The organism is Undibacterium sp. FW305-107 (assembly GCF_058788535.1).
In genome coordinates this window covers 1-57,168 of sequence record NZ_JBYTAV010000003.1, presented here as the reverse complement: position 1 = coordinate 57,168, position 57,168 = coordinate 1, and the positions used below count along the sequence as shown (strand labels likewise).

Here is a 57,168-nt window from a genome sequence, read left to right as displayed (position 1 = left end):
ACTCCCTGCCCCGTACTGAAGATACGGCCTCAACCATAGGGGAAGAACTGGAGAGATCCATCGCCTATCTTGACATCATGAAGATACGCATGGGCACACGTCTCAATATACAAATCCAGGTACCGGCAGAATTGAAAACCCTGCCCTTCCCCATGATGATGTTGCAAACCCTGGTGGAAAACGCCATCAAGCATGGCCTGGAACCCAAGACCGGTGGCGGCACAATATGGATCATCGCCAGACAGCATGAAGGGAATGTCGCTGTCACTGTAGCTGATGACGGCAATGGTTTGGGGACAGAAATTGGCGGTACCGGCATAGGCCTGAAGAATGTGCGTGAACGCCTGCGTCTGGCACATGGCAATGCGGCGAGTTTTGTGCTGGTCGGTAACTTCCCCAGCGGCGTTGCAGCCACGATCACCGTACCTGCTGTAACTGTCACTGCCAAGGGAGAACAACATGCCTAAGTGTGTCGTTGCCGAAGACGAGAGCCTGCTGCGTGAAGCCTTGTTGCAGCAACTGAGCATGGCCTGGCCGGATCTGGAAATTGCTGCTGCCTGCGATGATGGTGGCAGTGCGCTGGAAGCGATCGCCACGCATCAGCCAGATGTGGTATTTCTCGATATACGCATGCCGGGTTTGAGCGGGTTGGAAGTGGCCGCCGCCATGACAGAAGTCAGCCCGCAAAGCCAGATCGTGTTCGTCACTGCCTATAACCAGTATGCGATTGATGCCTTTGAAAAAGGCGCAGTCGATTACCTGCTGAAACCGATTACCCAGGACAGATTGCTGGCCACCGTCAAGCGTCTGCAAATGCGTGCACTGACCGGCACGGCTGATTTGCAGGCCATCAGCACACTGGTGCGCCAGCTCAGTGGTGGCCCGGCAGACATGCCCAAGCCTGCACCGCTGGTGTGGATCACCGCCAGCGTGGGCAATGAAACCCGGCTCATCATGGTCGACGATATTGCCTACTTCCAGGCTGACAGCAAATACACCGTGGTCATGACAGCCGAGGGTGAGTCCCTGCTGCGCAAACCGATACGCGATTTGCTGCAGGTGCTGGACAACAGCATGTTCAAACAGATACACCGCTCCACCATAGTCAACCTGCGTGCGATTGCCTCGATCAGCCGCGAGGATAGTGGCAAGGGTCTGGTCAAACTCAAGACCAGACCGGAGACGCTGAGCGTCAGCCAACCCTTCATGGTCTTGTTCAGGAATATGTGATGCGCAATTTCAATAGTCGGGTCTTTATGCAGGCACTGGTGCACGCATTGATACACGCAAGCAAGTCCCTGCTGGCGTTGTCAGCAGCAGTCAGCCTCAAAGTGCTGGATGCGCAGGACAGCAATGGCAATTATCTGTATGCACGTGGCCGCCACAAGTATTTTGGCATAGGTGCGCTGGTCATTTTCTTTGCCCTGTTTGCCGGTTATGGCATGGCGCATATGCTGGCCAGCATGGTGAATGTCAGCAGTACCGGTGCCATTATTGCTGGTTGTTTGTGGGCGGTATTCCAGTGGTGTCTGGAAAGACAGATGATCATGTCGATACAATCGGATGCCAGTTGGCGGGCCAAGAGTATGGGCCTGTTCTGGCGCAGCCTGCTGGCCTTGCTGTCTGCGATTACCATGGTCTATCCTTTTTTTGTCGACAGCAACCGTGCCGAGATCACGGTGAAAACCGGTGAACTGGAACGCACCCGCCTGATCCAAAACCTGCAAAGCGCGCAGCTGGCAACTGGCTTGCCCACGCTTCAACAGGATGTGGCAGCGCTGGATGACAAACTGCAAAAGGCAGAAGACAAACTGCACAGCGAGCCACCGCAAATGGCAGAGATGCGCCAGCAATTGCAGACTCTGCGTGAGCAGGCAAAAATAGAGGAGCGCCGCGCCAATGGTCAGATCGCCAACTGGCGCAAGGCCATGACTGTAGCCTTGCCTGCAGAAGCTATTTTGCTGGAACAGAAAATCAGCGCAGCACAAAACCGCATCAACGCTGCCAAAGCCAGGTGTTTGCGGCAAGAGCAAGACATCAACACAACCCTGATCGCCTGGCGCAAAGAGAAACTGGCAGAGAAAGCGCAAGTGGCAGAAGAACGTCATGAGGCAAATGCCATCGCCAGCAAAGCCAGGGCAGATGCGCAAGCGCTGGAAAAAATCCAGACTGAGCATATACAGGCAGCATCCCATGCAGGTTTTGCTGCCGACTTCGCAGCCACCTGGGACATGCTGCAAAACGACATGCACAGGCGCCTGCAATTCATCTGGTGGTTGCTATGGTTTTTGACGATAGAACTGGTTGCCATCGTCGTCAAGTTCACCAGCCATACCGATGTCGATGCGCGGCTGAATGCAGATGAACATTTGCTCAAGTTCGACATCAGCAGCAACTTCACCTTGCGTCAGGCACAAATTGAAGTCGGGCAATTGCGCGAGATGACGGCAATCAAAGGCGAACGTGCTGCACTGCAGGCAGACGATGGCATCAGTGCAGCTGCACTCGCAACCATCAGGCGAATGCAGCAACTGGAGCAACAGGCCGAACTTAGTTCCAGCATCAGTTCCAGCAACGCCTCATCTGGTTTGCGGTCTTTGTTGCAAGAAACCCTGAACACCATGAATGCGAATTTTTTACGCTTGCTGACGAATAAATAAGGAATGCAAGGATTACAATAGCAGCACGATTATTCCTGGTTCATATCCTCATGAAACTTGCTCGTATCAGCGTTGCAATCCTGTTCAGTGTATTCAATGCGGCCAATGCTGCCGACGCCTGGGTGCCACAAACCAGTGGCACTGAGGTTGAATTACGTGGTCTGTCTGTCGTCAGCCCCAAGATCGCCTGGGCCAGTGGTGCCAAGGCCACGGTTTTGCGTACTGTCGATGGTGAACGCTGGCAGGTGATAGAGGTAGCAGGCGCAGAAGGCCTGGACTTCCGTGACATCCATGCCTTTGATGCCAAGCACGCGATTATCATGAGTGCCGGGCCGGGTGCCCTGTCACGCCTGTATGAAACCCGGGATGGTGGTGCCAGCTGGCAATTGCTGAAAACCAATGAAGCCAAGACCGGCTTCTGGGATGCGATCTCATTTTCTGACGCCAGACAGGGTATGCTGTTTGGCGACCCCGTCGAAGGCCAATTCCAGATCCTGGTGACGACGGATGGCGGCCTGAACTGGCAGGAAAACAAACACCCCGGTTTGACCGCACTACCCAATGAAGGCGCGTTTGCTGCCAGCGGCACCTGTGTTGCCACCTATGGCAACCAGCATGCCTGGATAGTCACTGGCGGTGCCAGTCAGGCACGTGCCTTTGCCAGTACAGATGGCGGCATCAGTTGGTCGGCTGCAATCCTGCCCCTGCCTGCAGCAGCGGCCAGCAAGGGCGCGTTCTCGGTCGCTTTCCTGGATGAAAAAAATGGCATGGCAGTAGGTGGCGATTACAAACTACCGCAGCTCAACAGCCTCAACGGTGTACGCACCGAAGACGGTGGCCAGACCTGGCAGCCAGCCCAGGTATTACCGCAAGGCTTCATGTCTGTCGTTACCACCGTGCCGGGTGCAGCAAAAACCTATGTCGCAGCAGGCCTGGCGGGTTCGGGTATCTCACATGACGCGGGCAAAACCTGGAAAGTACTGGATAAAACCCCGGTTAATACCGTGGCCTTTGCCAATGCCAAAAGCGGCTGGGCAGTCGGACCAAAAGGCTTGCTCATGAAATTTAATTATGTGTCAAAATAACACTCATCGATAAACATCAAAGTGTCCGGAGTGTCCGATGTGTCCGGCTGGGTGTGCAACAGCGGACAGTTTGCTGGCGACTTTGCAACAGATACCCGTACGCTGCAACTGGTGACATAGATATTGGTAGCAATTTTATACTCTGGCACGTTCTTTGCAATTAGCATTGCCAGACTGTCGTTCTGTAACAGCTGCGTTGTCGTAAAAAGGAATAAAAAAATGAAAACGAGACTGAACTTGCTGGTCAAACTGGGACTTGTCAGCTGCGCGCTGGGTACCATGCTGGTCGCCAGTGCCGCACCTTTGGCAGTATCCAATCTGGATGCCCAATTGATATCCTACTTCCGCCCCTACGCACCTGCGGCTGAAGTACTGGTCAAAAAAATGGAAAAAAACTTGCCCGCAGACAAGACTGACGCTACGGCCAAGTCCAAAAACAAGGCTGTCAATGACACGCAATTGTGCGTTGACAGTGAAGCCGACAAGCATCTGGAAGCCGAAGGTTTGCCGGGCAAACAGTCTGACATGCCGAAACTGCGCTAAGGTATCGCCGTTAGTATTAACTCCGGCATCATGATCTTCATTCAGCACCATGCAAAAAAACGCGACGCTGCAACGCAGTTGGAGCTTCGCGTAAGCCCTCCTGCCTAATTTGCCTAATGTGTCGCCCCACCAGCGATACGCAAATCCTTGTCCGTTTTCAATACACTTTCCAGCACTTTCAAAATCGCTGTTTTCAGCATATCCAGCGGCATGCTGGCAGCACCTGCATGGGCGACTGCCTGTTCCGGCAAATAGGGAATGTGAATGAAGCCTGCTCTTTGTATGCTATCCATCCTGGATGCCATATGCATGAGGCCGTAAAACACATGGTTGCAGACAAAGGTACCGGCAGTCTGTGATATCGATGCGGGTATACCGCTCAGGTGCAATTCCTGCGCTATTGCCTTGATCGGCAGGCTGGTGAAATAGGCAGCAGGGCCGCCGTCTATGACGGGCACGTCCACAGGTTGCACGCCGACATTGTCGGGTATGCGGGCATCATCGACATTAATGGCGATGCGTTCGAGGCTGATGTCGGCGCGGCCACCTGCCTGGCCCAAGCAAATCACGATGGCGGGCTTATGTTGTCTGAGTACTTCTTCCAGCATATGCAATGAATTTGTAAATTCGCAGGGCAGTCGGGTGCTGACGATCTGGTGATTGTCCCCAATGAGCAAGCCATCCAGCCTGCGCACCACTTCCCAGGAGGGATTGCTTTGCTCGCCGCCAAAGGGATCAAATCCCGTCAGTAAAATGCGTTTCATGCCAGCCTCCAGGCCCGCTCAGGGAAAGACAAAGAAATGTATCAACAGAATATTGCAGGTCAGCACCAGCAACGCTGTCGGTACCTGCACTTTAATCACTTGATACTTATCTTGCAACTCCAATAAGGCGGCTGGCACGATATTGAAGTTGGCCGCCATCGGTGTCATCAGTGTGCCGCAATAACCAGAGAACATGCCTATCGCCACCAGTGCAGCCGGGTTGGCATGGTGCTGGTTGATCAGGAATGGCAGGGCGATACCGGCAGTCATGACAGGGAAAGCCGCAAAAGCATTGCCCATGATCATGGTGAACAAAGCCATGCCTATGCAATACATGATAATGAGGGTCATGCGGCTGTCAGGGTTGATGAAGAGTTTGACGATGTCCTGTATTGATTGCCCGGTCTTGGCCGCGACAAACACACCACCCAGCATGGCCAGCATCTGCGGCAGGATCAGCGCCCAGCCTATCGCGTCCACCAGGCGTCGCGACTCACGTACGGCTTGCATAGGCGTGCCACGGGTGTACAGACAAGCCAGGCCCAGCGCGCAGATACATGCTATGCATAGTGCAGTCAGAGTCAGGTTCTTTTGGTCCAGCAAAAACCAGCCACCAAATTGAAAGTCTTTGACCACGACGGTCAATATGACGGTAACGATGGGGATGGTCAGCGCCGGGATGAAGATACGGTTGCCGAGCTCGCTGGCGATTTGCAGACGCGCCGGCCTGTCGTGATCCACGTGCCTGCCCATACCCAGCAAATTCGCTCCTGCCAGCGCAGCCATCAACAAGACTGTGATGCCAACGATACGGTAAGTCAGCGGCTTGCCCAGCGTTGCCAGCATAAGGTCACCAAACAAAAAACTGAAACCGAACAGTAACCAGAACAAGGCCGTGGTGATACGGCGCGGGTTACTGGTATCACGCAGCGTCATGAAAGCCACCAGCATGACGATGATGCCAATGAGGTAAAGCACCAGATTGATACTGACCAGGCTGTTCATGCGTTCACCACCGCATTTGTCTGCTCTGTCTGACTGGCTTGATTACTCTTCCGCCAGGCCGCAATGTCTTTCGCAATACTGGCATCCAGCCGTGACAGGCGGAACAGGTGTATCAGCAAGGCGCACAGCGCGGTTGGTATGCCCCAGATACCTATCGCCAGCGGCTCCACACCAGCGATGCCGTTTTCCTTGAGGAAGGCAGTCATCAGCAGCACAGCACCAAAGGCGATGAAGATATCTTCCCCAAAGAACAGCGCGACATTGTCACAGGCCGCGGCATGGGCAGCGATGCGGTCACGTATCGCAGGTGGCAGGTCACCATGCAAATTGCTGGCGGCACCTTCGGCCATAGGTGACAGCAAAGGCCGCACAGTTTGCGCCTGCCCGCCCAGGCTCAGCAAACCCATGGCGGCACTGGCTTCACGTACGACGAAATACAGCATCAGGATACGGCCAGTAGTTGCACTACGTATGCTCGCTACCCATTGCTGGGCACGTTCACGCAAGCCATAGTGTTCAAGCAGGCCTATGATGGGCAAAATCAATAATGAACTCGTGAGTTGCCTGCTATTGAGGAATTTTTCACCGAAGGTTTCGAGCAGGCTAATGAAATCCATGCCGACGGCGAAGCCTGTGCCGAGTCCCGCGATGGTGACGACCAGCAAGGGGTTAAAGCGCAGGGCAAAGCCGATGACAACCAGGGGGATGCCTATCAGGGGCAGTAGTAATGCCAGGTTCATGCGGTCTCCTGTTTTGTTTTTTCTATAGTGCCTGGCCGAACATATGCTCCTGGTAAAAACCGCTAAGACCTCTCAACACAGAGACACTGAGATGTCACAGACGAGAACAATATAGCCCGGCGCAAACCTTGAAATAATTTTTTCTACAAAACCCTGTAAGCCAACCTGTCCAGCCGCGTGCCACTAAGTCGCCCCAATAACTTGCGCACAGGATCAGGATAATCCGTATTCTTTTCCAGCTCACGGTAATGTGAAATGACGGTCGTTTTCTCCATGATGCTGCTCAACTCAACCTGTCTTTGCTGTTGCAATTGATGTTGCGGATCATGGATCAGCAAGGCGTTTTCCAGATCAAGGCGAAAGGCACGCGGGTTCAGGTTATTGCCTGTCATGAGCGCATAATCCTGGTCTATCCACATGCCTTTAAGGTGATAGGTATTGTCATCATCCTTCCACAGGCGCAATTGCAATTGCTGGCTGCTGATTTCTGCCTGATGGGATTTGGCAAAGCGGCGCAGATTGACTTCATACAGATAGGGCAAGGCCGCAATAACCTTGAAAGGTTCTGCTGGTGAGATAAAGAAATCATTGGCAGTCTTGTCGCCAACGATGATGCAGATACGCACGCCACGCTTCAGGGCGCGGTTGATTTCACGCGTGACAGCCAGCGGAAAATTAAAATAAGGCGTGCAGATGGTGATCTGTGTCTTGCCGGCGGCCAGCAGCTGGCAGATGACTTTATTCAAAGGATTGTTTTTACCCACGCCCACCAGCGGCGTCACGCTCAGGCCATGCCTGTCATGCTCTTGCTCGGTCACATTGCAGTCATAGCGGGCACTTTTCAACCGGCTTCTGAATTGCTTGATTTCACGCCGTATGCTGCGGGTTGCGGGTATCTGCGGCATGTCCAGCCTGTGCACGGCAGCGGCTGACAGCAAGTGCTCACGGATGAATTGCACCATACTGTTGGCCAGCACTTTATTGTGTATCAACAGGTAGCGGTCATGGCGGTATTTGTCTTGCTTATGCAGGTAGACATTGTTCAGACTGGCACCGCTGTAGATGACTTCATCATCAATGACAAAGCCTTTCAAATGCAGCACGCCAAACAATTCACGCGTCTGTACTGGTATGCCATACAGGGGCACGGTATAGGCATTGGCCTTGCTGATCTCTTGATACCAGGCTGCATTGCCACCGCTTTTTGCCGCACCAATCAAACCTCTTTGTGCCCGGTGCCAGTCCACCATGACGGCAATATCGAGTTCGGGGCGGGCGGCTTTGGCGTCATATAAGGCCTGCAGGACTTCTGCGCCAGCTTCATCATTTTGCAGATACAGGCTGCACAAATAAATCCTGTGCCTGGCAGCAGCAATTTTTGCCAGCAAGGTCGTGCGGTAGTCTGCTGCGCTAAGCAGCGTCTGGACGGCATCTGCCTGTAGCGGAATGCCGTTTAAATGCGTAAGGTCGGAAGCGGACTTGAAGAGGCGCATGTCTGTCTATAAATGTCTAAGGATGCCAGTGAAAACCTGATGATGGTAACACTAGTGTCAAAAACATCGCTAGCGAAATAGATGTGCCATCCTGAAGCTGGATGCGTGACCCACTTGCTCAAAATGCTGATCCAGCCAGACTTGCGCACGGGCACGCCCCTCTGCATGCAGGCTATGCAAAAATGTTGCCTGCGCATTCATCTTACTGTGGCTGCTCAACTGGCTCATGAGTTCAGGTGCGGCAATGACATGCAGGTTCAACTTGCGCAAGCGACGTTCCAGCCTTCCCCAGGTCAGCCAGCCACGGTCAGCTTCGCGCTTGGCCAGCAACAGGCCCTGCAATTCAGTATGAAAGGTGGAACTGAAACCCATCTCGGTCAGACGGTGCCAGATTTCATTGGCTGAAGCAGGCACTTGCGTCCTGGGCAAGGCATGCAGCAAGATGGCGATAATGTCGCGGGCAGCACATTTATGCACCAGCGGGAATAAAGGAGGATTCGCGGTCAAACCGCCATCCCAGTATGCCTCACCATCGATCTCGACAGCCCTGTGTATCATAGGCAAGCAGGCAGAAGCCAACAAGACATCCAGGCTCATCTGGCGGTTGCGGAACAGCTTCAATGTACCGGTACTGACTTGCGTAGTAGCAACAAAAAGTTCTATGCCCGGTTGCTCACGTAATCGTTGGAAATCTATCTGCGCCGTCAGGATATCGCGCAAGGGATTGATGTCAAAAGGATTGAGCTGGCTCGGTGAAAAGAAACGTGTCCAGGAAAACAAATGCTTCATTGCTGCAGGTAATTCTGATTGCGCAGCGATATCAGCCGTCAACGCATGCTCATCAACAGGCTGGCTGAAGGGAGAATTGCTGGCGACGCTATTCCAGAAATTTTTCAGCGCCTGCCGGGCACCATCTGCCCCACCCTCAAGGTAGCCGTGTGCCAATGCCACCGCGTTCATGGCACCCGCACTGGAACCGCTGATTGCCTCTATGCTGACACGACCATCTTCGAGCAGGCGATCCAGTACGCCCCAAGTCAGTGCGCCATGCGAACCACCACCTTGCAATGCCAGTGTGACTGTTTTGTTCATTCTGTTCCCTTTCAAGAGGCGTAGGCCATGAGGGAGAGTGAAGCACGGAGGTGACCGGCTTATGACGTGGTCAGTGTGAAGGAGTAGCAAGCAAGGGGTGTGCCTGTGAGAGATCGCTGTTGGGCCAGGCCTAATTAACGTCGTAGGTTGGGCTACGTTTCACCAGCCCAACACTGGGCGAGTAAATAACATAGACGTTTTTTTAAGGTCATTCACCAACCAACACTCGGCGTTTAAATAAGATATACGTTTGCAGAGGCACAGTGTTGGGCTGGTAAACCGTAGCCCAACCTACAAGCCTACAACCGCCGCCAAACCTGCCACCGCTCCTTACCCGCAAACACGGGGATGGAGTCACTGACAGCGCGCTCTTCGAGCAAGACAAAATACGGCAACATCAATTCACGAAATGCGGCGCTGTGTATGGTAAACGGCGGCCCTTTGAGCGATGCATCTGGCGCGTCATCAAAGAAAAAATACCCGGCCAGCAAAGCACTTGCTGGCAACAATGCCGCCCAGCGTTTGACGATATCTGCCCGCATCTCAGGAGGCAGGGCGCAAAAGAAGGCGCGCTCATAAATCAGGTCCAGCGGTTGCTCTGGAGTGTAGGAAAAAAAATCTGCCTCAATAACATGCTTGCCCCATTCACCTATCGCAGCCTGCGCGCTGCGCACGGCAGCAGGCGAAAAATCGATAGCCACAACTGGCCAGCCTGCCTGTGCCATAAAAGCGGCTTCATAGCCATTGCCGCAACCGGGGATGAGCGTATTCAATGCTTGCGGCGCAGCCTGCGACATTGCGTGCATAAAGGCTTGCAATTCCGTCGGGACATTACCCTTATCCCAAGGTGTGAAGTTTCTCTCAAAACGCTCGTCCCAGAATTGCGGATTGCGTGGATCACGGTTCAGGAAGTCAGCCATGCCAGTGTTTCAAATTATATGCGTCAGACTTTAAAATAAAAATGCAGCAGCAATTGCGCCACCACGACACCAGAGAACAAGCCTGCACCAAAATACACGATAGTGCGCAACAAGCGGTTGGTGCGTCTTTGCTCTGACAACAGCGCCATCAGCATGTCATCGCTTTGTCTGGGCTCGGCTGCTCGCGTCAAAGCCTGGTGCGCAAGGCGTGGCAATTGTGGGAAGATATGACTGTAGCGTGGTGCTTCGTCCTTGAGTTTGTCCAGCAGACCGCGCCAGCCTACCTGTTCGCTCATCCAGCGTTCCAGATAAGGTTTGGCGGTTTTCCACAAATCCAGATCTGGGTCTAGCTGACGGCCCAGGCCTTCGATATTCAACAAGGTTTTTTGCAGCAGCACCAGTTGTGGCTGCACCTCCACATTAAAGCGGCGAGAAGTCTGGAACAGGCGCAGCAAGACCTGGCCAAAAGAAATGTCTTTCAAAGGGCGGTCAAAGATGGGTTCACAACAGGCGCGCACTGCCGCCTCAAGTTCATCGACGCGCGTCTCTTTAGGTGCCCAGCCCGATTCTATATGCGCCTCAGCCACGCGCTTGTAGTCGCGCTGGAAGAAAGCCAGAAAGTTTTGCGACAGATAATCCTTGTCGAAGTCGTTCAGGGTACCGACGATACCAAAATCCAGGGCAATATAACGGCCTAGCGTCGCTGGCGCGGTTGATACCAGGATATTACCGGGGTGCATATCAGCATGGAAAAAGCCATCGCGAAACACCTGGGTAAAAAAGATGGTCACGCCATCGCGTGACAGCTTTTGCAAATCAACTCCGGCTTCGCGCAATTTATCCAATTGCGAAATCGGTATGCCCTGCATGCGTTCCATGACGATGACCGAGGACGAGCAATAATCCCAATACATCTCTGGCACCAGCAGCAAATCCGAATCTGCAAAATTGCGGCGCAACTGGCTGCCATTGGCAGCTTCGCGCATGAGGTCAAGTTCATCATGCAGATACTTGTCAAACTCGGCCACGACTTCTTTGGCTTTGAGGCGTTTGCCGTCTGCCCACAAGGCTTCCAGCCAGCCTGCGGCAATTTGCATGAGGGCCACGTCATCATCAATAGCTTCTTTCATGCCAGGACGCAGCACCTTGACGGCGACTTCGCGGCCATCTTTCAATGTAGCGAAATGCACCTGGGCAATAGAAGCAGAAGCGACGGGCACACGCTCAAAACTGGCAAACAACTGGTCAGGATGCGAGCCCAGGGACTTTTTGATTTGGGCTATCGCCAGATCAGGGTCGAATGAGGGGACGCGGTCTTGCAGGTGTGCCAGTTCATCGGCAATGTCTGGCGGCATGAGGTCGCGCCGGGTTGATAATACCTGGCCAAACTTGACGAAGATGGGCCCCAGTTCTTCCAGCGCCTTGCGCAGGCGCTCACCACGTGGCGCCGAGATATCACGCCAGAATATGACGGTATCAATCAGGCGCGCAGTGCGTGGCACGGACAGACCTGAAATTGCGATTTCATCGATGCCATATTTGATGGCGATACGCATGATTTTCGCCAGTCTGAGAAACTTCAATATCATCCGCGCATCCTTTCCAGTTTTTCGATGCGCTTGATAAGACGCTCGACATCATCCCGCGTCTTGTTGACTTCGGTACTAAAGCCCTGCACGGCCTGGGGTCTGACCAGCATGGGATTTTCTTCTAAAAAATATTCTGCCAGATTTTCCTGGATTTTTTGATGTGTTTCCAGCACTGTCTGGTGCAGAGCTTTTGCAAAGCCAACCATGCGCACTGCAGCCACGTCACCAAACAGCTTGCTCAAGTCCTCTTCAGCTTCCCAGCGCAGATTCTGGCTGAGATTGGAAATGGTATTAGCGAAATCTGCATCCCCTTCTATCTTCACATAAGAAAAAGCGCGCTCACGGTTTTGCGCTATCAATGGCAAATCACTGAGTTTGACGTAGATCGTGACTTGCGCCAGTTCGTCGGCCGTTGCGCCTTCCAGCAAGCCATCTGGCGCAACTTTGAGGCGCAACTGCATGGTTTGCAAATCTATGCAGGCAATTTTGCCGGCATGTGACAAGAGCTTGTTTTTAGCCCAGCTCTCTTGTGCCAGCAGATGATTGATAAAAGTTACGAAGGGTGCGATGGGGATCATGTTCAAATCAGGGCAATTGCAAACCATCTGGTCAACTCAGAAATGGCAACCAGATATATCGTGCAAAAATCGTGCAAATAAAAAAACCGCCCAGCATTTTGCGGGGCGGCTTCCAGTTTAACAGCTTATCGCAATAGACATACCTGCGACGTATCAAACTTTAAGGACTTTAGTGAACTGTAATAGTGAAAAGCGAAGTGCCTGCCATGCGCGCGCCAACCATGGCTGCGTTGCAAATACTCGCGATAGCCCCGCTATCGCTGTGTTTTTCGCCTTGCCCTGGTTCGCCGGGCGCATGTCCTTCACTTCCGCTTTCACTATTACAATCCACTAGCAAAATTGTTCCAGCAATGTTACAGCGACGACGACAGTACTTCGTACGGCTAGGCGCTGTAACGCCGCTGGAGCGGTTTTGCGTGAGTCCTTTTAATTACATTTGTTGAATACCTGCCAGTACCCAACCACCCTGACCATTGACCGGTTTGGACAAATTCCAGACTTCGTTGAAAGCTTCTGCTGGCGCATTTGCTGCTTCCTTGATCATGCCAGTAAACTTGATGCTGGCCAGATAATCAGCGCCTACGGTTTCCACACCCAGCAAATCTGCATTCAGGGTCACAACATCAGTGACATTGGAAGTTGCGCCACGTTCCTGAATTTGCAATTTCAGTTCAGCATACATTTCTGCTGAAGTGAATTCGCGCAAATCATTGACGTCGGCTTTGTCCCATGCTGCTTGCAAGCGGATGAAATAACTTTTTGCATTGCGCAGGAAACCTGGCACATCAAAGTCAGCCGGAATAGTCCAGTTGGCAGTGGTGTCAGCATTGTTGCCTGTAGAAACCGGCGCATTGTTCTGGAAAGCCATAGGTTGCGGTGTCACTGGTGGTACGCCAGCAAAGGCTGGCTGATTAAAGCCGGGAGCCATGCCACCTTCTTGCCCATTTTTGCGACGGAACAGGCGGATCACAAAGAAAATTGCGAAGCCGATCAGGGCAAAAGTCAGCAAACTACCCAACATGCTGGCAGCTGCACCACCCAGTCCCAGATGGGACAAGGCTGCACCCAGCAAGGCGCCACCGATCAAACCACCGGCAATACCCTTCCATGGGATACCTGGTTTAGGCGGTGCCACTGCAGGTGCACCGGCAGCAGGTGCCGCAGCTGGTTTGGCAGCATTAGCTGGTGACGGCGGCGTAGCCTGGCGCGACACATTATTGGACTGACGACCTATAGAGCCGCCGCCGCCAAGACGCTTGGCTTCTGCGTCAGAAACAGTCATTGCCATCGTACTTGCTACGACCAGCATGGCGATCAGAAATTTTTTCATCATTCGACTCCTGTTTGTTTCAAGGTTTTATTACTTCAGACTTCTTACTGTACTTATTGCTTCACAACTTAATGCCAGTGTGCAAAGCGGCCACACCTGCCGTCAAATTAAAATATTGCACACTTTCCAGCCCTGCCGTTTCCATCATCGTTTTCAGGGTTTCCTGATCGGGATGCATGCGTATGGATTCAGCCAGATACTTATAGCTGTCAGCATCGCCAGCTATCTTTTGCCCCATCCAGGGCAAGACCTTGAAAGAATACAGATCATAAGGTTTTTGCAGGATTTCCGGTACTTTGGAAAATTCCAGCACCAGCAATTTGCCACCTGGCTTCAGTACACGCTGCATTTCTGCCAGTGCCTGATCCTTGTGTGTCATGTTGCGCAAACCAAACGCCACGGTCACTCTGTCAAAGTAATTATCCTGGAAGGGTAATTTTTCTGCGTCGCATAGCAAGGTGGGGGTGATCAGCCCCTTATTCAAGAGGCGGTCTCGCCCTACCCTGAGCATGGACTCGTTAATATCGGTATGCCATACCTCACCCGTCTTGCCCGCCTGACGTACAAATTCCTTGGTCAGATCACCCGTACCACCAGCAATATCGAGCACCTTGAAGCCGGGGCGCACACCGGCCTGAGCGACCGTGAAAATCTTCCAGACCCTGTGCAAACCAGCCGACATCATGTCATTCATGACATCATATTTGGCGGCGACAGAATGAAATACTTCGGCAACCTTATGGACTTTTTGATCTTCTTCTACGGTGGTATAACCAAAATGGGTGGTATTACTCATTTTCTTAGCCTTATCTTTACCAAAAGGGCAGGTTCGTCAATTTACCCTCACTGCACGGGAATCTTGCCCCGCCCCTGCCAAATTTGCTATGTAACGGATTGTAGCCTATTCGCGGCTACAATCCCTGCCTAATTCTTTGCTTCATCCTGTGCGTCTCTGACAAAATCAAATGACTTCTGCATGCTTGGTCAGCGCACTGGCTAGTTCCGTTTGCCATCGTGCTGCATTTCTCGCGTTCCAGACAAGATGAACTTCTTCACTGCATTGAAAACCGCAGTCACTGACCTCCAGCCTGCGCAATTCTGTATCTGCCAGGGCAAAATCCGGCAGATAAGCCAGTGCCTGCCCCGATTTGACCATGGACAGCAATAATTGCAAATCATCTATCCAGTAACGTATTTTGCGTGGTAACTGGTCATCGCGCCAGCCATCTGACAAATTGCCACGTGACTTGCCGCAAAATAATGAGCGCGAAGGGCTGACAAAATCATATTGCAGTACTTGCTGGCTACTTATCTGCAAGCTGGCATTATTACCCAGAGTATCCACACAAGACAGTCCCTGGGCCACCAATGGATGTTGCAAGCCAGCCAGCAATTGCAGATGCAAGGCCCCCAAGGGGGTGCTGACCCAGTCTGCCGACCAATGTCCACCACGCCCATGCAAGACCTCACTGGTCACCAGTGCATTGTTGACCTCGCCACGCTCCAGCGCAGCCAGGGCATCGTCTTCATACATGCTGGACAGGTGTATTTCTGCCTCAGGGTAAGCAGCCATGGCTTGCCTGAACTGTTCTGCATGGCGCCACAGCAAGATGGCTGGCCCGGCAACACGGCAACTGACACTGGCTTGCTCACCACTGACATCTGCTTTGGCCTGATCTGCCATTGCCAGCATATTACGGGCAAATTCCAGCATGCGCTGGCCACTGGCATTCAGGCTCAGTTGCTTGGCAGAACGATCAAACAAGACCGTATCCAGATCGCCTTCGAGCCTGCGCAAGGCTTTCGACACCGCCGATGGTGTCAAGTGCAATTCCTGCGCCGCTGCTCCCAACGATGGCTGCCTGGCTACGCAGGCAAAGATTTTCAGGTCTATCAGGTTCATCTTGTTTAAGTTTTTTCCTAAATTTCCAATTTGGACATCAAAAGTGAATTTATATTGCTTTACGAGACATTTTATCAGAATTAATATGCAAGCATCTCCTTCCCTGATCAAATCTGACCATGACCAATACTGAAAATGTAATTCACCAGCAATGGATATACAGCCGCCATCCCACAGGCATAGTCAGCGATGAACACTATGAACTGCGCAGCCAGCCTCTGGATACTGCCCTGGACCGCGACGAGGTATTGATGGCTGCCCGCTATATCAGCGTAGACCCCTATATGCGCATTAACCAGTCGTCCAAACCCACGTATAACCCGGAACCGCATCCACTCAATACCGTGCAGGCCGCCGGGGTAGTCGGCCAGGTGCTGGCCTCGAATGCCGCCAGCCTCAAGCAAGGTGACTGGGTATTTGGCATGACAGGCTGGCAAAGCCATGCGCGCATACACGTCAGCGCCCTGACCAAGATCGATCCGACTATCGCCCCCGTCAGTACAGCACTGGGCGTACTCGGCATGCCGGGCCGCACCGCCTGGTTTGGCCTGACCGAGGCAGGTAAGCCGCATGCCGGTGAAGTGGTCGTGGTATCTGGTGCAGCAGGCGCAGTTGGTTCACTGGTCGTGCAATTTGCCAAGCGCCATGGTGCCAAAGTCCTGGGCATCGCTGGTGGCGCAGAAAAATGTGTCTGGCTGACAGACAAGCTTGGTGCAGACTGGGCAATTGATTACAAAGCGTTTAACAATGACGAGACATTGAGCCAGGAGATATTCAAACTCACAGGCGGAGTCGATGTGTATTTCGACAATGTAGGCGGCATGGTCACTGATGCCATCATCCCCATCATCAAACGCCGCGCCCGCATCATTATCTGCGGCCAGATCAGCCAGTACAACGGCGGCCTCGACGTCCCGGAAATGGGCCCACGCCTGCTGCAACACATGCTCTACCAGCGCGCCACCATACAAGGCATACTGGCCCGCGATTACCTGCATCGCATGGACGAAATGCTGGCCATCGTCTCACCCTGGGTCAAGGCAGGTGAGCTGGTGTTTGAAGAAACCATCATCGACGGTTTTGAGCAATTACCAAGCGCACTGAATTCTTTATTCACAGGCGAACATCGCGGCAAATTGCTGGTGAAGGTGTAAGCACATGAAACGCTTCTTATCCTTATTCCTGCTCGGCTTTTGCTTCATCTTCAGCGCCCACGCCGAAAAAAAACAAGGCCCCACCTGGGGCGTACACGGCATGCTCCTGTTCGGCAACAGCGAAGGCATGTATGTCTCACACCTGCCCATGTTTCATGCACCACATGATTATCAGGTCGTCTTGCAGATACGCTGCCTCGATCAAAAACTGGATGCGGCAATCAAAGCCAGACTGGAACAAAAACTCGTCTTGTGGACCATGGAACCAGAACAATTCGAAATCGCCAGACTGGCCACAGACAGCAAGACACCGCTGAAACAGTTCAAGGCCAATATCGTGCTTGGTCATTTTGAACAGGGTGGCAAGGTCGAATACAAGGACGTGGCTGTCGTCGTGGAAAAGACCCTGATTTTCCGCCAGCTATCACCACAAATGCGTAACAACAATCAGGCTGTTTATCATCAGATAGGCAGTGGCACGCAACGCTTTCTGTTGAAGGAAATTGATAGCAGGCCCGACTTTGATCATGTGCTGGCGATCAGTGTACCTGCGACTGCGGCGATGGCTGATGTGGTGGTGAAGAAAACGGGATTGCAAGCTGTGAGTGATGCAGAGTTTTTGCAGGTATTGCAGGGTAAGGTGAATAAACGGACTGGTGTGAAGGGGACGATTTATCTTGATCGGGCGGATTTGGAGTAATCAAACCAAGCTGAATGTGCACAGTCTGCTAATGAAGGTATTTACGTCGCTGTTGCTGTTGGGTTTGACCTTGGGGTTGCTTTTGATTTTTGCAGTTCCCATGTGTCGGCGCCGTTTGTGCTGTACAGAAAATGGATTAAGAAGGACCGCTGTTTGAGCCGCAGGCGAGTTTCGGGCCTTCCCATTTTTTGTACAGCACAAACGGGAACCCCCTTTAGGGGGCGACGACGCCTGGGTCGCCCTTTTGGCATACCTTTTTGGCGAAGCAAAAAGGTATGTAGCCGCCGGTCTACCACCGGCCTGCAATCTTAAATAACGTGTGTGGTCAATTAAAAACTGAACTCGAAAATATGGCTTCGTTTTTTTTGGAATACGTTAATCGTAGGCCGAGTGTTGGGCTGGTGAAGCGTAGCCCAACCTACACTCTCCCGGCCTGCAACCGTATATTAACGAATGCAATCATCACAAAATCACACGATTCTGATATTAATAAACTGCACGGTAGACTACGAACGCCGCTGGATTCCAGCCTACGCAGGAATGACGTCAATATGAGGATGATTTATCAAAAAGTGGGAGTGCTGGTCCAATCTGAAACATGATATCTGAGACCTGAGATCGACGTGCACTCAATGCTTAGTCCCACAACTCCCCCCACCCTTCACCGCCATAGGCGCATCCCGCCCAGTCTCCCCAGCAAACCCCGCCGCCTGCAATTTCTCCAGATACTCCTGCCAAACCTGAGCCTGGTTTTCACCCAGCCAATACAAATAATCCCAGGTAAAAATCCCCGAGCTATGCTGGTCAGAAAAAATAGGCTTGATTGCATAATTACCGACTGGTTCTATGCCAACAATACCAACATCGCGTTTGCCGGTTTGCAGCGTCTCCTGCCCCGGCCCATGACCACGCACTTCGGCAGAAGGTGACGACACGCGCAGTAATTCAAACGGCAAAGAAAACTCCTTGCCATCATCAAAGGCGACTTCAAGCACCCGTGATTGTGTGCGGGCGTTCAGGGAAGTTGGTTGTGGGTTACCTATGCTCATGATGCGAATTTCGAAATAATGGTTTGCCTTAATTGCGGCAACAAGTTGCGGCGCGCATCCAAAGCAGACTGGTCAGCCGCATCGCTACGCGCAACCGCCCAGATGGGATTGGGAAAATGCGCATCATCGGTATACCTCGGTATCAGATGCCAGTGCAGATGCGGCACCATATTGCCAAGGCTGGCGACGTTCATCTTGTGCGGTTGCATGACTACACGTATGGCTGCTTCCACCTTCCAGACTGCCTGCATGAAAGTATTCCTGTCAGTCTCCGACAGATCAGTCATTTCCTTCACATGCGCATTCCAGATGACGCGGCAAAAGCCGGGGTAATTTGCATCATCGACGAGGATGACGCGTAACTGACCGGTGCTGACAATGACATCACCAGCACTGGCATCACATAATTCACAAGTAACTGACATTACACCAGCACCCTTTCTATACCGCCGTTATTGGCTTTGGCGACATACTCCGGCATCCAGTTTGGCCCCAGAATGTGCTTGGCCATCTCGACGACGATGTAGTCTGCTGTCGTGCCAGAATCTTCATCATAGCGCGTCAAGCCTTGCAAACAGGCTGGGCAGGATGTCAGGATTTTGACGTCACCGGTAAAGCCATCAGCACGCAGTTTATCTGCGCCCTTGTTCATTTCTTCTTCCTTGCGGAAGCGTATTTGCGTGGAGATATCAGGCCGCGATACTGCCAGCGTCCCTGCTTCACCACAGCAGCGATCATTCTTTTCTATCTTGACGTCATCGACTGTAGTGATCAGTGCATTTACCGTTTTCAAGGGGTCTTGCAATTTCATCGGTGTATGGCAGGGGTCGTGATACATATAACGCGTGCCATTCACTGCGGCCAGCTTGACATCTTTTTCCAGTAGAAATTCATGGATGTCGATGATGCGGCAGCCAGGGAATATCTTGTCGAATTCATAGCCCTGTATCTGGTCATAACAGGTGCCACAAGAGACGACCACGGTCTTGATATCCAGATAGTTAAGCGTGTTGGCCATGCGATGGAACAGGACACGGTTATCGGTAATCATCTTCTCGGCCTTGTCGAACTGGCCGGCACTGCGTTGCGGGTAACCGCAACACAGGTAACCCGGTGGCAGCACGGTTTGGACGCCGACATTCCACAACATCGCCTGGGTTGCCAGGCCGACTTGCGAGAACAGCCTTTCCGAGCCACAGCCGGGGAAGTAAAACACGGCTTCAGTATCTGCTGTCGTGGTTTGTGGATTGCGGATGATGGGGACCATCTTGTCATCTTCAATATCCAGCAAGGCACGCGCGGTTTTCTTGGGCAGATTGCCCGGCATTTTCTTGTTGATGAAGTGAATCACCTGCTCGCGTATTACAGGCTTGCCCAGACTAGCCGGCGGTGCCTTGGTCTGCTTCTTGGCGAGTTTTTTTAATACCGTATTACCGAGGCGCTGTGCCGCCACACCCCAGCCAAAAATCACCTGACGCGCCGCCTTGATGGTGGCCGGGTCTTTGGCGTTCAAGAAGAACATGGCTGATGCTGTACCTGGGTTGAACGACTTCTTGTCCATCTTGCGCAAGAGATTGCGCATATTCATCGACACATCACCAAAGTCGATATCGACCGGACAGGGCGTCACACACTTATGGCAGACCGTACAGTGGTCAGCCACGTCTTCAAATTCTTCCCAGTGTTTGATCGAGATACCGCGGCGCGTCTGCTCTTCATACAAGAAGGCTTCGACCAGCAGCGAGGTTGCCAGGATCTTGTTACGTGGCGAATACAGCAAATTCGCACGTGGCACATGAGTTGCGCAAACAGGTTTGCACTTGCCGCAACGCAGGCAATCCTTGACGCTATTGGCGATCGCACCGATATCGCTTTGCTGCATGATCAGCGACTCATGCCCCATCAGGCCAAATGAAGGCGTGTAGGCATTGCGCAAGTCGGCAGCAAAGTCTGGCAGGTTCAGCAGCTTGCCCTTGTTGAAGCGGCCTTCTGGATCGATGCGCAATTTATACGAGCGGAAATCCTTGATCTCATCTTCAGTCAAAAATTCCAGCTTGGTGATACCTATGCCATGCTCGCCAGAGATCACGCCATTCAATGAGCGCGCCAGCACCATGATGCGGGCAACGGCATGATGCGCCACTTGCAGCATTTCATAATCGTCAGAATTGACCGGCAAGTTGGTATGCACATTGCCATCACCTGCATGCATGTGCAGGGCAACGAAGACGCGGCTGCGCAAGACTTTCTTGTGCACGGCCACACATTCATCAAGTATCAGCTTGAAGGCCGAGCCGCTGAAAATCTGGCGCAGTTGCGCGCGGATTTCTGTCTTCCACGATACCCGTACTGTCCTGTCCTGGACGATGGAAAATACCGTCACATCAGGCTGTATTTTTAATCTTTCATCGAAGACAAATTCCAGCTTGTCCAGACCCAGTTCCAGCAATTCTGTTTTTGCTTCGCTCAGTGGCTTGTCGAGATTATTCAGCAGATAAGTCCAGCGTGCTTCTGCTGCCTGCAAGAGTGCATTGGCTTCATTGACGCGGTCTTCCAGCAATTCAGATGCGGGGATATCATCACCGGCAGCATCTTCACTCTTGCCCAGTGGCAGATTACGTTTGGCGAAAAAGCCTTTCAATCCATCGAGCAAGGCCAGCTTGTTTTGTATTGATAATTCTATGTTGATGCGCTCTATGCCATCGGTGTATTCACCCATGCGGTTGAGCGGGATTACCACGTCTTCATTGATCTTGAAGGCATTGGTGTGTTTGGAAATCGCCGCTGTCTTGGCGCGGTCCAGCCAGAATTTTTTGCGGGCCTCAGGGCTGACGGCCACAAAGCCTTCACCGACGCGGGTATTGGCAATGCGTATGACCTCAGACGCGGCCTGAGCCACGGCGTTTTCATCATCGCCAACGATGTCACCGAAAAGCGCCATCTTGGGCAAGACGCCGCGCTTGGATTTGGTCGTATAACCAACAGCACGCAGATAGCGCTCATCCAGATGTTCCAGACCTGCCAATATCGCGCCGCCCTTGCGGGTTTCGTTATCGAGGTAATCCTTGATTTCGACGATGCTAGGGATGGCATCACGCGCCTGGCCAAAAAATTCCAGGCAAACGGTGCGGGCAAACTTCGGCATCTTGTGCAAGATCCAGCGTGCCGAGGTGATCAGACCGTCGCACCCCTCTTTTTGCACACCCGGCAAACCTGCGAGGAACTTGTCAGTCACGTCTTTGCCCAGGCCTTCTTTGCGGAAGACGCGGCCCTTGATATCAAGCTGCTCGGTCTTGAATGCTTGTTTCTCGCCAGGGTGTGTCCATTCGAGCTTGAACTTGGCCACTTCCACGTCGTGGATTTTGCCAAGATTATGTTCAAGCCTAGTTACTTCCAGCCAGTCACCGTTAGGATCAACCATGCGCCACGACGCCAGATTATCCAGCGCCGTGCCCCACAATACCGCCTTCTTGCCGCCTGCATTCATGGCGACGTTGCCGCCTATGCATGAGGCTTCGGCAGATGTCGGGTCAACGGCAAATACAAAACCCGCTTTTTCAGCGGCATCAGAGACGCGCTTGGTGACCACACCAGCACCGGAATAAATGACGGCATAATCACGGTCAACGCCGGGCAGGCGCGTCATTTCGACAGCACCCAGTTGTTCCAGCTTTTCAGTATTGATGACAGCTGACAAGGGCGTCAGCGGTATCGCACCGCCAGTATAACCAGTGCCACCGCCACGCGGGATAATGGTCAGACCCAGCTCTATACAGCTTTTGACGAGGCCCGCCATTTCATCTTCAGTGTCTGGGGTCAGCACGACAAACGGGTATTCAACACGCCAGTCGGTTGCATCAGTAACATGCGATACGCGGCTCAGGCCATCGAACTTGATATTGTCTTTTGCCGTAAAGCGCGCCAGCAGTTTACTGGCCTTCTTGCGCAAATCATAAGTGTCGCGGAAATCCTTGGAAAACGCTGCCACCGCCTTGCGGGCGGCCTGTACCAGTGTTTCCACGCTATTACTGCGTTCTGCATCATCGTTGACCGTACTCAGGCGGCGCTTTTCTACCTCGGCCAGCCTGTGGTTCAGCGCATCGATCAGATCCTGACGACGGCGCGGATTATCCAGCATATCGTCTTGCAGGTAAGGATTACGCTGCACTACCCAGATATCACCCAGCACTTCATACAGCATGCGCGCAGATCGTCCGGTCTGGCGTTTGCCGCGCAATTGATCAAGCAATTGCCATGCATCTTCACCTAGCAGGCGGATGACGATTTCGCGGTCAGAAAACGAAGTATAGTTATAGGGAATTTCCCGCACGCGGGTCGGTGTTGCGCCTTGGGGAGCATCTGCGAGCAAGGCCTGGATCTGGGCTGGAGCATTCATCAGTGACGTGGTTGGACGGATATATAAAAGTCCATTCTAACTTATTGCGATGCACCACGCGCCAACAGCCTTGAAGTTTATACGGTAATGAATGGTGATTGTGGCAATTTTCCAAATGGAATTTGGCGAAAGTCGCCAAAAATGACGCGAAAGTGGCTGACTTTGCAAATTCATCACAATTACGGCTGCACAAAAGTCAGGCAGGCAAATTTGATTTACATCGTTTGTCGTATTTTACACCTGACTGCAAGCTGAGCTGCGATCGTTTGGACACGAAATAAAACGAATGCTATGCAAGCCAATATTTATAGCCTCTTACGACCCAATAAACCATTAAATTTATCACAACAAATAGTATAAAAAAACGGGCAGCCTCCGCTGCCCGTTCTTCATGCAAAAAAATCAACCCAGCAAAGCAGGCGCAGTCTTGCCCAGTTTCAGGGTGGTTTCTACTGGCAACCAGTTACCTGTAGATTCCTGACGGCCTTGCAGCAGGAAGCGTGGATTAGCTTCTTTGGCGGCGTCAGCAGCAGCTTTGGACAATTCACCGATCTTGCCTTTTTTGAGGCGATTCACGACCAGGCCGATTTCTGTTTCCTTGAAATCGCGCAGCATGTCGTAGTCACCATCGCTGTCACCGGCCACGAATATAGGGCCGTAGCCTTTTTTGGCAACCAGTTCACGTTTGATGACGACAGTCTTGCCTGGGCCCCAGTTCAAAGGCCAGTCTTTGCGGTAGGCGTTTTTGTAGACATCGCCGTTTTGTTCCAGGCGCAGGCCCAGGACATTTTCACGTTGTACGTGGTAACCATATTTTGGATTGGTGGCAAACACGGCGACGACATCTTCCAGTGAAGCGGTGCTGACATAGACGTCAATACCGTTTTGGCGGAAAGTGTTCATCAATGTAGCCACTTCTGTACACAGGCGTATACCGTGAAAGTGTGCCGTCGTGATGACACCGGCCACGCCTGGCAGAGATGCCGGGCTGGTGTATTTGACTTTGCTCAGGCCCATGCCCAGGTTGGCATCGTTGGATGCTTCTGCCAGTGCACTGACTTCACCGACTGTCATATTGGCGAAGAAGTAGATGACCCATGGATAACCGACGTTCACGCCATGCGTATCATTGACAGCTTCGTACAGGAAGTAAAGCTTGGCGCGGAAGTCCTGGAATTGCGCAGTTTCGACGATTTCTTCCAGGCTGCGGCTACCGGCCATGCCTTTGTAGTTGGCATGCAGGTAAGCGTAGTCACTGTCGAGATCGGTACAAACGCTTTCCAGATCCAGTTGCTTGCCAGCTGCATTTTTATAGTCGGCAGTAAAATTACCAACCGGTACATTTTGACGGATGACTGCAGAGAATTCTGGTGGCGTCAGCTTGAATGCCAGGTGATTGATCTGGTACATCAGCAGCGCTTCTTCGCAGTCATTCATGATGCTGGTGTTGTCCCAGTCGAACACAGCGTAAGGTTTACGCTTGACAGAATAAGTCTTGCTGGTATTGCCGTGCTTGGCGATCAGGGCAGCAACCAGGTCACGGTTACGTGGCGACCATTTGGCGCTATCCAGAAATACCGCTGGTGCTGCAGCCGGTTTTGCCATGGCTGGCACAGCCAGCGTTGCGCCTGCTGCTGTTGCAACCAGTCCCTGCAAAAATCCACGGCGCGGCTGTTTGTTTGTGAGTTTATTATCTTGCATTTTATTTCCTTACTTTCCTTGTATTGTCCTTGTATTGCGCATGCTTTGCCGCATGCCAGGGCGGGTATTTTGTCAAAAAGCTGTCTTGCTCAATTTACACTAATGCGTAGGTACTCATGCTTTCCAGCAAGCATTATAGTCAAACATTGTGACATCTCGACACGCCGCCAGAAAATTTAGGCGGATTTGTATATACCTTATTAATTTCTGGTTAATTCGTGACATTTCTTTGCCTGTCCAGGGCAGAATATAAATGACATAAATGTACTTCCGATGGCGCAAACAAGCGTACTGGCAAGTCGCTCATGCCTATGCCCCGGCTGGTCAGCAAGTAACGCCCGCCTGGCAAGGCAAACAAACCCCGGGCATAACGACGTTCACCTGAACCTGGTGGCAAAACCAGCGGTTTACCAGCAGGCGTGGCAATTTGTCCGCCATGGGTATGGCCGCAAAAGGCAATCTGAAAATCATGTCCGGCAACATGCTTGAGGCCCAATGGTGAATGCATGAGTAGCAAACGCACATCGCCTGCCCCAGTAAAAGTCTGGTCTGCGTCTGGCATACCGACACCGGGCTCATCCATACCGCAGATGGAAATGGCATCAAATGGCGCTGACAAGCGTGCGTTTTGATTGACCAGGACCTGGACACCTGCATCCTGCAGGCAGTTGAGTATATGCCCATCATCCAGCCACAAGTCATGATTGCCCAGGACGGCGAACTTGGCAGTAGCTGGGTTGAGCAAACTTAAGGGTTTGAGCAGATGTTGCACATGCCGGGCATGCAGCGAGACATAATCGCCACCAAACAAGATGACATCCGGCGCAAAGTCAGCAATAGCGGCAAATGCCTGTTCCAGCAACCTTACATCAGTCAGCGGGCCTGCATGCAAATCTGAAATGAATGCCAGCTTGCAGTTAAAGCCTTCAGACAGAGGCAGGTAAAAATCGCGTCTGTCTATACGCAAACCGCCTTGCAGCTTCAGGGCATAGGCAATGCGTGCGGCCCAGTTTTCTTGATAAAAAGCGGCTTCCAGCCCCTCACCCGCGCGCCGCCACCAGCCATAGTATTTACCTCTGCCCATGTCTGATCAAAATATGAAGTTGGCGATTTTGGTCCAGACTCCTTCTGGTACTTTCAATAACAGCCAGGTGATGACGATGTAACGCAGGCACTTGCCCACTGCCATGTAAAACACACTGGGCCAGAATGGCAGGCGCAACCAGCCCGCCAGAGTGCAGATGGGGTCACCGATGCCGGGCAGCCAGGCCAGCAGCATGGTCTTGGCACCAAAATGCTGCAACCAGCGATACCAGTAACTCTCACGTTCACGGTCAAAAGCCTGTTTGGCGGCATAGCCCATGCCATAGTCGACCATGCCACCCAGGGTATTGCCCAAGGTAGCGACGACGATGACTTGCCAGAAGATCGCAGGGTTGCTCTTGATGACAGCAAAAACTGCCGGTTCAGACCCCATGGGCAACAAGGTGGCGGAGATAAAACTGATGATAAAGACTGAACTGAGACCAATTTCAGGCAGGGCCAGCATGCTTAATATCCAATGGACTGCGGCTTCTATCATCGTGGTTTGATATGGCTGTAAAAAGCATACATTATAATGGCGCCTGCAATTTCAAATCAGTATGCAGTGACTTAGGGCTAAATTAGCTCTAGATCACTAGTAGATCAGCCATTTTTAACTAACAATAAGACATCCATGAGCACCGATTATCTGAAGAAGATCCTGACAGCGCGCGTCTATGACGTCGCCTTTGAAACCCCGCTGGAATACGCTACCAGCCTGTCGGCACGCATGGATAACCGAATTTATTTCAAACGCGAAGACATGCAAAGCGTGTTCAGCTTCAAGCTGCGCGGTGCTTATAACAAGATTGCCCACCTGACGCCTGCACAACTCAAGCGCGGCGTCATCTGCGCCTCTGCGGGTAACCACGCCCAGGGTGTAGCCCTGAGTGCCAGCAAGAAGGGCTGCAAGGCGGTTATCGTCATGCCCACCACCACACCACCAGTCAAAATTGACGCGGTACGCACACACGGCGGTGACCTGGTTGAGATCGTCCTGTTTGGTGACTCCTACACCGATGCCTACGGCCATGCGCTGGAACTGGAAAAGAAACGCAAGCTGACCTTCGTCCATCCTTTTGATGACCCGGATGTTATTGCTGGTCAGGGGACGGTGGGCATGGAGATTTTGCGCCAGCACGCTGAGCCTATCCACGCGATCTTCGTCGCGATTGGCGGCGGGGGCCTGATCTCAGGCGTGGCAGCTTACGTCAAGGCGGTGCGTCCGGATATCAAGATCATTGGTGTGCAAACGACTGATTCTGACGCCATGGCACGCAGCCTCAAAGCTGGCAAGCGTGTGACTTTGAATGATGTGGGCCTGTTCTCTGATGGTACAGCCGTCAAGCTGGTGGGCGAAGAAACCTTCCGCCTGGCCAAGCTGTATGTCGATGAAGTGATTACTGTCGATACCGACGCTGTCTGCGCCGCCATCAAGGATGTGTTCCAGGACACCCGCAGCATCCTGGAACCTGCCGGTGCATTGGCAGTAGCCGGTTGCAAGGCCTATATAGAGCGCGCCAAGGCTGACAAGAAGCCATTGAAGAATGAAGCCCTGGTCACCATCGCCTGTGGTGCCAATATGAATTTTGACCGCCTGCGCTTTGTCGCTGAGCGTGCCGAAGTCGGAGAAGCACGGGAAGCCGTGTTTGCCGTGACCATACCAGAAGAACGCGGCAGCTTCCGCCGTTTCTGTGAACTGATAGGCGCGCGCAATGTCACAGAATTCAATTACCGCATCAGCGATGAAAAAGCCGCGCATATTTTTGTGGGCATACAAGTACACGATAAGCTGGAATCTGGCAAAATTGCCAAGAATTTTGAAAAGCATGGTTTTGCCACACTGGACCTGACGCATGATGAGCTGGCTAAATTGCATATACGCCATCTGGTCGGCGGCAAGAGCAGCCTGGCCAAGGATGAATTGCTGTATCGCTTTGAATTCCCTGAGCGCCCGGGTGCTTTAGGGCGTTTCCTGAACAGCATGGCACCGAACTGGAACATCAGTTTGTTCCATTATCGTAACCATGGCGCAGATTACGGCAGAACTTTAGTTGGTTTACAGGTTCCAAAGAAGGAAATGAAGGCTTTCCGCGAATTCTTGGCGACCCTGGGTTACCGCTATTGGGATGAAAGCAAGAATCCCGTTTATCAATTATTTTTGGGCTGATGCAGCCTACCCAAGTTAACGCAGACAACATGACAGATTCCGCACCAAGTACGCCCGAACATTCATTATTAGGCAAACCCGCGACCTACAAGTCCGAATACGATGCCAGCCTGCTGTTCCCGATTTCCCGCGCGGGGAAAAGGGAAGAGATAGGGCTGACCAACAGCCTGCCTTTCTTTGGTGTGGATATCTGGAATGCCTATGAAGTGTCCTGGCTGAACATGCGCGGCAAACCGCAAGTGGCGATTGCCGCCATCACGGTGCCAGCAGATTCACCCAACATCATCGAATCCAAGTCGTTCAAGCTCTACCTGAATTCTTTCAACCAGACCCGTCTGGCAGGCACTGATGCGCTGGCCAGCCTGTTGCAGGCAGATTTGTCTGCCGGTTTTGGTGCGGCAGTACAAGTCAAGTTGACCACGCCAGATCAGTTCGGCAAACTCGCCATGCATGAATTGCAAGGCCAGTTGCTCGACAGGCTCGATATCGAAGTCGATAACTATACACCTAACCCATCACTGTTGACCGCCAACTTTGATGAATCGCCAGTAGAAGAAACCCTGATCTCGCATTTGCTGAAGTCCAACTGCCTGGTCACTGGCCAACCAGACTGGGGCAGTGTGCAAATCCATTATGTAGGCCCGCAAATCAACCAGGAAAACCTGTTGCAGTATTTGATAGGTTTCCGCGACCACAATGAATTCCACGAGCAATGTGTGGAACGCATCTTTGTCGATATCATGCGCCACTGCAAACCGCAGAAGTTGTCAGTCTATGCACGGTATACCCGTCGCGGCGGGCTGGACATCAATCCATGGCGCAGCAATTTCAGTTCGGGCCAGGGCCCGGACAACCGCCGGAATGCGCGCCAGTAAGCCGGGCAGCATCCCTCTTATTCCTATTTTTTGTATCCATTTGTAACCATCATTATGTTGAAGTTCAAAAATTTCTCTTTGCGCACGGCCTTGTGCGCATCCAGCCTGTTGTTATGCATATCGGCCCAGGCCCAGACTACTGCCACCACCACAACCCAGGACGATATGGGCTGGTGGGATAGCGCCAAAGCCAAAGTCAGTAAAATCATGGATGAAGGTGACTTGTCACTGATGGTTGCAGGCCATACCCACCATGGTCGCGGCACTTACACCAAGGAAAGAATTGCCGAACTGAATGAGCACACCTGGGGCCTGGGCTTTAGCAAAGCCATACGCACCAAGGAAGACAATGAAGAATCAGTCTATGCCATGATGATTTCTGATTCGCACTTCAAGCCGCAACCCATGGCTGGCTATGCCTATCAATGGATGAAACCTCTGGGTGACACGGTCGAAGTTGGTGGCGGCCTGACTGGTGTGCTGATCAGTCGCACTGATTATTTTGGTGGCTTCCCCTTCCCTGCGATCCTGCCTGTTGCCTCCGTAGGCACACGTAGTACCAAGCTGATGGCAACCTATGTACCCCGTTTTTCCAAAAACAAGGGCAATGGCGACGTGCTCTTTTTGTTTGTTCGCTTTGACTTGAAGTAAATGTCTGGCGGTATTCTGGCCCGGCAATTGCCGGTTCCCAGGACTGATGAAACTGGCGGCATTTTTTGGACTGCGCGGGGTCATATGTTTTTGATACTAGCGAATTACCATCATTGTCCTAAGAACTTGCTTGATGTAAAGTAGCCAGACTTATTCGTTTTATAGATTGTCGTCGTGATAATTCCGGTCCCGTTTTCAAGTACTAGCACACGCGAGCCTGCCGCCAGTCAAGACTGGCATATGGCCTTGCTGGAACATAACCCGGATGCGATGTATGTACTGATCGACGACAACCTGGTGTATGCCAATCCGGCAGGTGCAGAACTCATGCATGCCGGTGACCCACAACAATTGATCGGTCTGAAGCCGGAAGCCTTCTTGCACGGAAGGCATCATGAAGGTGCCAGGACCATACTGCAGAAATTGCGGCAGGATGGTGCGCAAAGCAAGCATACCTGCCAGTGCATACGTCTTGATGGTCAGCTACTCGATATAGAAGTCCGTGCTACGCAATTCAGTTTTAATGAACAAACAGCCATCTTGCTGACGGCGCGCGAAATCACTCCCCGCAGCAGCTCCCGTTCCAGCGCCACCGTCACCGCGCTACCCCTCGCCGATCAAGTCCGTTACAAATCCAGCCGCGTCCATGAAGCCCTGCATCACGAGAAAGAAATTCTCGAGATGATTGCGCTCGACAAACCGCTGACCGATATTCTGGAAGACGTTTGTGATCGCATGGAACGCCTGCTCGACAATGGCGCCCTGTGTGCCATCACCCTGTATGACGCCAGCACCCAGCACCTGAGTTTTGGTGCAGGCCCGTCCTTACCGGATGGCTTTTGTGCCTTGTTAGGCAATGTACCGGTCGATACCAGCTCAGGCTCAGCGTCAGCGGCGATTCATTACCAGCGCACCACCATCGTGCAGGATATTGCTGTTAGTCCGCTGTGGAAGAATTTGCGCGAACCGGCGCTACGCTACGGCTTGCGCTCCTGTTGGTCTTTGCCGATTACCACTGCCTTCAACACCTTGTTGGGTACAGTCGATGTGTATCACCAGATGGTACACAGCCCGAATGAAGACGAGCAGGCCATGATGATGGATGCCTGTGACCTTATCGGCCTGGCCATCGACAAAAAAAATATGGAACAAAGCCTGGAGGAAAGCGAAGAACGCTATCGCTCCGTGGTGACCAATCTCAGTGAAGGCATCATGGTCATAGGCCCGGACGGCCAGATCCTGACCTGCAATCCCAGTGCCCAGCGCATTTTGAAGATAGAAGATATCGCCACGGTAGGCAGGCGCCATCGATACTTCAAAAACATACTCGGTGACGAGGGACAATCCATACGCATGGGCGATGACCCGGCCTCAGTGGTGTTCCGCAGCAAAACCGCGATACTGAATTTGTCCATGGGCGTGGAGTTGCGTGATGGTTCTATTGTCTGGTTGCTGGTGAATGTGCTGCCCATCAATAAGAAAAGCAGTGCCTCGGTGTCTGCTGTACTGATTTCATTTACCGATACGACAGAAGTGCGTGAAACGCAAAGGCAATTGCATTTCATGGCATCTTATGATGCCCTGACAGGTTTACCGAATCGTCATCAGCTCAATCAACGCCTGGTCAAGGCACTGGCTGGTGCCAAGCGCACCCAGCACCGTCTGGCCCTGCTCTTCCTCGATCTCGACAGGTTCAAGAACGTCAATGACACGGCTGGCCATGCGGCTGGTGACACGCTCTTGCGCGACGTATCTTCGCGCCTGAGTTCATGCATACGCACGACCGACATGCTGGCCCGCCTTGGTGGTGATGAGTTCGTCATCGTTGCCGAAGCCTTTGAAGATGCCATGCAACTCAAGGACCTGGCAGAACGCGTGCTGGCCCGCATGCGCGATCCTTTCGTGATTGATGGTAACGAATATCATCTGGGTACTTCCATCGGTATCAGCGTTTACCCGCATGATGGTGAAGACGGCCCCACGCTCATGCGTTGCGCTGATTCTGCCATGTACCATGCCAAGGAATCGGGCCGCAATAATTACCAATTCTTCACGACAGAACTCAATGTGCGCGCCCAGCATCGCTACGCGCTGGAAACCAATCTGCGCCGTGCCCTGACTGATAATGAATTCCTGGTGTATTACCAGCCCAAGATTTGCCTCAGCACCTCACGCATCGTCGGTGCAGAAGCCCTGATACGCTGGCAAATGCCGGATGTGGGCCTGGTACCACCGAATGAATTCATCCCTATTTCTGAAGAAATCGGCCTCATCCTGCCACTGGGTCGCTGGATTTTGCGCCAGGCTTGCCTGCAAACCCAGTTATGGCGTGAACAGTATTCACCCGACCTGGTCATCAGTGTGAATATCTCGCCCAAGCAATTCCAGGACCCTGGCCTGCCCAAGTACATAGAACAGGTCTTGCACGAAATCGGCTTGCCCGCATCTGCCCTGCAACTGGAAATTACTGAAGGCTTGCTCATGGGCGACATAGACTTGCTGCTGCCGGTTTTTGATGCCATTAAAAAGCTGGGTATCAGCATTTCGCTGGACGACTTTGGCACAGGCTTCTCTTCTTTATCTTATTTACAACGCTTTCCTATCGACAATCTCAAGATAGACCGGTCTTTCATCCGTGATATCCCGGGTAACCCCGATTCCGTTGTACTGACGCACGCCATCATCGCCATGGCCAATGCGCTGGGTATGAGCGTCACAGCCGAAGGCGTGGAAAAAGCCGACCAGATGTTCTTCCTCGCTGACTCTGGCTGTCAGGAGATGCAAGGCTTTTATTTCAGCCAGCCACTACCTGTTGATAAATTTGAAAAATTACTGAGAGACAACGTTCGTTAAAAGTGTTGTCAAGTTTTGCGCATATCAGCCAAAAGAAGCCTATAATTTGTCAAAACCTAATTTTGTGCATCGCACCATTTCGCTGTAAAACGATCTTGCACCATGACGAATATTGCAAAAATCCTGCCTCTTAACAACGTATTACTGGATCTGGAAGTCTCCAGCAAAAAAAGAGCATTTGAACAGGCCGGGCTGTTATTCGAGAATAATTGCAGCATAGCGCGCTCGGTTGTTTCTGATAACCTGTTTGCCCGTGAACGCTTGGGCTCCACTGGCCTTGGCCATGGCGTCGCCATCCCGCATGGCCGCATCAAGGGTTTGAAAGCACCGATTGCCGCCCTGGTCAGATTAAAAGAAGCCATTCCCTTTGAATCGCCAGACGGTCAGCCAGTCAGCCTGCTGATCTTTTTGCTCATGCCTGACAATGTCACGCAACAGCATCTGGAAATCTTGTCTGAAGTAGCAGAAATGCTGTCGAACGAGACTTTCCGCGATACGCTCAATACCGAAGCCAGCGCCGCCGCGATTTATGAAAAAATCATGGCATGGCGCCCCAACTTGCCGGGTACAGCGTGATTGTTCTTGCTGAGACTGCCAGGTTTGCAGGCATCCAGTAAAGCCCAGGCTTTTCCCGTAATCCCCTGATCCCTCAGGCAAACAACCAAGACATCGTCAGATTCGACCAAAATAGCCATGCCATCATTGACAGAACTCACGGTACAAAAAATCTACGATGATAATCGCGACACCATGCAACTTGGCTGGTTTGCCGGTTTCTCTGGCGCGGACAAGCAAATCACTGGCGACGCCGCATCTTCTGCCGACCAGGTCGGACATTTGAACCTGATCCACCCTGGCCGTATACAAGTACTGGGGCATCAGGAACTCTCGTATTACAACCGCCTGTCGAATGCCTCGCGCAATAACCTCATGCGTGAACTCGTCGCTGGTGCACCACCTGCCCTCATCGTAGCACAAGGTCTGGAATCGCCGCCGGCGTTCTTGACGACTTGCGACGACAATAATATCCCGCTGTTTTCAACGCCCTATCCATCCGCTCAAGTCATTGATTATTTGCGCGTGTATCTGTCGAAAAAACTCGCGCAAAAAATCACCATGCATGGCGTCTTCATGGACGTACTTGGTGTAGGTGTGCTGATCACCGGTGAATCAGGTCTTGGTAAAAGCGAGCTGGGGCTGGAACTGATTTCACGCAGCCATGGCCTGGTGGCCGATGATGCCGTCGAGTTTTCGCGCATTGCCCCCAATATGATAGAAGGCCGTTGCCACGAACTTTTGCAAAACCTGCTGGAAGTACGCGGTCTGGGCCTGCTCGATATCAAGACCATCTTTGGTGAAACTGCAGTACGCCGCAAGATGCGTTTGAAACTCATCGTGCATCTGGTAAGACGCAGCACCCTCGAAGAAAATTACGAACGCCTGCCTATCGATTCGCAGACAGAAGAAGTGCTGGGCCTGCCCATCAGAAAAGTCGTCATTCCGGTTGCCGCAGGCCGCAATATCGCGGTTCTTCTGGAAGCAGCTGTGCGCAACACCATCCTGCAATTACGTGGTATTAATACGTTGGAAGACTTCATGGAACGTCAGCGACGCGCCATGGAAAACGGTGACTAAATACCTGCCAAGCACAAGTACCCCTATGGAAATCCTGCTCATCTCTGGTATCTCCGGCTCCGGCAAATCGGTAGCCCTGAATGTAGTTGAAGATGCAGGCTACTATTGCGTCGATAACCTGCCACCCAGCCTGCTGGCTGATCTGGTCAACACGCTGACCAAAGAAGGCATACCCAGCGCCGCCATTGCCATCGACAGCCGCAGCGCGAATCAGCTCACGCATCTGCCAGACTCCATACGCACGCTGCGTGCAGAAGGCCACGACGTCAAAGTCCTGTTCCTCACCGCCAGTACAGAATCCCTGGTCGCCCGCTTTTCAGAAACCCGCCGCAGCCATCCGCTGTCGCACCGCCTGGGTCTCGACAAAGAACCTGGCGACAGGCTCAGTCTGACCGAATGCATACAGGAAGAACGCGAAATCCTCTCAGGCATACAACTGGTCGCCCACGTCATCGACACCAGCGATCTTAGTGCCAACAAACTGCGCGCCTGGGTCAAGGATGTCATAGAAATAGGCCACACCCCGCTGACCCTGATGTTTGAATCCTTCGCCTTCAAGATAGGCGTGCCGCTGGATGCAGATTTTGTCTTCGACGTACGCATGCTGCCCAACCCCCATTACGACCCCATCATGCGCCCGCTGACAGGCCGTGACCTGCCTGTGATTGAATACCTCAAAGAGCAACCCATGGTCGATGAGATGTTTGCCGACATTCAGCAGTTCATCGCAAAATGGTTACCCGCCTTCAAACGCGATAACCGCAGTTACCTGACCGTCGCCATAGGCTGCACCGGCGGCCAGCACCGCTCAGTGTACATGGTGGAAAAACTCGCTGCGCACTTCAAGGCGCAGGAGCAGGTGCTAGTCAGGCACAGGCGTTTGAGTTAGCCCGCTGTGTCGTAGTTGAGGCCTTGCCAGACAAAGCTTCATCCACACAACGCAGAAATTTCTATAAGCGCTTAATCGCTGACAAATGTACGCATCGCTTGCATTACCGCGTACTCTTGACCTCTTCGTTTTGCGGCCAACTAATTTTTTAGATGAAGTTCAATGAACACTATCCTCAATTGCCTGCCACAAAATCTCGACAATCCTGCTTGTAACGACTTCATAGCAAACACACCTTTGACAGCCTGGATGCCAGTGCTGGAGCATCTGAAAAAAACATTCGGGCTACCCGCTGATACGTGGGAGAAAATCCCCCTGGGTGCAAATGCCTTGTTTGGGCTGGGTGAGGACGTGATAGTCAAACTGGTGCCACCTAACTGGCGGAGACAGGGAGACAAAGAAATTCTGGTTGCACCTCTGCTGGAGGGCAAGCTGTCATTACAGACACCCAAACTCATCGCCAGCGGTGAAATCGACAACTGGGTATTCGTGATCTTCAGCCGCTTGCAAGGCACTTTGCTTGCGGACATCTGGCCATCCATGGATATTCAACAGAAACAGTCCATCATGGTGCAGACCGGTCAGCTTTTGCGTGAAATAGGCAGTGTGAAATTCAAAGCAGATATCACCATCAGAGTAGACTGGCCAAACTATATACGCGATTTGATTGCTGATTGCATGGCCAGACATCAACGCCGGAAAATGCCTGAGGGTTTGCTTAAGCAAGTCATGCCTTATATCGAAGCCGCCGGGAATTTTGCCAAGGCGGGCGACTTGCGCTTTATCCACATGGATATCCATCCGTGGAACCTGATGGCAAAACAGGAACAGGGCCTATGGAAGCTGAGTGGTTTGCTCGACTTTGGCGATGCCATCGTCGGTAATAGTGACAGACTTGAAATCCTGACGCCTATGATCTTCATGGCACAAGGTAATCCCTTGCTGCTTCAATCCTTGCTGGAAGCTTATGGTGAAGTTGATGGGATCAGCTCATCTACCCTGCAACGCCAACTGACTGCCTATATGCTGATCAGGCCTGACTCTGATGTGACATTTTGCATGCAACAGGTGCCAAGCAGCGGGCCTCGTGATACTTGGGAACAGGTTGCTGAGCAAATGTTTCCAGTGTGAGTACAGACAAGTCACCTTAAGATGTGGGTGCGAATATCGCATGCATTTTTCAATCAATCGCTTTCTCTACCAAGCCTTGCGCATACCTCGCCAGAGAACGATTGTAGCGTGGCAAATAGGTAGCCAATGCTGTCAAGCTAATTGCCAAGGCTTCGCGTTCTCGTCCCAGATCAGCCAGCGCCAGGGCAAGAAAACCACGTACTGCGCCATCCAGTTCATCACTACCAGCATGCATTTCAGTTGTCAGTATGTCGACAGCCGCTTGCGGGTTGCCCAGATAACGGATGGAACTGGCCATTTGTATATTCGCCCGCCTGCGGCGCAAGCCCGTCAGGCCATTTTCCAACGCGGCTTTATACAAGGGAATGGCAAGCTCTGTGAAACCGCAAGAATCACGCGCACCGCCACGCTCGAACAGGCCGATTGCGGCATTCGGTGGAAGTTCTCCCGCCATCGCATCCATGCGGGCAATAAAAGTCTGTGCTTCAAGCGCATCCAGCTCTGCCCATAAGGCAGCCAGTCGTTCTTCCCAATTGTCGTTAAATGTAGTCATGATTTTTATCGAGAAATTATTGTGATTGATTATCCAGCATAAACCAGTACCCGTGTCAGAGGCTTATTCACAAAGAAACAGGCGAGCCTGACATGTTAAAAATTACGTCATTCTTAATTTTTTAAGATTTTCAAATCTCAGCGCAATCAACTCAGGCTATACTCGGTTTGCGTTTCCTCGGTGGGAACAAAGCTGTCTGCTTGCAAAGGTTCTGACTCATGGGTTCAGACTGGCACAGCGTATTGTATGCGTTTGTGTACCGCACCAGGCAGCTGTTAATAGGTTCGATTCCTATACTACGCAACCATGCTCAAAAAAGAGCCTCAGACTCGTAATCTGATCGAAGTAAAAATGTGTAATACATCAGTAGTAATCCTCAAGGGAACTGCTTTCCTGTCCTTGAGCAGGCAGATTCAAGTATTGAGTTTGCCTGCGCCTGGACAACGCAGCATCGCTTTGCATGATTGTTACCATGTATGTGTCCCGGCTCTTAATTCAAACTATTAAGGCCAGGCAAACGGGAGCAGTGCCTTTGCTGCCGTTTCTCTGGCGAGCGTATGAGAAGCAAGTTTGCGGCACCTTACATGTACAGTCATCCGTCATGCTGCGGGGATAGTTCTCTTGAGGCTGTTTCTGCACGAAGCTGATGCGTCCTGGCATGTTTTAGCAAGACTATTTACACAGTTTTTTCTTGCCCCGGCTTGTTGAGTTTATCTGACGAAATATTTATCTTATTTGAGAATGTCTATGTTCCTCCGAAAAATAATTCAAGACCATCAGATTGGTCTGTTATATGGCCGTAGCGGTTTTGAAAAAATTCTTGCCAAGGGCAGTTATTTTTTACCCAGATCCAAACGAGTAGAGATTGCAAACCTGACTGATTTCCCGGCAAGCATTGCAGACCTTGAATGGATCAGTTCGCATCATCAGGCAACACTGGCAACGGATTTGGAAATTGTCCGTACTGGGCATGATGAAGTGGCGCTCGTTTGCAGTGGCCAGCAGTTCCTGTGCGTGACACCAAATTCACTACGTGCTTTCTGGAAGCAGGGTCTTGGTGTCAAAGTATTCAGGGCAAATATTGCACCTGACTTGAAAGTGCCTGCCGAATGGCTAAAGCAAATTCCCATTGGGGTATCAGTTGGTTGCGTCAAGCAGGTGACCATACCGGCTGGAGCTTATGGCTTGTTGTTTGCAGAAGAAAGCTTCAGTGATTTTCTGCTGCCAGGCAGACATGCCTACTTTGATGTTTTGCTCAAGACCAAACTGACGATTTGCCGGCAATCACAAGTGATAGATGCCAAAGATGTCGTGCATGCCATCGTCGCCAGCGAGCATCCGGTTTTATCAGCACAACTGAAGAAAATCGAAACCAGTGACCAGCAACTCGCCGTCTGGTGGGACAAGAATGAATTGGTCCATATCACTGGCCAGGCCACACCAGCGCTAGCCAGCAGTGACCTGAAGCTGGAACTGATTTCATTGGCACAAGCACCACGTGCAATTGAAGACCACATTATTCTGGCGATGCGCAGCAATGCCAACAGTGCAAAATTGCTGGCACCGCATGTGACAAATTATGAAGTACCTTCCGAGCATGTGGGCATGTTATACATTGATGGCGTTTTTCATGCAAATTTGAAGCCAGGCTTTTATGCCTATTGGCATGGCGGAAACCGTTTGAGTCTGACCGTCATAGATACACGGCTGACAACGCTGGAAATTACCGGCCAGGAAATGCTGACACAAGACAAAGTGCCTTTGCGCGTCAACGTGACTGCAGGATATAAAATCATAGACGCGCCGCTGATGCTGGCGAGCTTGAATGATTATAAGGACTTTATCTATAAGGAAATCCAGTTTGCCCTGCGCGCCGCTGTTGGCGGTAAAACATTAGATGGTTTGCTGGAAAACAAAAACGAGACCGATGAACAGATATTGCATTACGTAGCTCAAAAAGCCCTGGTGCAGGGCATAGAGATCGTCAGCCTGGGTATCAAGGATTTGATCTTGCCGGGCGAAATAAAAACCATGCTGGGCAAAGTGGTGGAAGCAGAAAAAGCAGCGCAAGCCAATGTGATACGTCGTCGTGAAGAAACAGCCGCCACCAGGTCACTCATGAACACCTCAAGAGTGATGGAAGACAATCCGGTTGCCTTGCGCCTCAAGGAATTGGAGACGCTGGAAAAAATGACTGAAAAAATCGATAAGATCAGCGTCTATGGCGGGTTGGAAAGTTTGCTTAAGCAGGTGGCTGCTTTCAAACCTGCAATCGAGAAATAGCAACATTGGACTGGTGCAGGTGTCAAGTTTTGCGAACAAACATTACCATTCGCAACAAGGTAGTTAATATAAGGCAGATAATTTCTATCTGCCTGATAAAACTCATGCCCCGAAAAAGAATTTATTCTCAAAAAACAAACCCTTGAGGCGCTTGCGGAAGATGGCGATGGTCAGCGCCAGCAATACCATGACGACATTAAAGCCCAGGATTTTATTGCCGCCAAGATCAACAAAGGGGATCGCATTCGAAGGCATGGTAGCAGCGTAAAGACCACGGTCATAACTGGCCCCGATGACATGTCCGCCATCATTGATGGCATTGGTCAGGTACAGACTCTTACCAGCCGGGTGCAAGGTCATTTTATTGTCGCGCCAGACGAAGGACAAACGCATGTCCACAGTATCAACCACGCCGACGATATGACCCTCATTATTGATGCCGGTGGCGAAGCTGTCGCCGAAACCGATTTTGGCACCCAGATCTATCATCTGCTTGCCATCGTGCATGAAAGCATGCCAGCGGCGGTCTTTCATTTCTGATACACCGACCACCACACCTTTATCATTGATGGCAGTTGCCGAACTGTAGCGGCCGCCCAAGGTACCAAGGTCGGACATGCCTGTTGAGGCATCATAAATAAAAGCATGGCGTGAACCATCGGCGATCATGGCAGAGCCAACTACCTGCCCAGGGTTATTGATGGCACTGGCATAGCTGACTTTGCCGCCCAGGGTACCAAGGTCTTTCAATGCTTCGCCGGGTGTGTAGAGGAAAGCATGCCAGTCACGTTCAGGAGTATCAGAAAACCCCACCGCCAGACCAGTATTATTGAGTGCTGCGCCATAACTGTTGGGGCCGCCCAAGGTACCCAGATCTTGTGTGCCATGATTGCGACTGCGGATAAATGCGCGCCAGGATTCACCTCTTTTTGAAGAACCGACGATCTCACCCTTGTCATTGATACGCTTGGCTTCGCTCTCGGTTTCGCCGGGCATTTCCAGTTTGACGAGCTTGCCCTTTTCAAGAAAAACGGCATGGGGAGTGCCATCTTTTTCCTTGATGACCGCAGCAACCTGTCCTGCCGCATTCATGTCATAGGCAATCGACTCACCGTATTGCTTGCGTTCTATACCCAGTGAATGACTCGTCGAGGCGGCAGCATGGCCACCGATCAGGGTCAGCAGAAACAAAGAACTACGCAATGCATAGTGCATACAGGTATCCTTTCTGGAGAGAGGTCGTACGGGCAATTTGCAAGCAAATATACAGGATTATTATGTGGCAATATAGATAAATGATTGGTATTTGCCACTATCCTTACACGACTTGGGATATCTGTCCGGAACCGGACAATCTGGACAGTATTACAGTGCACCTGGGTACAGTTCAGCAGTGCAGCGTGATCCGGCTCTTGCAGGATTCGGCCATCTGCTTTACCCGGATAGCGATACACGTGCATCCTTTTTTGCTTAAGCAACTTGCCCCCACGTCCATGACATTTGCATGGCCAGCACAAGCAAGATACTTTACACACTGGCCAGATCTGCAGGCTGGATAGGGCAAGCGCTGGAGCAGGCAGATACAGGAAAATTGATACGGCCACGCGAGCATTACATAGGCTCGCCTTTCTAATTCTGACATTGTGCATTGCCATTATATTACTTGTGAATTTGCACACCCCTGCCCACAGGATTGACTTCCATTTACTGCCTGCGTATATTGAAACCAGACATACCAAGAGGAGTAGATCATGTCTTTTCAGCCAGTTCGTACTCTGGCCACATTGCTGCTCTGCATGCTGGTAACGTTGGAAGTCAAGGCAGAAGAAACGCAACTCAGGTTCTACACCGAAGAGTATCCACCCGTCACCTTCTCGCTCAAAGGGAAGGCTGCAGGCCTTGGCACCGAAGTTGTTGAAGAGATCATGAACCGTCTTGGCATAAGGGCACCCATCGAAGTCGTGCCCTGGGCAAGAGGCTATGCTCATGCAACCACCACGCCTAACGTAGGATTATTTGTCACTACGCGAACCCCCGAACGCGAAAAACTATTCAAATGGGTGGGCCCTGTTTCAGCAACCACAGCCCATTTCTATACGCGCCGCGACGGCCAGCGTTTTGATAATCTCGATCATGCCAGGCTTGCCGAACGCATCCTGATTCCGCGAGAATGGTATTTGCAGCAAATGCTGCGCGGTATGGGTTTTAACAATATCAATTCTGTGCCGACTCCCGTCGATGCCGTGCGCATGCTGGTGGCAGGAAGGGCGCCCTTGATGGCTCTTGACGACGTGACACTCGCTGACACCTTGTCGGCAGCGGGCATCAATGCCAATGACATAGTGGCTGGTTCCACAATTACCCAGGCAGTCCAATATATCGCATTCTCGCGTGACACACCGGATAGCGTCGCCATCCGCTGGCAAAAAGCACTCGATGACATGAAGGCCGATGGCAGCTTTGAACGCATTTACAAAAAGTGGTTGCCCGGTGTAGCGCTACCTGCTGCACGCTAGTTGCACACAAAACAAAATGTAGTTGCAAACCCGGACAGCAAAGCTCATTAATTCGCCGGTAACGCCTCACTAAAGCATGCCCGGGTCGCTTGCAAATTCTAACAGTCAGCCAACTGCGCACGAAGCTGTTTTAACAAGCAAGTATATGATTGATCTGACTATGTCTACCCCCACAATGCCAACGTCGCAGCAAATTGATGACCATGCAAGCTTGCGAATAAAAATTGTACGAGTGGCCCTCCCTGCTCACGATCGATGAAAATTTATGGGAAATTAAGCGTATTTGCCCACGCTTATTTTCGACGACAAGCTGGTTACGCTAACCTGCATCAAAAACGAAAACGGGACCTTCAAGGTCCCGTAATCAATACTAACTACCAATCAAGCCATCACACCACAATAGTCTGATGCTCATCACCTTCACGCGCGCGGATTTCGCCAATCTTGTAGACGGATTCACCAGCCGCAGTCAGTTGTGCAAGCGCGGCATCAGCCAGCTCAGCCGCAACGATGACGACCATGCCTATGCCGCAGTTGAAGACGCGGTGCATTTCTGCGTCGGCGACGCCGCCGTGCTGTTGCAGCCAGGTGAACAGGGGTGGCAGTGTCCATGCATCTTTATGCAGGACAGCAGTCAGTTTGTCGCCCAGTACGCGTGGGACGTTTTCTACCAGGCCGCCGCCGGTGATGTGGGCCATGCCTTTGACTTCAAGGGATTCCATCAGGGCCAGCAAAGGTTTGACGTAGATGCGGGTAGGTGCCATCAGAGCGTCGCCCAGGCTGCGACCGTGGAAATCAGCATTCAGGTCTGGTTTGGCTACTTCGATGATCTTGCGCACCAGTGAGAAACCATTGGAGTGGATACCGGAAGATGCCAGGCCCAGGATAACGTCGCCCGGTTGTATCTTGCTGCCATCAATGATTTTGGATTTTTCTACGGCGCCGACGGCAAAACCAGCCAGATCGTATTCACCGTCCGGGTACATCGATGGCATTTCTGCTGTTTCACCACCGATCAGGGCGCAACCGGCTTGTTCGCAACCAAAGGCCACGCCTTTGATGACGTCAGTTGCTGTAGCAACATCAAGCTTGCCGCAGGCAAAATAATCGAGGAAGAACAGTGGCTCTGCACCTTGTACCAGGATGTCATTGACACTCATGGCCACCAGATCGATGCCAACGGTGTCATGCTTGTTGAGGTGGAAAGCCAGTTTCAGCTTGGTGCCCACGCCATCAGTACCGGAAACCAGGACCGGTTCCTTGTATTTTTTGCTGACTTCAAACATGGCGCCAAAACCGCCTATGCCAGCCATGACGCCTTCGCGCATGGTGCGTTTGGCAAAGGGTTTGATGGCATCAACCAGCGCGTCGCCGGCAATCATATCGACACCAGCGTCGGCGTAAGAGAGAGAAACAGGGGTAGAAGTGCTCATGATATTCGGCAATAGGGGCAGGAGGCGGTAAAATAGAGGAATTGCCAGAAAAAGTCCGGCAAAAGCGCTATTTTAACAAATTGACCGCGAAAACCCCGCTTTTTTGGGACAGACGGCAATTTCGATGACAAATGATTACTAACCAAGCCTAAAAATGCCATTTACTTTTACGTCGGAGCAAAAACAATCCATGCTGTGGCTGGCCCTGGCATTTGCCCTGCTGCTATTACTAGGTTTGTTGGGCCCGGTGCTGATGCCCTTTATCGTGGCCAGCATACTGTCTTATGTGCTGACACCATGGGTAGACAAGCTGTGTGCCCTGCGCGTGCGCAAATTTAGCTTACCCCGTTCAGTAGCCGCCACGCTGGTCATCGTCATATTGATTGCCGCCCTGTTGGCGATGATACTGATCATGATTCCTATTTTGCAAAAAGAAGTGCCACAATTACAAGATCAGATTCCGCGCTTCTTTGACAAGCTCGATGAAATGCTGGCCCCTCTGCTGTCTGAATTTGGTATCAAGGTGCGCCTCGACAGCACTGGCATCAAGACTTTGCTGACTGATCAGATGGCAACAAGTGGCGAAGCCATCGGCAAGGCCGTGCTCAATTCCATCCGTGTCGGTGGCACTGCTGTCATGGGCATGATCGCCAATTTGTTGTTAATCCCCATCGTCTTGTTTTATCTGTTGATGGACTGGCATTCACTGATTAGTCGTCTGAGCAATTTCATCCCACGCCGCTTCGTCAAGGTCACAGCGAATGCGGTAGAAGAAGTAGACGACATCCTGGCGCAATACCTGCGCGGACAAATTCTGGTGATGATAGTGCTGGCCGTCTACTACTCAGTGGCACTCAGCATCGCCCGTTTTGACCTGGCTTTGCCGGTGGGCATCATCACTGGCTTTCTAGTCTTCATCCCTTATCTGGGCTATGGCCTGGGGCTGGTATTGGCAGTGATTGGTGCTATCCTGCAATTTGATGGCTTTAGTGGCCTGATGTCAGTCGCCATTATCTATGGCATAGGCCAGGTTGTAGAATCGTTTTACCTGACACCGCGCCTGGTCGGTGAGCGCATAGGCCTGCATCCATTGACCGTGATTTTTGCCTTGATGGCATTCGGACAATTGTTTGGTTTTATCGGCATCCTGATTGCCCTGCCTGCCTCTGCCGTGATTTCGGTGGCCGTCAAGCATTTGCGTGTGTCTTATCTGAAAAGCCCTTTTTATAGTCAGACATGAGGCAATTATTACTCGACCTGGACGCGCAAAAACTGCCGTCCCTCGCCACCTTTGTAGTGGGGCAAAATGCTGAACTGGCGCAATTGCTCGGCATGTTTGCCGAGCGCATTACCAGCCAGTATGGCGAGCGCTCGGTCTATATCTGGGGTGAGCCAGGTGCTGGCAAGACTCATTTGCTACACGCCCTGGCAGCAGATGCCACGGCTCGTTATATCCCGGCTGATGCGCCGGAAAGTGCTTTTGACTTTACCGAGGGTGTCAGCCTTTATCTGCTGGATGATTGCGACCAGTTGCCGCCACTGAACCAGATCGCTGCTTTCAATCTGTTTAATGAAGCACGCGCCCGTGGCGGTTTTTTGATCGGTGCAGGCAATCGCCCACCCATGATTTTGAATGTGCGTGACGACTTGCGCACCCGTTTTGGCTGGGGCCTGATTTATCAGGTACATGGCCTGACCGACGAAGACAAGATCGATGCGCTGGAGCGTGCCGCCCATGCGCGGGGCATACAACTCTCACCCGGCGTGTTACCCTATCTGATTACCCATTACCGCCGTGACATGAGTTCGCTGACCGACATCCTGGATCAGCTCGACCGTTATTCACTGGAAACCAAGCGTCCCATCACCCTGCCATTGCTGCGCGAACTGATGTTGCAGCAACAGCTGGATCCTGACACCACGATTGACTAGCATGCGTAATATCGCCTTATTTGATCTTGACCACACTCTGATCCCCATCGACTCTGATTTTGAATGGGGCCAGTTCCTGTGCCGCGTCGGCGCTGTCGATGCCGACGAATTTGCCCGCCGCAATGCAGAGTTTTTTGCGCAATACCAGGCGGGTACGCTGGACCCGGTGGAATACCTGGAATTTGCCCTTGGCACATTGGCGCAATTCCCGCGTGCCAAACTGGATGAATTGCATAATCAATTCATGCAGGAAGTCATCAATCCTGCGCTGTTGCCCGCAGCCTATGATTTAATCAAGAAGCATCAGGATCAGGATGACCTGATCGCCATCATCACCGCCACCAACCGTTTTGTGACTGCCCCAATTGCCGTTGCGTTGGGCGTGCAACATTTGATGGCGGCAGAACCGGAGCTGGATACCAATGGCAATATCACAGGCAAGCTGCTGGGTGTACCCAGCTCTGGCGCAGGCAAGGTCGTGCATCTGCAAGACTGGCTGGCAAAGCAGGAAGTTACACCATTAAAGCAACTCAGCGACTTTCACCATAGTTATTTTTACAGCGATTCGCAAAACGATATACCGCTGCTGGAACGCGTCAGCCATCCTGTCGCAACCAACCCCAATGCCAAATTAAGCGCCCATGCGCAGGCAAAAGGTTGGCCTCAACTTCACCTGTTTGACAAGCAATGATCAAGAAATTTATTCGCAAAATACTGGGCGTAAAAAACAAGAGCGATGCCGCCAGCGCCAACCAAAAGCCCACTGTGCTGAGTCATAAAGACCACGGCATAGACCCGCAACTGGTGTCCGCGAATGCCATACGCATCACCCAAACCCTGCAAGAAAATGGCTTCAAGGCCTTTGTCGTAGGTGGTGCCGTACGCGACTTGTTGACAGGTGTCAAACCCAAGGACTTTGACATTGCCACCAATGCCACGCCTGAACAAGTCAAGCGCCTGTTCCGCCGCGCTTTTATCATAGGCCGCCGCTTCCAGATCGTGCATGTCATGTTTGGGCAGGACTTGCTTGAAGTGACCACCTTCCGTGGCGCTGCCACTGATGGCGCGCCCAAGGATGAGCATGGTCGCGTGTTGCGCGACAATACCTTTGGCGAACAATATGAAGACGCTGCCCGCCGCGACTTCACCGTGAATGCCATGTACTACGATCCGGCCTCACAAGTCGTGCTCGATTATCACGGCGGCATGAAAGACATCAAAAAGAAAACCCTGCGCATCATAGGTGTGCCAGAAGCCCGCTACCGCGAAGACCCGGTACGCATGCTGCGCGTGGTACGCTTTGCGGCGAAACTGAACTTCACGATAGATGCATCCACCCGCGCGCCTATCGCCGTGATGGCACCGCTGATCAACAATGTGCCCGCCGCCCGCGTATTTGATGAAACCCTGAAGCTGCTGACCAGTGGCCATGCCATGGCTTGCCTGCAGCAATTGCGCAAAGAAGGCCTGCACCATGGCCTCATGCCCTTGCTGGACGTGGTGCTGGAACAACCCCTGGGCGAAAAATTCGTCACCCTGGCGCTGGCCAATACCGATGAACGCGTGCAACAAGGCAAGCCAGTCTCGCCAGGCTTTTTGTTTGCATCCCTGCTGTGGCACCAGGTCGTGGAAAAATGGGAAGCCTATAAAGCTGCCGGTGAGTTCCCCATCCCTGCCCTGCACCTGGCTGCAGATGATGTACTGAACACCCAGACCGATGCTTTGGCAATACAACGCAAGATAGGTTCCGACATGCGCGACATCTGGGCCATGCAACCACGCTTTGAAAAACGCGCAGGCAAGACCCCGTACAAAGTGCTGGAACACCCACGCCTGCGCGCTGGCTATGACTTCTTGCTGCTGCGTTGCGCCTCCGGCGAGATCGATGAAGAAATTGGTGAATGGTGGACAGACTTCATGGAAGGCGACAGCGCCGAACGTGAACAACTCATCAACAGCAAACCCAAGACAGCCGAAGCCGGCCCCAAAAAACGCAAGCCCCGCCGCCGCGCCCCACGCAAGGCAGCCGCCGCAGCCGAATGAGCGTGCAAGTGAATTTGCAGGTTTTTATTGGCATAGGTGCCAACTTGGGTGATGCCAAAGTCACCGTCAGCAAAGCCATAGACGCACTGGCGCAATTGCCGGGCACTACTCTCGTGGCGCAGTCTGCCCTGTTCGGTAGCGCGCCCATCGATTCTACCGGCGATGATTACGTCAATGCAGTAGCAGAGCTCTCGACCAGACTGAGTGCTGCTGAAATGCTACAACACCTGCAAGCCATTGAACTGGCCCATGGCCGCGAACGCCCCTACCGCAATGCACCGCGTACCCTGGACCTGGATTTGCTCTTGTATGGCGATGAAGAAATCAATACCGCCGACCTGCAAGTCCCTCATCCGCGCATGACAGAACGTGCTTTTGTCTTGCTGCCCCTGCTGCAACTGTCTGCCGATGTCAGCATCCCTGGCAAAGGCCGTGCACAAAGCTATGTCGCTGCGGTGGCAGATCAACGCATACAAGAATTACCCATTACCTGAGCGCCTGACCAGGCGATAAGCGAGGCCCCATGCAAATCCCCATCATTGTGCAAACCACAGGCTTGCTGATACTCTCCAACGTCTTCATGACGGTAGCCTGGTACGGCCACCTGAAAAGCCTGTCCAGCAAAGCCTGGTGGGTAGCCGCCTTTATCAGCTGGGGCATCGCCCTGTTTGAATACCTACTGCAAGTGCCCGCCAACAGAATAGGCTACACTGCCTACAGCCTGGCCCAGCTAAAGATATTACAGGAAGCCCTGACCCTGATCGTCTTCGTGCCCTTCGCCATGTTTTACATGGGGCAGCCGTTCAAGCTGGATTATGTATGGGCGGGATTGTGCTTAGTGGGTGCGGTTTATTTTATTTTCAGAAGTTGAAAGAATAGATAGATCAAAACTGGACAAATGGTAAATCAATCCATGTTCTGATTTTGATGTTGTTTTTGAATTTGCAGTTGATTTTGACGTTGCGGTTGCTTTTGACCTTCATCCGCTTGGGACGAAGCCATTTGTGTAGCGCAGAAAATGGATAAGAAATGGCCGATGTTTGAGCGAAGCGAGTTGCGGACATTTCCCATTTTTTGCGCTGCATAAATGGGCACTCCCGAAGGGAGCGAGTCTGCGGTCGCCTTTCTTTGAATACTTTCTTTGGCGAAGCAAAGAAAGTATTTCGGCCGCCGGGCCGAAACCCGGCCCGATCGATCAACGGCAATAGAATTCAAGACATAAAGATAAAGAATATAAAAGAATAAAAGTTGAGGATGTAGGTGGAGACAAAATCGCTGTCAAACAAAAAACCAATGACAGCATCACCTTTGGAGAAAAAGCATGGCTGAATATTTGCAAGACCGTAAAGCAGTAAGCATTCCTGGCTTGATCGCACTACGTGAAAAAGGTGAAAAAATCACCATGCTCACCTGCTACGATGCCAGTTTCGCATCCCTGATGGACCGTTGTGGCGTAGAGATTTTACTCATCGGTGATTCCCTCGGCATGGTATGCCAGGGCCACGACTCCACCCTGCCCGTGACACTGCAAGACGTGGCTTATCATACCGCCGCCGTCGCCCGTGGCAATCAAAAAGCCCTGGTCGTCGCCGACATGCCTTTTGGCAGCTATGCCACACCGGAAGCTGCGTTCAACAACGCCGTGCAACTGGTGCAAGCCGGTGCGCAAATGGTCAAACTCGAAGGCGGCACCTGGTTGCTGCCCACCATCAAGTTCCTGACCGAACGCGCCATCCCCGTCTGCGCCCACCTGGGCCTGACACCGCAATCCGTGCATCAGCTAGGCGGCTACAAGGTACAAGGCAAGACCGATGCCTCCGCCAGCCTGCTCAAAGCCGAAGCCCTGGCAGTACAAGAAGCCGGTGCTACCCTGCTGGTGTTGGAAGCCATACCCGCCAGTCTGGGCAAGGAAGTCACAGACTCCCTGCACATCCCCACCATAGGCATAGGCGCAGGCGTAGATTGCTCTGGTCAGGTACTCGTCATGCACGACCTGCTAGGCGTCTTCCCAGGCCGCAAAGCCCGCTTCGTGAAAAATTTCATGGAAGGCCAAACCAGTATTGATGCGGCAGTACAAGCGTATGTAGCGGCAGTGAAAGATAAATCTTTCCCGGCGCTTGAACATAGTTTTTAAGAGCACAACGTCATGCAGTGCTGGCGAGCCCTCCTTGCCAGTCAGGGACAGTGAATTAACCGTTGCCAGATACCGGCGATCCTGATCATCTCCATACGCTCACCTGCGTATGGAGATGACAACTGCAAGCTCTTTTCTTACCATCGTTTTACCCCCATCAAAGTATCGCATTTACTTTTTGATACTTACTTTTCCTCACAGACTTTACAGCTTTGATGTCAGTCAAAATGCCTTGTATGGCGTTTAATGTCTTTTGACACGACGACATTTCGCTTTTTGTTTTTGGAGAAAATCATGGTAAACCGTGAGGCATACTTTCGTCCCCAACTTTATTTTTTCATCTTCACTGGTCTACTATTCATGCTCGTCATGTACAAGGTCGAACTGCCTTTACTGCTAGGCATGAATCTTCAATGGGAACAAAAAATAAACTCCTACCGCTGGTGTCTGCATGTACACGCATTTGCAGCAACAATTGCCCTGCTCGCTGCGCCTGTGCAATTTTTCCCTGGCTTTCGCGCCAAGCATTTGCAAATGCACAAACTACTCGGACGCCTGTACGCTTTGTCCATCTGCATCGCTGCTCCCATCGCCGTTTACGTCGCACTGGCACATTTGACAGCCGATGAAAAATGGCCAACAGTTGCCCAAGGCAGTCTATGGCTATGTACGACACTGGCTGGCATGTACACGGCCAGCAACAAGCAATTCATCATGCATAAGATCTGGATTACGCGCAGCTATGCGCTGACACTGACTTTCATCACCACACGCATGATAGTCGACGTACTAAAAATAGATATCAACACCATTTTTGGCGGAAACGCCAATCTGATCTGGACCAGCAGTTTCATGGCATTGGTGATGGCAGATATTTTGTGCGCATCGGTAAATCCAGTCAGGAAGTTAAGAATCGCGTGAGTAGCATTAACCGGTCTGTTGAAATGCTTGACATCGCAGTTCGCAAGTCAGCGGCAGTTCATCGATTGCACTATATTGCGCATGATTATCATGGAATGATGGCACTATAGGTTGTCATTTTTTATTACTCATGCGCCGTCACACGGCACACTTCAGGGAATACCCAAAACATCTTCCAAAGTATTTTGCATCTCGACAATGAAACGTTCATAAGATGCCAGGTCGCCGGTCACTTCTTCTACCCGTTTCCTTTGCCACTCCAGAAAACCTGGCATGTACCACATCAGGGATACGAGTCGCTTTGGAAGCAAAGCATTATCATCAACACGCGTATTCTTAAGTGCATGCAGAAATTTCTCGCCTTCGTTTGCATCGAATCGACCTACACGAATCTGCGCAAATAAGCCACCGTCATCCCAAGCCATCTCAAGGAACTCAATCATCTGCTCAATATCCATTGTTTCTCTCAAATCAGTCGCTCATGAAATCAAGTGGCAACAGGAAGAATATCTATCGGCACATCTCGACCGTAAGAAACAATTGCGACCATTCCTGTCGTCGATTCCACATTATCCGCATCAACTATGTAAATCGAATAAGCCGGATCATCCTTGATACCAAAATCAATCAATGTACCTTCACGCTTTTCTTCGACTGACTGCACAAATCTACAAGCCAATTCTTTATCCATGAAATATACGCCCACCATTGACAGTTTCATCAGCATCAGGAATACACTTGGCAACCGTGACAAATCTTCAATCCTTATCAAACCCTCATAGCTTGCGACAAACCAGCTCAGAAATTGTAATTTCCTGGGTAACACGCTTCTAAAAAATTCCACATGAATGCCATTCAGGTTTTTCAACGATTGATAAGTAGACTTGGGATGTTTGCCCATACCATAAACATAACAAACCACTTCGTCACTATTAGCTTGAGTCCCCGCCAGCTTGGTCAAGACGGCTTCAATTTCTGCATAACTGACATCGCGGTCAAATTCTGCATGGGTATTTTTACTTGCTTGAAATAAGCGGCTCATATACTTGTTTATCGATATCTTGAAATCCTGGTTGCAGAAGTGAATTAATGAGGTTTGCTTGCATAATTCACCGTCCAAGCGAAGTTTCAAACGAAGGAAGTCTATTTGATCTGGTCTATCACCTTAATCCCAATATCGCATCCGGGTCTCTTTCATAAGCAATAAAAAACTCCTCAAGCCCATCAAATATCTTCGTTGGTAGGTTTGAAGAATCGAAGTAATCGACATAGACGGATGAACGTTCATCAGTTTCATATTTCAAGCGATAACACCAACACTCTATCAAATGATCCGAGAATAATATTCCATAAGGCGATGGCTCTTTATTTTCCTCAATAATTTCTGCCAAAGACCAAAGACGCCAACAGGCATCATCGTCCATCGCCTCCATGCCACCCACTGTAGAATAAAGTTTTACAACGTCCGAGCTTACTTTGCTCCCGAGTTGAACAAATGCAGCTTGAATTTCATGTACTGAACTTGCTGGCATCAATCCCACATGTTGAGCGTTCCACCTGGGAATAAGTTTCTTAATCAGCCGAAAAAAATAATCATTCCCTACCGGAGTTTGCGTCTCCAACTCAAGTGCCAGAAAATGATGGTAGGGCAAAAAAGCCAATTTGACTGTCAGGTAGACTGCGGCGAGCAAGACCGGAAAACGGTAAGGAAAATGCGGTGCAAGAGCCATGAAAGACAACAGCAATATAATCTGGGTAAGCACAGGTAGCCAAACCTGCCAACGCAGCCACACCAGGCTCCAAATGGGGAGAATAAGTTCTGCCTGCTCCGCCCTTGAGAATCCATTGAGAGCAGGAATGGATGCCTTGTTCCAATAAATAGCCATAAGTATCAATTCAAAATTCATCCATCACAAGTCAACGGCAATACTTAAATACCTATTTCCCGCTGAATGCAAGCGCCAAATTCAAACCCGATATTTCCCTCATCGAATTCCATATGTGCACGGGCACGTCCAGATACAGTCTGAAAATATCGAAAATCTGACAAGATCAAGAAACCATGCTCGAATAAATTTGGTGACACTGCCTTAGTCGTTGAGTCGACATATGATCCATTGAATTGTGAAATATCCAGAAATCGTAATTCCACTTCATAATCCAGAAAAACTGATTGAGGAAATATAAGAGCACGAAGCCCTTTAAAAAGATGGCGCTTCCAACGCCAACTGCTTACTGTGCATTTAAATTTCATGTGGATATCCTTCCCGCTAGTTTCAAGCTGGAGAGAAGTCAATTCGCAATCTTCGATTTCAAAATTACTAAAATCTGGCAGTTCCATTTCAATCAATCAGAAGTTTTCTTTGTGTTCATTTGCTTTCGTCATTCAAATCCCGATTTCTCGTCTTTATACGTCGCATCTGTCCGAAGACGATTATGCATCACACATAGCACTTGCCCTGATGTATCCACAGCCCAACCTGCATCGCGGGCAAGCTTAGCCATTCTTTTGGCCCATTCATCGACCGGATCAATAGATGGTTCATCGATAGTCCTCTGAAACAAATTTTGACAACCCGATTTTTGGCATGTGATCAATAGTTCGGTATAGGCCAGATCTTTGATAATATCCTGGGGATCGCCCATGGCTTGAAGACTCCGCTAATGATGTTTCGCAATTGTTGTCTGGCTCAGGGTTCGGCGTACATGCCTTTGGAATCACGAACCGTCTCCGCTCGCCTACCCTGCTTCTTCAAATTGAAGAACTTTCAGTCCGCCGATCCTCAATCCAATTCAAATATTCATGTCTTAATTTAACGAAGCTTTCAAAATCCCAATTGTCCTCAACCGGAATTGGCTTCAAGTCCCGAAGTAATTTCTTCTCAACCAAAAATTCATTCCAAGATAATTTCGACGGCAATCTCTCATCAAACAACAATATATTATTTATGTTGTCCACAACATAAAACATTGCAGAGATATCCGCAACCGAGCCTAACATCCCAGGCTTGGCATTTAGAACATCATCAAACCACTTAACAAATTCAAGGCACTTTTGATTAGTCATGTCATTTATTTGTTTTTTTCATAGAACATAGAAAACCCGGTCAATCAATTTTCTTTTGAGATTTCTTTCAATAACAAAGAAATAAAAATTCGGCATCAACTCAATATCGGTCGGCGGTGTACATAAAAAAATATTGGAACTCAATCGGCGCCAGTCTAATATCTCGACACATATCGGATTGCTGACTTTCAAGCCCAGCTAATGTTTCACACTTCTTTGTGATGCATTAACACACATTACAACGACCTTTTCCTTTCTAGGTATTTTGGGGTCTGGCTCACTTCTTCGAAAACACTCAATAACATCAGCATGTATACGCGTACTCAATCTTAATGCAGTACCAGAATACCAACAACGCATCCAAACCTCATTGCTTCCGACCGTATTAGTAAATGGCCAAAACTGGATTCCGTTTTTTTCCAACGGAACCAACTCCCTTTCACCATAGTTTGTAGTTTGATTAATGGGTCCATCAATAATCGACACACCTCCTAAATTGAACGTATCATCAGAAGAGTCAACTTTCCATTCAGAGATATCTTTTTTTAGCTGACTAACTCCCTGAATCGTTGAAGGACAAGTTTGAGCCATCGCAGTAAGAGGCGCAGAGAGGGAAAGCGTGACAAGCAATGGTAGGATTTTCATTTGTTTTTTAAAAATGACGTCGCGGTGTTTGCATGGTTAACAAACTTTGGCTGCGAAGGGCTTATTTTTCCTATCGTAGGTTTTCCAAACCTATCGCTTTAATTTCCACATTGCTCAACCACATTAACACCGCTATTCTTATATTTTCCGGCTAAGTTTGATGCCTTCAAATATCATAAAGACGATCATCATCGCGCAAATAAATTTCAACGAACTCCGAAAAATTTTTGGCTACCACCGTAGGGATATTATTTTTTGTGCCGATTGCTATTACTGTATCACCCCCCTTTTCTGGCGCAAAATTAATGGCATAGGCCCAAGAAAAATCCAAATAGTCGCAGAAAATGTAATAGGAATCTGAATCACTAAAACTGAAGCGTCCATCTTCAAAAGTATGAACGTTGCAAATTTGTTCAATCGGCCAGAAATTGAAACCGTGTTCATCGTGATAGTTATCCGACTGATCGAAGCCATTCGCAAGTATTAAATAATTTTTGAAGTCATTTGATATCACAGCTTTGTTTTTTCTTTCAAACAAAGCGATTTCTTGCTGCGTCGCGGGGTTTTGAATAGACACAGATGAATCATTTTTCCAATGTTCTAACAATCGACTGTCAAAATCTTTTTCTTTGTTAATCAAAGTATCACCTATTTATTTTATCCAATTTTGAAGAATATTTTTCAGAAGTTCTATTCGCGGTATTAGCTGCTGATTAAGTAATTTTTTCCCGCCTTCTTCGAAAGATTTAGTATATTGCGCAAGCTGCTGTACAACCCAATCTTTTTCAAGTCCTTGCCTGACCATTTTTTTTACGATAGCAGGATTAATTTCTTTAGCTCTTGCCACGGTTTTTGCAACATCTGCAGCCGTCTGTCCCCGCCCCCACAAAATAATGTCTTTGCCAATCTCACCTGCACTCATCAGAGGTCTAGGAACACCTGTTAGAGCCCCAAGCACACTCATGCTCACTGTGGCATATTTTCTCGAAAAATCACAAACCATATCGCCAAATGTTCTTTGTTGAGTTGCCCAAGAATATCGCTGTGAGAGCAATCCCATGACATCCGGCGCTAATCCTGTAGGATCATTAAAGCTAACTGGATCTCCCTCGACATAAGCATAACCATTCAGTCCCCCAGCCAATCCAATCGGATCTTCCGAAATAAACCGTTGCGTCGCTGGTGAATAATACCTGGCACGGTAGTAGTACAGTCCGTTCCCATCATTCTCTCTCCCGGTATATTGGAATGAGTTGTTGATGACAGCATCTGCCCTGGTATTACCATAAGGATCGTAACTGTAATCAACAACTTTGTCGCCTGCTGTGTTGGTGAGTCGGATGGTAGAACCGAGTGCATCTGTAAGATAAGTCAAACTGCTGGCACTTGATCCTGACCCACTCTGCTGCACAAATACCTGATCGACTCCGGCACTGATGTAGTTGTTGATTGCGCTTGCACCACTGAGTTCTTGCACGATGTTGACACCGTCATACATAAACCCGGTGCTGACGCCGTTGATGGTTTTGTTTTGTCTTCTGCCCAGTGCGTCATAACTGAAGCTGGCGACTTCTGTGCCTGTGCTGTCCTTGATCTGGATGAGCTGGTTGCGGGCGTTCCAGGTGTAGGTTTTGAGGCCATCGCTGGTGAGGTTGCCGTTAGCGTCGTAATTGAGTATCTGGCTGTCCCAGGTGGCGAGGCGGTTGTTGGCATCGTAGCTGGCTGTGTTGATTGTGTCAGGCAGATCAGTCTTTGCCAGGCTGCCGCTGGTTTTGGTGCGGCGGCCATTGGCGTCATAGGTGTATGTCAGATCACCGATGAGGCTGTTGTCGGCTTTTTTGTAGGTGATGCCTGTGAGCTGACCTGCATCGTCATAGCTGTTGTCACGGGTGATGCCGTTGGCGTAGGTGGTTTTGGTGAGGCGGCCTGCGTCGTCTAGTGTATAGGCGAACAGATTGGTGCTGAACAAGCAAAGCATGGACCAGATTAATATCTGGTCCATGCTTTGCTGATCTGTCTAACTCGCATCAATTTTTACCATCGCTTGTTATTTCTACTGAATTGATGGGAACTCGTTTAGCTTACTTCAGCTTGTAAAACCCTTATCGCTGCTCGCATAATCTGTGCTGTATCACTATGAGATTCTGTTAACAATGCATTGGCGATATCCGGAGCAACTTCCTTTAATCGCATTCTATGCGCCCAATCTGCTGCTTTGCTTCGGACTCGTGAGCTTTTGTCTTTCAAACCATCGCGAATCATTCCAAGACATACGGATGACGGTATTTTTTCCGTGATGCACAGCAAAGCGTTGTGTCGGACGTGAGCATGTTTCGAGGTCGCCATTTCTTGAATCATCTGCAAAGCTCTATCGTCATATTCGGCAATTTCTCCAAAAATCTGAGTCGATGCTTCATAAACGGTTGTTTGCTTTTCGGAAGCAGCGTCAACCATGGCCGCTAAAGTTGCATCAGAAAGGGGGGTTCTAGAATTTAATGCGTCAACTGCATCTAGAAGCGAAGCTTCAAGATCTGGGCGCTTGGGGCGCACGAATCTTTGAAGATATTTTTCCATGTACGGTCTTTCATAACCCATAATCACCTCTCATTTAATTCCAATATTTTTACATATAACCAAGTTGATTTGCTATGTCCTCTATGGTGACATAACCACCTATAAAATACATACGCAACACAAAAGGAACCTTGGCTCCTGTTTTCTTTTCAAATTGACTCAATTCAAGAGCTCTAACAAATGGAGACGCAACACTCAAAACTCCAAGCGCGCGAACAGTAAAATTGCCAGTCTTCGCATCCTTAACTGTTACAGTTTCACAGGTACTCGATACTCCCAATTTGGAAAGCGTCTGCGTCATGATCTTACCTTTAGCATCCATGTGCTCCACTTTCTGCGAGGGCGACGGTACTTCATATAAGCTATATGATGGCCCTGGATACTTCAGAATAACATCTGGCCTCAATTTCCCAGCTGCGGGATCACCTGTCGCCGTAGATAAAGCCATATTGAAATAGATTTCTGTCACTTGCCCTTTAGCAATCGCCGCATTAGCTATCATCATGCTAGCAACATCATGGTCAATACCACCTGTAACCTGAGGAGTTCCAAAGACCTTAGGTGCCAATCCTAATGGGTCAACAAGACTGATCGGATTCCCCCCAACATATCCATACCCATTGATTCCTCCAGCCAGTCCAATCGGATCTTCCGATATAAACCGTTGCGTCGCTGGTGAATAATACCTGGCACGGTAGTAGTACAGTCCGTTCCCATCATTCTCTCTCCCGGTATATTGGAATGAGTTGTTGATGACAGCATCTGCCCTGGTATTACCATAAGGATCGTAACTGTAATCAACAACTTTGTCGCCTGCTGTGTTGGTGAGTCGGATGGTAGAGCCGAGTGCATCAGTCAGGTACGTCAAACTGCTGGCACTTGATCCTGCACCACTCTGCTGCACAAATACCTGATCCACTCCAGCACTGATATAGCTGTTGGTGACGTTGGTGCCATTGAGTTCTTGCACGATGTTGACACCATCATATATAAAGCCGGTACTGACACCATTGATGGTTTTGGCTTGTCTTCTGCCCAGTGCGTCATAACTGAAGCTGGCGACTTCTGTGCCTGTGCT

General features: G+C 50.9%; 58 protein-coding genes (1 of these 58 only partly in view). 26 read left to right on the top strand and 32 right to left on the bottom strand.

Going from position 1 to position 57,168, the window contains the following annotated elements; genetic code table 11:
* The 5 genes from AC3WQT_RS07415 to AC3WQT_RS07395 form a co-directional block, all read left to right on the top strand.
* Nucleotides 1–467: the 3' end of a sensor histidine kinase gene (locus tag AC3WQT_RS07415; protein WP_492703211.1), read on the top strand. Its footprint begins 793 nt before the window's first position; 467 of the gene's 1,260 nt are visible here — the last part of the coding sequence; its start codon lies beyond the left edge, outside the window; it ends in the stop codon at nt 465–467.
* Nucleotides 460–1,230, top strand: coding sequence for a LytR/AlgR family response regulator transcription factor (locus AC3WQT_RS07410; RefSeq protein ID WP_492703210.1), 771 nt, complete (start codon nt 460–462; stop codon nt 1,228–1,230). Before AC3WQT_RS07415 ends, AC3WQT_RS07410 begins: the two co-directional genes overlap by 8 nt.
* Nucleotides 1,230–2,660 carry a DUF4407 domain-containing protein gene (locus tag AC3WQT_RS07405; protein WP_492703209.1) on the top strand — a complete coding sequence of 477 codons (1,431 nt, stop codon included), beginning with the start codon at nt 1,230–1,232 and terminating at the stop codon, nt 2,658–2,660. Before AC3WQT_RS07410 ends, AC3WQT_RS07405 begins: the two co-directional genes overlap by 1 nt.
* A gap of 50 nt (nt 2,661–2,710) precedes the next feature.
* A complete protein-coding gene (locus tag AC3WQT_RS07400) occupies nt 2,711–3,745 on the top strand; it encodes a WD40/YVTN/BNR-like repeat-containing protein (protein ID WP_492703207.1) in 1,035 nt (344 codons plus the stop codon).
* Between the two features lie 219 nt (nt 3,746–3,964).
* Nucleotides 3,965–4,288 carry a hypothetical protein gene (locus AC3WQT_RS07395; RefSeq protein WP_492703205.1) on the top strand — a complete coding sequence of 108 codons (324 nt, stop codon included), beginning with the start codon at nt 3,965–3,967 and terminating at the stop codon, nt 4,286–4,288.
* Between the two features lie 113 nt (nt 4,289–4,401).
* Here AC3WQT_RS07395 and pcp read toward each other — a convergent pair whose 3' ends face one another.
* From pcp to AC3WQT_RS07340, 11 genes are all read right to left on the bottom strand, one after another.
* Nucleotides 4,402–5,052 carry a pyroglutamyl-peptidase I gene (gene pcp, locus AC3WQT_RS07390; protein ID WP_492703204.1) on the bottom strand — a complete coding sequence of 217 codons (651 nt, stop codon included), beginning with the start codon at nt 5,050–5,052 and terminating at the stop codon, nt 4,402–4,404.
* An 18-nt stretch (nt 5,053–5,070) separates the two neighbouring features.
* Nucleotides 5,071–6,057, bottom strand: coding sequence for a DUF979 domain-containing protein (locus AC3WQT_RS07385; protein ID WP_492703203.1), 987 nt, complete (start codon nt 6,055–6,057; stop codon nt 5,071–5,073).
* On the bottom strand, nt 6,054–6,797 hold the full coding sequence (locus tag AC3WQT_RS07380) for a DUF969 domain-containing protein (RefSeq protein ID WP_492703202.1): 744 nt from the start codon (nt 6,795–6,797) through the stop codon (nt 6,054–6,056). Before AC3WQT_RS07380 ends, AC3WQT_RS07385 begins: the two co-directional genes overlap by 4 nt.
* A 143-nt stretch (nt 6,798–6,940) precedes the next feature.
* Nucleotides 6,941–8,290, bottom strand: coding sequence for a CDP-diacylglycerol--serine O-phosphatidyltransferase (pssA, locus tag AC3WQT_RS07375; RefSeq protein ID WP_492703201.1), 1,350 nt, complete (start codon nt 8,288–8,290; stop codon nt 6,941–6,943).
* Between the two features lie 69 nt (nt 8,291–8,359).
* Nucleotides 8,360–9,382, bottom strand: a complete 1,023-nt coding sequence (locus tag AC3WQT_RS07370; RefSeq protein WP_492703199.1) for a patatin-like phospholipase family protein — start codon at nt 9,380–9,382, stop codon at nt 8,360–8,362.
* Nucleotides 9,383–9,681: 299 nt separating this feature from the next.
* Entirely contained in the window at nt 9,682–10,302 is a 621-nt protein-coding gene (locus AC3WQT_RS07365; protein WP_492703197.1) for a methyltransferase domain-containing protein, read from the bottom strand.
* 23 nt (nt 10,303–10,325) lie between these two features.
* A complete protein-coding gene (ubiB, locus tag AC3WQT_RS07360) occupies nt 10,326–11,891 on the bottom strand; it encodes a ubiquinone biosynthesis regulatory protein kinase UbiB (protein WP_492703196.1) in 1,566 nt (521 codons plus the stop codon).
* The gene (locus AC3WQT_RS07355; RefSeq protein WP_492703195.1) at nt 11,888–12,469 is read right to left on the bottom strand and encodes a ubiquinone biosynthesis accessory factor UbiJ; all 582 of its coding nucleotides are present in this window, start codon (nt 12,467–12,469) and stop codon (nt 11,888–11,890) included. The genes ubiB and AC3WQT_RS07355 overlap by 4 nt, the downstream gene beginning before the upstream one ends.
* 430 nt (nt 12,470–12,899) lie before the next feature.
* The gene (locus AC3WQT_RS07350) at nt 12,900–13,802 is read right to left on the bottom strand and encodes a Tim44 domain-containing protein (protein ID WP_492703194.1); all 903 of its coding nucleotides are present in this window, start codon (nt 13,800–13,802) and stop codon (nt 12,900–12,902) included.
* Between the two features lie 58 nt (nt 13,803–13,860).
* On the bottom strand, nt 13,861–14,595 hold the full coding sequence (gene ubiE / locus AC3WQT_RS07345; RefSeq protein WP_492703192.1) for a bifunctional demethylmenaquinone methyltransferase/2-methoxy-6-polyprenyl-1,4-benzoquinol methylase UbiE: 735 nt from the start codon (nt 14,593–14,595) through the stop codon (nt 13,861–13,863).
* Nucleotides 14,596–14,760: 165 nt separating this feature from the next.
* Entirely contained in the window at nt 14,761–15,702 is a 942-nt protein-coding gene (locus tag AC3WQT_RS07340; RefSeq protein ID WP_492703191.1) for a LysR family transcriptional regulator, read from the bottom strand.
* A gap of 119 nt (nt 15,703–15,821) precedes the next feature.
* Here AC3WQT_RS07340 and AC3WQT_RS07335 point away from each other — a divergent pair, with 119 nt between their 5' ends.
* Both AC3WQT_RS07335 and AC3WQT_RS07330 read left to right on the top strand, forming a co-directional pair.
* Nucleotides 15,822–16,856, top strand: coding sequence for an NADP-dependent oxidoreductase (locus tag AC3WQT_RS07335; protein WP_492703190.1), 1,035 nt, complete (start codon nt 15,822–15,824; stop codon nt 16,854–16,856).
* Nucleotides 16,857–16,860: 4 nt separating this feature from the next.
* Nucleotides 16,861–17,556, top strand: a complete 696-nt coding sequence (locus tag AC3WQT_RS07330) for a hypothetical protein (RefSeq protein WP_492703188.1) — start codon at nt 16,861–16,863, stop codon at nt 17,554–17,556.
* A 629-nt stretch (nt 17,557–18,185) separates the two neighbouring features.
* Here the strand turns inward: AC3WQT_RS07330 and AC3WQT_RS07325 are convergent.
* The 6 genes from AC3WQT_RS07325 to AC3WQT_RS07300 form a co-directional block, all read right to left on the bottom strand.
* Nucleotides 18,186–18,605: a gamma-butyrobetaine hydroxylase family protein gene (locus AC3WQT_RS07325; protein WP_492703186.1), complete on the bottom strand. Its 420-nt coding sequence runs from the start codon at nt 18,603–18,605 to the stop codon at nt 18,186–18,188.
* Nucleotides 18,602–19,030 (bottom strand): HIT family protein, encoded by a 429-nt coding sequence (locus tag AC3WQT_RS07320; RefSeq protein ID WP_492703184.1) that lies wholly within the window; start codon nt 19,028–19,030, stop codon nt 18,602–18,604. Before AC3WQT_RS07320 ends, AC3WQT_RS07325 begins: the two co-directional genes overlap by 4 nt.
* The gene (locus tag AC3WQT_RS07315; protein WP_492703182.1) at nt 19,030–23,001 is read right to left on the bottom strand and encodes a DUF3683 domain-containing protein; all 3,972 of its coding nucleotides are present in this window, start codon (nt 22,999–23,001) and stop codon (nt 19,030–19,032) included. The genes AC3WQT_RS07320 and AC3WQT_RS07315 overlap by 1 nt, the downstream gene beginning before the upstream one ends.
* A 402-nt stretch (nt 23,002–23,403) precedes the next feature.
* Nucleotides 23,404–24,702 carry an HAD family hydrolase gene (locus tag AC3WQT_RS07310; protein ID WP_492703180.1) on the bottom strand — a complete coding sequence of 433 codons (1,299 nt, stop codon included), beginning with the start codon at nt 24,700–24,702 and terminating at the stop codon, nt 23,404–23,406.
* Nucleotides 24,703–24,913: 211 nt separating this feature from the next.
* Nucleotides 24,914–25,786: a metallophosphoesterase gene (locus AC3WQT_RS07305; RefSeq protein ID WP_492703178.1), complete on the bottom strand. Its 873-nt coding sequence runs from the start codon at nt 25,784–25,786 to the stop codon at nt 24,914–24,916.
* 6 nt (nt 25,787–25,792) lie between these two features.
* Nucleotides 25,793–26,284: a YqaA family protein gene (locus tag AC3WQT_RS07300; RefSeq protein WP_492703177.1), complete on the bottom strand. Its 492-nt coding sequence runs from the start codon at nt 26,282–26,284 to the stop codon at nt 25,793–25,795.
* Nucleotides 26,285–26,365: 81 nt separating this feature from the next.
* Here AC3WQT_RS07300 and ilvA point away from each other — a divergent pair, with 81 nt between their 5' ends.
* From ilvA to AC3WQT_RS07260, 8 genes are all read left to right on the top strand, one after another.
* The gene (gene ilvA, locus AC3WQT_RS07295; protein WP_492703640.1) at nt 26,366–27,955 is read left to right on the top strand and encodes a threonine ammonia-lyase, biosynthetic; all 1,590 of its coding nucleotides are present in this window, start codon (nt 26,366–26,368) and stop codon (nt 27,953–27,955) included.
* 29 nt (nt 27,956–27,984) lie between these two features.
* Entirely contained in the window at nt 27,985–28,830 is an 846-nt protein-coding gene (gene queF, locus AC3WQT_RS07290; RefSeq protein ID WP_492703176.1) for an NADPH-dependent 7-cyano-7-deazaguanine reductase QueF, read from the top strand.
* Between the two features lie 54 nt (nt 28,831–28,884).
* The gene (locus AC3WQT_RS07285; RefSeq protein WP_492703175.1) at nt 28,885–29,481 is read left to right on the top strand and encodes a hypothetical protein; all 597 of its coding nucleotides are present in this window, start codon (nt 28,885–28,887) and stop codon (nt 29,479–29,481) included.
* A gap of 174 nt (nt 29,482–29,655) precedes the next feature.
* Nucleotides 29,656–32,334, top strand: coding sequence for a sensor domain-containing phosphodiesterase (locus tag AC3WQT_RS07280; protein ID WP_492703174.1), 2,679 nt, complete (start codon nt 29,656–29,658; stop codon nt 32,332–32,334).
* 102 nt (nt 32,335–32,436) lie between these two features.
* Entirely contained in the window at nt 32,437–32,910 is a 474-nt protein-coding gene (locus AC3WQT_RS07275; RefSeq protein WP_492703173.1) for a PTS sugar transporter subunit IIA, read from the top strand.
* A gap of 117 nt (nt 32,911–33,027) precedes the next feature.
* On the top strand, nt 33,028–33,969 hold the full coding sequence (gene hprK, locus AC3WQT_RS07270; RefSeq protein WP_162039741.1) for an HPr(Ser) kinase/phosphatase: 942 nt from the start codon (nt 33,028–33,030) through the stop codon (nt 33,967–33,969).
* A 25-nt stretch (nt 33,970–33,994) separates the two neighbouring features.
* Nucleotides 33,995–34,858 (top strand): RNase adapter RapZ, encoded by an 864-nt coding sequence (gene rapZ, locus AC3WQT_RS07265; RefSeq protein WP_492703639.1) that lies wholly within the window; start codon nt 33,995–33,997, stop codon nt 34,856–34,858.
* 162 nt (nt 34,859–35,020) lie between these two features.
* Nucleotides 35,021–35,989 (top strand): phosphotransferase family protein, encoded by a 969-nt coding sequence (locus AC3WQT_RS07260; RefSeq protein WP_492703172.1) that lies wholly within the window; start codon nt 35,021–35,023, stop codon nt 35,987–35,989.
* A gap of 49 nt (nt 35,990–36,038) precedes the next feature.
* On the opposite strand, the gene AC3WQT_RS07255 is transcribed toward AC3WQT_RS07260, so the two are convergent.
* On the bottom strand, nt 36,039–36,542 hold the full coding sequence (locus tag AC3WQT_RS07255) for a tetratricopeptide repeat protein (protein ID WP_492703171.1): 504 nt from the start codon (nt 36,540–36,542) through the stop codon (nt 36,039–36,041).
* A gap of 747 nt (nt 36,543–37,289) precedes the next feature.
* Here AC3WQT_RS07255 and AC3WQT_RS07250 point away from each other — a divergent pair.
* Nucleotides 37,290–38,825 (top strand): slipin family protein, encoded by a 1,536-nt coding sequence (locus tag AC3WQT_RS07250; RefSeq protein WP_492703170.1) that lies wholly within the window; start codon nt 37,290–37,292, stop codon nt 38,823–38,825.
* Nucleotides 38,826–38,927: 102 nt separating this feature from the next.
* Here the strand turns inward: AC3WQT_RS07250 and AC3WQT_RS07245 are convergent, their stop codons facing one another.
* Nucleotides 38,928–40,040, bottom strand: a complete 1,113-nt coding sequence (locus tag AC3WQT_RS07245; protein ID WP_492703169.1) for an HAF repeat-containing protein — start codon at nt 40,038–40,040, stop codon at nt 38,928–38,930.
* Nucleotides 40,041–40,329: 289 nt separating this feature from the next.
* On the opposite strand from AC3WQT_RS07245, the gene AC3WQT_RS07240 reads away from it, so the two are divergent.
* The gene (locus AC3WQT_RS07240; RefSeq protein WP_492703167.1) at nt 40,330–40,458 is read left to right on the top strand and encodes a hypothetical protein; all 129 of its coding nucleotides are present in this window, start codon (nt 40,330–40,332) and stop codon (nt 40,456–40,458) included.
* Between the two features lie 118 nt (nt 40,459–40,576).
* Complete coding sequence (locus AC3WQT_RS07235; RefSeq protein WP_492703166.1) at nt 40,577–41,341, top strand: substrate-binding periplasmic protein; 765 nt, start codon at nt 40,577–40,579, stop codon at nt 41,339–41,341.
* A gap of 389 nt (nt 41,342–41,730) precedes the next feature.
* Here AC3WQT_RS07235 and purM read toward each other — a convergent pair whose 3' ends face one another.
* On the bottom strand, nt 41,731–42,774 hold the full coding sequence (purM, locus tag AC3WQT_RS07230) for a phosphoribosylformylglycinamidine cyclo-ligase (protein ID WP_492703164.1): 1,044 nt from the start codon (nt 42,772–42,774) through the stop codon (nt 41,731–41,733).
* 154 nt (nt 42,775–42,928) lie between these two features.
* Here purM and AC3WQT_RS07225 point away from each other — a divergent pair, with 154 nt between their 5' ends.
* From AC3WQT_RS07225 to AC3WQT_RS07200, 6 genes are read left to right on the top strand one after another with little or no spacing between them, the layout of a single operon-like run.
* Nucleotides 42,929–44,014, top strand: coding sequence for an AI-2E family transporter (locus tag AC3WQT_RS07225; protein WP_492703163.1), 1,086 nt, complete (start codon nt 42,929–42,931; stop codon nt 44,012–44,014).
* Entirely contained in the window at nt 44,011–44,706 is a 696-nt protein-coding gene (hda, locus tag AC3WQT_RS07220; protein WP_492703161.1) for a DnaA regulatory inactivator Hda, read from the top strand. The genes AC3WQT_RS07225 and hda overlap by 4 nt, the downstream gene beginning before the upstream one ends.
* A 1-nt stretch (nt 44,707) precedes the next feature.
* A complete protein-coding gene (locus AC3WQT_RS07215) occupies nt 44,708–45,397 on the top strand; it encodes a histidinol-phosphatase (protein WP_492703160.1) in 690 nt (229 codons plus the stop codon).
* Nucleotides 45,394–46,749: a polynucleotide adenylyltransferase PcnB gene (pcnB, locus tag AC3WQT_RS07210; RefSeq protein WP_492703158.1), complete on the top strand. Its 1,356-nt coding sequence runs from the start codon at nt 45,394–45,396 to the stop codon at nt 46,747–46,749. The genes AC3WQT_RS07215 and pcnB overlap by 4 nt, the downstream gene beginning before the upstream one ends.
* The gene (gene folK, locus AC3WQT_RS07205) at nt 46,746–47,243 is read left to right on the top strand and encodes a 2-amino-4-hydroxy-6-hydroxymethyldihydropteridine diphosphokinase (protein WP_492703157.1); all 498 of its coding nucleotides are present in this window, start codon (nt 46,746–46,748) and stop codon (nt 47,241–47,243) included. Before pcnB ends, folK begins: the two co-directional genes overlap by 4 nt.
* Nucleotides 47,244–47,272: 29 nt before the next feature.
* Nucleotides 47,273–47,620, top strand: coding sequence for a DMT family protein (locus AC3WQT_RS07200; protein ID WP_162057561.1), 348 nt, complete (start codon nt 47,273–47,275; stop codon nt 47,618–47,620).
* 35 nt (nt 47,621–47,655) lie between these two features.
* Here the strand turns inward: AC3WQT_RS07200 and AC3WQT_RS07195 are convergent, their stop codons facing one another.
* On the bottom strand, nt 47,656–47,964 hold the full coding sequence (locus tag AC3WQT_RS07195) for a hypothetical protein (RefSeq protein ID WP_492703155.1): 309 nt from the start codon (nt 47,962–47,964) through the stop codon (nt 47,656–47,658).
* Nucleotides 47,965–48,070: 106 nt separating this feature from the next.
* Between AC3WQT_RS07195 and panB the strand changes: the two genes are divergently transcribed.
* Nucleotides 48,071–48,883 (top strand): 3-methyl-2-oxobutanoate hydroxymethyltransferase, encoded by an 813-nt coding sequence (gene panB, locus AC3WQT_RS07190; protein WP_492703154.1) that lies wholly within the window; start codon nt 48,071–48,073, stop codon nt 48,881–48,883.
* 360 nt (nt 48,884–49,243) lie between these two features.
* Nucleotides 49,244–49,804 (top strand): DUF2306 domain-containing protein, encoded by a 561-nt coding sequence (locus tag AC3WQT_RS07185; RefSeq protein ID WP_492703153.1) that lies wholly within the window; start codon nt 49,244–49,246, stop codon nt 49,802–49,804.
* A gap of 152 nt (nt 49,805–49,956) precedes the next feature.
* Here the strand turns inward: AC3WQT_RS07185 and AC3WQT_RS07180 are convergent, their stop codons facing one another.
* From AC3WQT_RS07180 to AC3WQT_RS07130, 11 genes are all read right to left on the bottom strand, one after another.
* On the bottom strand, nt 49,957–50,262 hold the full coding sequence (locus AC3WQT_RS07180; protein ID WP_492703152.1) for a hypothetical protein: 306 nt from the start codon (nt 50,260–50,262) through the stop codon (nt 49,957–49,959).
* A gap of 29 nt (nt 50,263–50,291) precedes the next feature.
* Nucleotides 50,292–50,846 carry a hypothetical protein gene (locus AC3WQT_RS07175; RefSeq protein ID WP_492703150.1) on the bottom strand — a complete coding sequence of 185 codons (555 nt, stop codon included), beginning with the start codon at nt 50,844–50,846 and terminating at the stop codon, nt 50,292–50,294.
* Between the two features lie 118 nt (nt 50,847–50,964).
* Nucleotides 50,965–51,711, bottom strand: a complete 747-nt coding sequence (locus tag AC3WQT_RS07170; protein WP_492703148.1) for a hypothetical protein — start codon at nt 51,709–51,711, stop codon at nt 50,965–50,967.
* A gap of 23 nt (nt 51,712–51,734) precedes the next feature.
* Entirely contained in the window at nt 51,735–52,145 is a 411-nt protein-coding gene (locus AC3WQT_RS07165) for a hypothetical protein (RefSeq protein ID WP_492703147.1), read from the bottom strand.
* Between the two features lie 41 nt (nt 52,146–52,186).
* A complete protein-coding gene (locus AC3WQT_RS07160) occupies nt 52,187–52,450 on the bottom strand; it encodes a hypothetical protein (RefSeq protein WP_492703145.1) in 264 nt (87 codons plus the stop codon).
* Nucleotides 52,451–52,556: 106 nt separating this feature from the next.
* Nucleotides 52,557–52,871, bottom strand: a complete 315-nt coding sequence (locus tag AC3WQT_RS07155) for a hypothetical protein (RefSeq protein ID WP_492703144.1) — start codon at nt 52,869–52,871, stop codon at nt 52,557–52,559.
* Between the two features lie 198 nt (nt 52,872–53,069).
* On the bottom strand, nt 53,070–53,516 hold the full coding sequence (locus AC3WQT_RS07150) for an STY0301 family protein (RefSeq protein ID WP_492703142.1): 447 nt from the start codon (nt 53,514–53,516) through the stop codon (nt 53,070–53,072).
* Nucleotides 53,517–53,682: 166 nt separating this feature from the next.
* Nucleotides 53,683–54,156 (bottom strand): SMI1/KNR4 family protein, encoded by a 474-nt coding sequence (locus AC3WQT_RS07145; RefSeq protein ID WP_492703141.1) that lies wholly within the window; start codon nt 54,154–54,156, stop codon nt 53,683–53,685.
* A 12-nt stretch (nt 54,157–54,168) separates the two neighbouring features.
* Nucleotides 54,169–55,518, bottom strand: a complete 1,350-nt coding sequence (locus AC3WQT_RS07140) for an RHS repeat domain-containing protein (protein WP_492703140.1) — start codon at nt 55,516–55,518, stop codon at nt 54,169–54,171.
* 74 nt (nt 55,519–55,592) lie between these two features.
* On the bottom strand, nt 55,593–56,090 hold the full coding sequence (locus AC3WQT_RS07135; RefSeq protein WP_492703138.1) for a HEAT repeat domain-containing protein: 498 nt from the start codon (nt 56,088–56,090) through the stop codon (nt 55,593–55,595).
* Between the two features lie 49 nt (nt 56,091–56,139).
* On the bottom strand, nt 56,140–57,168 hold a 1,029-nt coding region (locus AC3WQT_RS07130), incomplete at its 5' end, for an RHS repeat-associated core domain-containing protein (protein ID WP_492703136.1).

Excerpts from the sequence above, each read along its gene's own strand:
- pssA (WP_492703201.1), bottom strand. The coding sequence starts at position 8,290 with ATGCGCCTCTTCAAGTCCGCTTCCGACCTTACGCATTTAAACGGCATT.
- panB (WP_492703154.1), top strand. The coding sequence starts at position 48,071 with ATGGCTGAATATTTGCAAGACCGTAAAGCAGTAAGCATTCCTGGCTTG.
- folK (WP_492703157.1), top strand. The coding sequence starts at position 46,746 with ATGAGCGTGCAAGTGAATTTGCAGGTTTTTATTGGCATAGGTGCCAAC.
- AC3WQT_RS07185 (WP_492703153.1), top strand. The coding sequence starts at position 49,244 with ATGCTCGTCATGTACAAGGTCGAACTGCCTTTACTGCTAGGCATGAAT.
- AC3WQT_RS07140 (WP_492703140.1), bottom strand. The coding sequence starts at position 55,518 with ATGGACCAGATATTAATCTGGTCCATGCTTTGCTTGTTCAGCACCAAT.
- AC3WQT_RS07150 (WP_492703142.1), bottom strand. The coding sequence starts at position 53,516 with ATGAAAATCCTACCATTGCTTGTCACGCTTTCCCTCTCTGCGCCTCTT.
- AC3WQT_RS07350 (WP_492703194.1), bottom strand. The coding sequence starts at position 13,802 with ATGATGAAAAAATTTCTGATCGCCATGCTGGTCGTAGCAAGTACGATG.
- AC3WQT_RS07310 (WP_492703180.1), bottom strand. The coding sequence starts at position 24,702 with ATGCAAGATAATAAACTCACAAACAAACAGCCGCGCCGTGGATTTTTG.
- AC3WQT_RS07240 (WP_492703167.1), top strand. The coding sequence starts at position 40,330 with ATGGCCAGCACAAGCAAGATACTTTACACACTGGCCAGATCTGCAGGC.
- AC3WQT_RS07335 (WP_492703190.1), top strand. The coding sequence starts at position 15,822 with ATGACCAATACTGAAAATGTAATTCACCAGCAATGGATATACAGCCGC.
- AC3WQT_RS07180 (WP_492703152.1), bottom strand. The coding sequence starts at position 50,262 with ATGGATATTGAGCAGATGATTGAGTTCCTTGAGATGGCTTGGGATGAC.
- pcp (WP_492703204.1), bottom strand. The coding sequence starts at position 5,052 with ATGAAACGCATTTTACTGACGGGATTTGATCCCTTTGGCGGCGAGCAA.
- AC3WQT_RS07155 (WP_492703144.1), bottom strand. The coding sequence starts at position 52,871 with ATGACTAATCAAAAGTGCCTTGAATTTGTTAAGTGGTTTGATGATGTT.
- AC3WQT_RS07320 (WP_492703184.1), bottom strand. The coding sequence starts at position 19,030 with ATGTCAGTTACTTGTGAATTATGTGATGCCAGTGCTGGTGATGTCATT.
- AC3WQT_RS07395 (WP_492703205.1), top strand. The coding sequence starts at position 3,965 with ATGAAAACGAGACTGAACTTGCTGGTCAAACTGGGACTTGTCAGCTGC.
- AC3WQT_RS07215 (WP_492703160.1), top strand. The coding sequence starts at position 44,708 with ATGCGTAATATCGCCTTATTTGATCTTGACCACACTCTGATCCCCATC.
- AC3WQT_RS07410 (WP_492703210.1), top strand. The coding sequence starts at position 460 with ATGCCTAAGTGTGTCGTTGCCGAAGACGAGAGCCTGCTGCGTGAAGCC.
- purM (WP_492703164.1), bottom strand. The coding sequence starts at position 42,774 with ATGAGCACTTCTACCCCTGTTTCTCTCTCTTACGCCGACGCTGGTGTC.
- AC3WQT_RS07250 (WP_492703170.1), top strand. The coding sequence starts at position 37,290 with ATGTTCCTCCGAAAAATAATTCAAGACCATCAGATTGGTCTGTTATAT.
- hprK (WP_162039741.1), top strand. The coding sequence starts at position 33,028 with ATGCCATCATTGACAGAACTCACGGTACAAAAAATCTACGATGATAAT.
- ubiE (WP_492703192.1), bottom strand. The coding sequence starts at position 14,595 with ATGAGTAATACCACCCATTTTGGTTATACCACCGTAGAAGAAGATCAA.
- AC3WQT_RS07385 (WP_492703203.1), bottom strand. The coding sequence starts at position 6,057 with ATGAACAGCCTGGTCAGTATCAATCTGGTGCTTTACCTCATTGGCATC.
- AC3WQT_RS07255 (WP_492703171.1), bottom strand. The coding sequence starts at position 36,542 with ATGACTACATTTAACGACAATTGGGAAGAACGACTGGCTGCCTTATGG.
- AC3WQT_RS07300 (WP_492703177.1), bottom strand. The coding sequence starts at position 26,284 with ATGATAGAAGCCGCAGTCCATTGGATATTAAGCATGCTGGCCCTGCCT.
- AC3WQT_RS07260 (WP_492703172.1), top strand. The coding sequence starts at position 35,021 with ATGAACACTATCCTCAATTGCCTGCCACAAAATCTCGACAATCCTGCT.
- AC3WQT_RS07245 (WP_492703169.1), bottom strand. The coding sequence starts at position 40,040 with ATGCACTATGCATTGCGTAGTTCTTTGTTTCTGCTGACCCTGATCGGT.
- AC3WQT_RS07325 (WP_492703186.1), bottom strand. The coding sequence starts at position 18,605 with ATGAGCATAGGTAACCCACAACCAACTTCCCTGAACGCCCGCACACAA.
- AC3WQT_RS07235 (WP_492703166.1), top strand. The coding sequence starts at position 40,577 with ATGTCTTTTCAGCCAGTTCGTACTCTGGCCACATTGCTGCTCTGCATG.
- queF (WP_492703176.1), top strand. The coding sequence starts at position 27,985 with ATGACAGATTCCGCACCAAGTACGCCCGAACATTCATTATTAGGCAAA.
- AC3WQT_RS07355 (WP_492703195.1), bottom strand. The coding sequence starts at position 12,469 with ATGATCCCCATCGCACCCTTCGTAACTTTTATCAATCATCTGCTGGCA.
- hda (WP_492703161.1), top strand. The coding sequence starts at position 44,011 with ATGAGGCAATTATTACTCGACCTGGACGCGCAAAAACTGCCGTCCCTC.
- AC3WQT_RS07340 (WP_492703191.1), bottom strand. The coding sequence starts at position 15,702 with ATGAACCTGATAGACCTGAAAATCTTTGCCTGCGTAGCCAGGCAGCCA.
- pcnB (WP_492703158.1), top strand. The coding sequence starts at position 45,394 with ATGATCAAGAAATTTATTCGCAAAATACTGGGCGTAAAAAACAAGAGC.
- AC3WQT_RS07380 (WP_492703202.1), bottom strand. The coding sequence starts at position 6,797 with ATGAACCTGGCATTACTACTGCCCCTGATAGGCATCCCCCTGGTTGTC.
- AC3WQT_RS07305 (WP_492703178.1), bottom strand. The coding sequence starts at position 25,786 with ATGGGCAGAGGTAAATACTATGGCTGGTGGCGGCGCGCGGGTGAGGGG.
- AC3WQT_RS07405 (WP_492703209.1), top strand. The coding sequence starts at position 1,230 with ATGCGCAATTTCAATAGTCGGGTCTTTATGCAGGCACTGGTGCACGCA.
- AC3WQT_RS07400 (WP_492703207.1), top strand. The coding sequence starts at position 2,711 with ATGAAACTTGCTCGTATCAGCGTTGCAATCCTGTTCAGTGTATTCAAT.
- AC3WQT_RS07370 (WP_492703199.1), bottom strand. The coding sequence starts at position 9,382 with ATGAACAAAACAGTCACACTGGCATTGCAAGGTGGTGGTTCGCATGGC.
- AC3WQT_RS07200 (WP_162057561.1), top strand. The coding sequence starts at position 47,273 with ATGCAAATCCCCATCATTGTGCAAACCACAGGCTTGCTGATACTCTCC.
- AC3WQT_RS07175 (WP_492703150.1), bottom strand. The coding sequence starts at position 50,846 with ATGAGCCGCTTATTTCAAGCAAGTAAAAATACCCATGCAGAATTTGAC.
- AC3WQT_RS07135 (WP_492703138.1), bottom strand. The coding sequence starts at position 56,090 with ATGGAAAAATATCTTCAAAGATTCGTGCGCCCCAAGCGCCCAGATCTT.
- rapZ (WP_492703639.1), top strand. The coding sequence starts at position 33,995 with ATGGAAATCCTGCTCATCTCTGGTATCTCCGGCTCCGGCAAATCGGTA.
- AC3WQT_RS07170 (WP_492703148.1), bottom strand. The coding sequence starts at position 51,711 with ATGAATTTTGAATTGATACTTATGGCTATTTATTGGAACAAGGCATCC.
- AC3WQT_RS07285 (WP_492703175.1), top strand. The coding sequence starts at position 28,885 with ATGTTGAAGTTCAAAAATTTCTCTTTGCGCACGGCCTTGTGCGCATCC.
- AC3WQT_RS07225 (WP_492703163.1), top strand. The coding sequence starts at position 42,929 with ATGCCATTTACTTTTACGTCGGAGCAAAAACAATCCATGCTGTGGCTG.
- AC3WQT_RS07275 (WP_492703173.1), top strand. The coding sequence starts at position 32,437 with ATGACGAATATTGCAAAAATCCTGCCTCTTAACAACGTATTACTGGAT.
- ubiB (WP_492703196.1), bottom strand. The coding sequence starts at position 11,891 with ATGATATTGAAGTTTCTCAGACTGGCGAAAATCATGCGTATCGCCATC.
- AC3WQT_RS07365 (WP_492703197.1), bottom strand. The coding sequence starts at position 10,302 with ATGGCTGACTTCCTGAACCGTGATCCACGCAATCCGCAATTCTGGGAC.
- AC3WQT_RS07315 (WP_492703182.1), bottom strand. The coding sequence starts at position 23,001 with ATGAATGCTCCAGCCCAGATCCAGGCCTTGCTCGCAGATGCTCCCCAA.
- AC3WQT_RS07165 (WP_492703147.1), bottom strand. The coding sequence starts at position 52,145 with ATGGAACTGCCAGATTTTAGTAATTTTGAAATCGAAGATTGCGAATTG.
- AC3WQT_RS07330 (WP_492703188.1), top strand. The coding sequence starts at position 16,861 with ATGAAACGCTTCTTATCCTTATTCCTGCTCGGCTTTTGCTTCATCTTC.
- AC3WQT_RS07160 (WP_492703145.1), bottom strand. The coding sequence starts at position 52,450 with ATGGGCGATCCCCAGGATATTATCAAAGATCTGGCCTATACCGAACTA.